Here is a 55,271-nt window from a genome sequence, read left to right as displayed (position 1 = left end):
GCTGCTATCTTGCCGGCAAGCTCGATGAACTCGAAAGCTTCGCGCGCTCGCTGACGATGCGCCGCATCGCAAGTCTCCTCGATCTCACCATCGGCGGCAGCGGCCTGTTCGGCGGCATGCGGCTGACCAAGCGCATGCAGGAACATCTCGAAGGCCTGAACGTCGAGGATCTCGACCGGCCGTTCGTCGCGGTCGCGGCCGAGGTCAATACCGGTCATGAGGTCTGGATCGCCAATGGTTCGCTGATCACGGCGCTGCGCGCCTCCTATGCCCTGCCCGGCATTTTCGAGCCGGTGCGCAGCAATCACCGCACGCTGGTCGACGGCGCACTGGTCAATCCCGTCCCCGTCTCCGTCTGCCGCGCCTACGAACAGCCGCTCGTCGTCGCCGTCAATCTCAATTACGATCTCTACGGCCGCTCCGCCGTCGTCCGGCACAATGCCAGCCTCTCGCCGCAGGAAGTGCAGAAACAGGAAGAGGCGCCCTATGCGCGCCTCGGCATGACCGGCGTCATGGTGCAGGCCTTCAACATCATCCAGGACAGGATCGCCCGGGCCCGCCTTGCCGGCGACCCGCCGGATATTTCGCTGCAGCCGCGTCTCAGCTATATCGGCCTTTCCGAATTCCACCGGGCCGGCGAGGCGATCGAACGCGGCTACGAGGAGGCCAGAGCCCGGCTCCCCGAGATCAAACGCATGCAGGAAGTCTACGCAAGCAACCCCTGATGCACGTCGTCCAAAAGCGCGTGGCGGTTTGGGACGACGAGACTAGTCTAGCGAAGCACGCGAAAACCTCAGCCGGCGATATAGGCCTTGATTTCCTCGGCCTCACGCTCCACTTCGGCGATACGCGATTTCACCACGTCCCCGATCGAGATGATGCCGGCAAGCTTGCCGTTGCTTTCCACCGGCACGTGACGGAAACGTCGGCTGGTCATCAGTTCCATCAACTCGTTGACGGTCGTCTCCTCATGGCAGCGATAGACCTTTGCGGTCATGACCTGAGCCAGCGGTTGGTCGAGGCCTTCCTTGCCGTGTTTGGCGATCGCATGCACGAGATCGCGCTCGGTGAACATGCCCGAAATCCGGTTCTCCATGCCGACGACGACGATGGCGCCGATCTTCTTTTTGCTGAGGATGGCGGCCGCCTCGGCGACGGTGGCGTTCGGCCCGGCGGTGACGACGTCCCTGCCCTTCAGGTCGAGGATTGCTTTGACTGAACTGGTCATTCGAACCTCCTATGTCCGTGAAACACTTGTCACAGGCATCCGCGGCGGTTTCTCCCCCCGGCACGGATATAGGTCGATGGTGCACTGCCCGGCTCAGGATTGCAACACATCCTTCTCGGTTCCGTCAGGTTCCATCACCGGCGGGCGCGGCGCCCGGTCGAACAGCGAAAACAGCAGGAAGCCGAAGACGAAGCCGCCGATATGCGCGTCCCAGGCAATCGCCTGGTCGCTGTCGCCGACGAGCGGGATGCCGACAGCGATCAGCGCATTGCCGACCAGCCAGAGCAGCATGAAGATGATGACGGTGCGGCTCTTCAGCGCCTCGACGATGGAAAGCCGGGGATTGAGATGCGCTGGAAGCATCGGCCGCCGTTCGGCCGGAAAGGCGAATCGGCAGGCGGCCCCCATCAGCCCGGAGATGACGCCCGACGCACCGATCAGCAGCGACACGTCTCCCCAGTTCAGGGCCGCGTGCAGAATGGCGGATGCGACGGCGGAAAAAACCCAGAAGAGCACGAAACGCAGCGTCCCGATGCGGCGCACGACCGGCGCGCCGAAGGCCATCAGCCAGAAGGCGTTGAAGAGGATATGCTGGACGCTGCCGTGCAGCAGCGAATAGGTGACGGGCGTCCAGAACAGTTCCGGCCCCTGCTGCGACAGCGGAATCACATAGCGGGCGGGAACGAAGCCGAAGGTGAAGAACAGCCAGTTCATCGCATCGTCGGAGAGCAGGAGTTCCTGCACCGCATAAATGACACCAAGCAGGCAAAGGCTGAAGAACAGCGCCGGCGGAAGGTTGAAGACCGGTTCGCGCGGTCGCCGTGCCGGCGGCTGGACCTCGGGAGGTTCGGGCGCCTTATGCGGCTCGGCCGTCTGCTCATTCATCTGTGTTTTGCCTCGTTGAGGCCACAGCCATACAGGAGCGACTGTCAAAAAAAAAGCCGTCCGAAGGGCCGGACGGCGTACCGGGAGCTCCAGGAAAGACCTCGGCCCGGGCAGGTTGTGCTGAACTTCGAAAGTCGAAGCGATGGCAGGACAGTGTCACGACGGGCACTGCATCTCAACCGAAACCATCTCTTAACCTTAACCGCCGCGATCTGGCATGAAATCCGCAAGGTAGAGCCTGTAGGGGCAATGACTGCCCGAAAATGCTCCGGAATGGGACAGGTTGGTGTGAAATGCGTGTGCAAACGACCATCGAAATTTTTGACTACTGGAACCGTATCCGCGGCGCTGCCGATGCGCCGCTGAAATCACAGGTCGAACCCTCCGCCGTCCCCCACCTGCTCCAAAGTCTGTTCATTCTTGAGAAGCGCGAGGGCGGAGACATCGGTTTCCGGCTCGCCGGCACCCGCATCTGTGATCTCTTTGGGCGTGACCTGCGCGGCGAACGTTTTTCGTCTCTCTGGGCAAATGGTCAGCTCGCGGACATCGAACGCACGGCGATGGGCGTCATGGACCACGCCATGCCGGCCCTGTTCAACGCCACCGGCTACAGCACTGTCGGTCATCAGGCCTCCTTCGAGATTATCATGATGCCGCTGCGTTCGCCGGACGGCGCCTGCGACCGTTTGCTCGGCGCGATCGCGCCGGCAGCGGCCGCGAGCTGGCTGGAGATCGTGCCGCTCGAATTCCTGGCGCTCGACCGCAGCCGCCTGCTGCCCGAAAAATTCGACAAGGCAGCACCGACCGAACCGCGCCCCATCAATAGGATCGTCGCTGGCAAAAGCATCCATTTCGGCCAGGTCATGCGCCGCATGGTGTCGCAGCTGCTGAGCGCGGAGGCGCGCTGACAATCCCATTTCGGCACATCCGGCATACTCGTTTTCCGCTATATGGGGATCGGGCAAAACAACCTTCTGTTAATGGATTGTGGGTAAAGATCGGTCTCTGCGATTTTCATGAAGAAGCCCTTTGATGCACTCGTTCCAGCCAGCTCAGACGCAACGACCTGCGCCGCGCCCTGAACAGGGCGTTTTTCAGCGCGTGCCCATCAACATGCAGGGCCGGCTGATGCTTGCGAACTACGAGGAATTCGAATGCATGGTGATCGACATGTCGCCTGGCGATATGTACGTCACCTGCCTCGGTCGGCCGCGCGCCAACGAACGCGTTGTCGCCTATATTGACCATCTCGGCCGCGTCGAAGGCTATGTCCAGACGATCGATGGCCGCGGTTTCACCATGTCGATCAATGCCACCGACCGGAAGCGCGAGAAGCTCGCGGCCCAGCTCACCTGGCTTGCCAACAAGCACGAGCTCGGCCTGCCCGAGGATCGCCGCCACGACCGTCTGACGCCACGCGACACGAAGACCGAGCTGACGCTCGAGGACGGCACGCGTTATTCCTGCCGCATCATGGACCTTTCGCTGTCGGGCGCTGCCGTCGACGTCGAGATGCGCCCTTCGATCGGAACGGCCGTGCGCCTCGGCAATATGCGTGGTCGCGTCGTGCGCCACTTCGTCGAAGGCGTGGCGATCGAATTCCTGTCGATCCAGTCCCGCGAGACGCTGCGCGAATTCCTTTAACAGCTGCTGAAATGACGCTGCCCTCCGGTGCGCACCCGGTCAGGTCGCGTTGAAAACGCCCGCCCTTCACGGCAGGAGATTTGCAAGCGGCAACGAATCTGGCTTTGGAAAGAAGCCGCGAAATCCTGTCGCAAGTCGTTCCACCCAGTCGTTAGACAACATTATGAGTGGAACAAGCTGCGACACCGATCGGCACGCAATAAGGTTGCGCAAAATTGTGCAGTGATTTTGCGTCCGGGAATGCCCTGCCCTCGCCCGTCGTCATCCATTCGTCACGGATATGACGGATAAGGCCCGCCTTAATTCGAGAGGCGCGTCCATGTCAGCTCTTTATCCCGAAATCGAACCCCATGATCATGGTCAGCTCGATACGGGCGACGGCAATCTGATCTATTGGGAGGTCTGCGGCAATCCGGCGGGCAGGCCGGCGCTGGTGCTGCATGGCGGGCCGGGCTCCGGCTGCTCGACCGCGGCGCGGAGCTATTTCGATCCCGACGCCTACCGAATCATTCTGTTCGATCAGCGCAATTGCGGCCGCAGCCTGCCGAGTGCTGCCGATCCTAAAACCGATCTCTCCGTCAATACCACCTGGCATCTCGTTGCGGATATCGAGCGGCTGCGGGCCCATCTCGGCATCGACAGCTGGCTCCTTTTCGGCAATTCCTGGGGTTCGACACTGGCGCTGGCCTATGCCGAAACCCATCCGGAGCGTGTCGCAGCGATCGTCCTGTCAGGCGTGACCACCACCCGGCGTTCGGAAATCGACTGGCTCTGTCGCGGCATGGCGCCACTCTTTCCGGAGGAATGGCACCGTTTCCGCCAGGTGATTCCCGCAGACAGCCAGGGACGAGACGAGGACATCGTCGCCGCCTATCATCGTCTTCTCAACGATCCGGATCCGGAAACGCGCTTCAAGGCGGCGCGTGACTGGCATGATTGGGAGGCGGCCTCGATTCTGCTTGCCGATCCCCAAGGCCTGCCACGCCGCTGGGCCGATCCGGCCTATATGCTCACGCGCGCCCGCATCATCACCCATTACTTCAGCAATGGCGCCTGGCTGGAGGACGGCCAGCTCTTGAAGAACGCCGCTCGGCTCATCGGCATTCCCGGTATCCTGCTGCAGGGAAGGCTCGACATCGAGGCGCCGCTCGTCACCGCCTGGGAACTGGCCCGCGCCTGGCCGCAAAGCGAGCTCACCATCCTTCCGCATGCTGCCCATTCCACCGCAAATCCCGATATGAGCGCGGCGATTGTGGCTGCCACCGATCGATTTCGCGACTTTCCTCAAAAATAATTTTCCCGCCCGGATCGGCGATCTAAGCGATATTCTGCTTTTGAACCAGCCGAATCGGCCCATTCCGGCGGCATCGCCGGTCGGCTACGCGCTGCCGCAGATCGCCAGCACACTGCTGAGATTTACCCGGCTCAACGAAAATCCTTAACATCAGGACGGCAACGCAGCGTTTTCGTGGGCGAAAGCCTTGTTGCGTCGATTACAATTTTAATCGATTTCAAGACAAATCCGCGTCAAATTTTATGCGCATTCGAATCTGTTTTTAGTCGAGTTTTCTCGGCATTTGAATCAACTAAGCCTTTAATTCTATTATGTAATTTTGCGTGAGATAAAAACGTCTGTGCCATTGTCACCTCAACTTACGGGGAGACGGCAATGACAACTGCGAACATCCTGAAAGGCGGCCTTCTGGCCGGTGCCATCATGATGGCAATGGCGGGTTCGGGACAGGCGATGCCCGCCAGCATGGCCCTGGCAGGCAATGCCAGCCCGCCGATCGGACACTACGAATTCTGCAAGGCGAATCCGACGGAATGTGTCGAAGTCGGCGGCGATGCCGGACCGGCGATCCTCACTGAAGATCGCTGGAAGGAAATTCTCAAGGTCAACTACACTGTCAATTCGACGATTCAGCCGATGACGGATGAGCAGATCTACGGGGTCGAGGAGCGCTGGGCCTATCCGCGCACCGTCGGCGACTGCGAGGATTACGCCCTGCTGAAGCGCAAGATGCTGATCGACGACGGTTTCTCGCCGTCCGACACGCTGATCACCGTCGTGCTGCAGCCGAATGGCGAAGGCCATGCCGTGCTGACTGTTCGTACCGATCATGGCGACTTCATTCTCGACAACATGCGCAACAAGGTTCTGCTGTGGTCGGACACCGAATACACCTATCTGAAGCGCCAGTCCGCCGACGATCCGGCCCGCTGGTCGAAGCTTCAGGATGGCCGCGCTGTCGCGGTCGGTAGCGTCAAGTAAGAACAGCCTGCCGGCCATTGCCGGTTGCTGCCTGCGGCCCGGTCAGTCCCCGCATCCCGTCCCCGACCGGTGCCCAAGAGCCGTTCCCGCTGTCCCGGGAACGGCTCGCCCCATTTAAAGACTTCCCCATCAGCGCATTAGCGGATTATTAACCATGCCGGTTCGATTATGGTGATGAGATTCATCATCGGCACCGGCGGCTCATGTTCCTCCTGCGGCGGACCGAAACCCGAAGAACCGCCATGAGCCATGCCGCGCACAGCGCACCCGACGAGCAGCCGCTTCTTTCCATGGGGTTTCTCCTCCGCACGATGGCGGTGATCTCAGTCATGGCGGTCTTGACCGTTGCCATCAGCATCGGCGGCCGTTGGTTCGGCCGGCATATCTCGCTTGCCGGCAACACCGACAGCACGGTGGAAATCAAGCTGGCCATCGGCCGCGACACCGTCAAATTCCCCGAGAATGCCATCCGTTTCCCGAGTCAAAGGCATGAAGGCGCCGCCGAGCGCGTCGATCTCTACCTCGCCTGGCCGGAAATGCAGGGTTACGGCAAGGAAAATCACCTTCGATTCGACGATATCGCTCAATCCTCCGGGCTGATCTTCCTGCAGATCACCCAGAGCACCATGTCGCGCGACATGTCCGGGCGGCTGGAGCCGATCTATTCGCATCTGCTCGAAGGACCTGCGGAGCCCTTCCGCGACGGGCTGACGCTGCACCGTCTTCGCGCCGATGCGGGTTACGGCGACGAGGTGCTGCTGACGGCGCCCGTCAAGGGCGGGCCGGATTACGTCGTGCGCTGCATATTGCCGTCAGCCCCGGATAAGGCAGCGGGCGGAGATTGTCAGCGCGATATCAAAGTCGGTCGAGATCTCAGCGTTCTCTACCGCTTCTCAAGCAGCCATCTCGACGACTGGGAACATATTGATGCCGCTATCCGCACCTTTGTAGACGCGCGTCTTGTGAACCGTTCTGCGACAAGTCCCTGAAATGCTCTCCGGACAGCGAAATAAAGGATTCATCATAAACGGATTGGTAACGCCCAACCGGTAATTTTAGAAGACGAGCTGTGCGGCGGGAGGTGTGCGGTTCCTGCCAAAAACTGAAGTGCCAAATATCTGAAATGCAAGCGAAGAGTGGAATAGTGTCAAGGTCAGTCTCCTCCGTATCATCGTCCCGATCCGGCAGTTTTTTCGCAAGGCTGCTGGCGGTCCTTTCGGTGGCCATCACGATCGTTGTGGTCGATTCGGTGAATGCCGACGCGGAAGCGGCAAATCCGAAATATGCAGGCATCGTCGTCGACGCCAAGACCGGCAACGTTCTCTACAGTGAGAACGCCGACCGGCTGCAATACCCCGCCTCCCTGACCAAGATGATGACCCTCTACATGACCTTCGAGGCATTGGAGCAGGGTCGCATCCGTCTCGATACGCCGGTTCCCTTCTCCGCCCATGCGTCAGCCCAGGCGCCGACCAAGCTCGGCGTCCGCGCCGGCGGTACGATCACCGTCGAGCAGGGCATTCTCGGTCTCGTCACCCTGTCGGCCAATGATGCGGCAACGGCGCTCGGCGAGATGCTGGGCGGCGGCAGCGAGGATCGCTTCGCCCAATTGATGACCGCCAAGGCGCATGCGCTCGGCATGACGCGCACCACCTATCGCAATGCCAACGGCCTGCCGAATACGGCGCAGATGACGACAGCGCGCGACCAGGCCCGCCTCGGCATCGCCCTTCGCCAGCATTTCCCGCAATATTACGGCTATTTCTCTACCCGTGCCTTCAAGTTCGGCAGCCGGACGATCCGCAGCCACAACCGCCTGGTCGGTTCAGTGCGCGGCGTCGACGGCATCAAGACCGGTTACACGCGGGCTGCCGGTTTCAATCTGGTCAGCTCGGTGCAGGTCGATGGCAAAACGATCGTCGGCGTCGTGATGGGTGGCGCCTCGACGCCTGCCCGCGATGCCCAGATGCGCAATCTGATCGCCACCTATCTGCCGAAGGCATCGAGCCGTGGCGGATCGTCGGCGCTGATCGCCCAGGCAGCCCCTGCCCCGGCGATGATCGTGACGCCGGCTCCGGTCCAGCCCAAGAAGGCTCAGCAAATGGCGAAGACCATCACCGCAGCCCAGCCGCCGGTTTCGGCGGCCGCTGCCGATCTCAGCCTGCCGCACAAAGGCCCGCTGCCGGATGCGCGCTATCAGGTCGCCGAGACCGAGGTCGCCTATGCCGAGACCGCTGCGCCGAATTCCGACAATCCGCTGGTAGCCCAGCCGATGCCGGCGCCGACCAAGGTCAAGACCATGACCTTCAAGCAGCAGGCAGCGGTCGCCGCACCAAAGCCGACGCCCGCATCTATGCCGACGGAACAGGGCGAGACGTCGGTCGATAACCTCACCACTGCGTCGACCACTCCCTCCCCGACTCGTGCTGCTTCAACCAGCAACGGTCCGACCGGCTGGGTGGTGCAAGTCGGCGTCTCGCCGAGCCGGCAGATGGCCATGGACCTCCTGGAGGGCGCCAAGAGCAAGGGCGGCAAGGCATTGGCCTCGGCAAAACCTTTCGCGGTCGCCTACGCCGCTGGTGGTGACCAGCTTTACCGCGCCCGCTTCGGCGGCTTCGACGATCAGCGCGATGCCGTCAACGCTTGCAAGGCCTTGAAGAAGGCCGGCATCAAGTGCTGGGCGGCTGCACAATGAGCTATTCGATGCTGCCTGCAAGATGGCCGGCGGCATCGGTGACGGCCGGAATCGGTGTTTGCGTTTCCGGCCACCGTTCTTGAACTCGATCAGTATTGCGTACGGGGAAAACAATGGCGATCAATGAGAATGTTCCGGGAATGCCTTCAGACCGCCGCATGGCGGCCAAGGGGCGCTCATCTCTGCATCCGCTGCACGAGGCGGCTTTGCGCCTCGCCGAGATCGGCCTGCAACGGCCGAAGGCGAAGTCTCCGAAGACCCGGGATCTCATCAATCTGCTGCTGTGCCATGGTGCACGCGCCTGGCGCTATTCCCAGCCTGAAGCCCGCATCCATCTGCATGTGACCTCGCCGGATGGCAGCGCACCGGTGCAGTTGCGCCTACGCTGAACTGCACTGGACCGCGCGCCCGAAAGGCCGCGCGGAGGACGTTCAATCCACGCATGAACCTTTCCGGAAATCGGCTCCGATTTTCGGGGATTAGAGCAGACCAAGGTCCGTAAGCTCGCGGCGGAGATCCGCGGGCATTTCGGCAATGCCGGCGCCGAGGCTTGTCAGGTCGCGCGGCACGTCGTCCTCAGTGTAATAACGCCAGCCCTGGAAGGGACGTTTCGGCTGTACGGCCGTCTCTATGACCTCCGGGCCGAGCATCAGGCGGCAGCGCGAAATCCCCTCGCCGTCGGTGAAGGTCTCGATGTCGAGCAGCTTCTGCCGGGCCTGCACCTGCCCCTTGATCACCCAGTAGAGCGAGCCGCCGTCAAGCAGTTCCTCCATACGCTTCGGCGCCATACGCGTCGTATGCACCGAATGCGGCTCGAGCCCGGCGGCGATGGCGCGCAGCGAGCGTTCCGCCACCCATTCGCGCAGATCGTCTATCGAATCGGCGCCGACACAGAGTTTGATGAGATGCAATGCCATGCTGCCGTTGAAATCCTTTTGGCAGCGAGCGTCAAGCGCCAAGCATGCAGCGTCCACAAACTCAGCATTCGACGACGTTGACGGCGAGCCCCCCGGTCGAGGTTTCCTTATATTTCTCGCTCATATCATGCCCGGTCTGGCGCATTGTCTCGATGCAAGCGTCGAGCGGCACGAAATGCTGGCCGTCGCCCTTGATGGCGAGCGAGGCCGCCGTGACGGCCTTGACGGCGCCGAGCGCGTTGCGCTCGATGCAGGGAACCTGCACGAGGCCCGCGATCGGATCGCAGGTCATGCCGAGATGATGTTCGAGCGCGATTTCGGCGGCGTTCTCGATCTGCTCCGGCGTCCCGCCCATGACCGCGGCAAGGCCCGCGGCAGCCATCGCCGCCGCCGACCCCACCTCGCCCTGACAGCCGACCTCGGCGCCCGAGATCGAGGCATTGTGCTTGATGATGCCGCCGATGTAGGCTGCCGTCAGCAGATAGTCGCGGATGCCGTTCTGGTCCCAGTCCTCGTGGAAATGCTCGTAATAGCGGATCGTCGCCGGAATGACGCCGGCCGCCCCGTTGGTCGGCGCCGTGACGACGCGCCCGCCGGCCGCATTCTCTTCGTTGACGGCCATCGCATAGACGCTCAGCCAGTCGTTGGCGAGCAGCGGGTTGATGCGGTTGCTGCGCCATTCCTCTTCCAGCTTGTCGTGAATCCTGCGCGCGCGCCGCTTGACGTTGAGGCCTCCCGGCATGATGCCCTCGACCTTGAGGCCGCGCTCGATGCAGGAGCGCATCGCCTCCCAGATGCGGTCAAGCCCCTGGTCGAGTGCCTCTTGGCTGCGCTGGCTCTCCTCGTTCGCCCGTTTCATCTGGGCGATCGACAACCCCGAGCGCTCCGCCATCTCGAGCATCTGCTTGGCGGTGGAGAAGGGATAGGGCACACGCGTGCCGCCGGGCGCGTTCTTCTTCGCCCGCATCTGCTCCAGCTCGGTGTCGGTGACGACGAAGCCGCCGCCGACCGAATAATAGATGCGCTTGACGAGCAGCCGGCCGTCCCTGTCATAGGCGGAAAAGACCATGCCGTTGGCATGGCCGGGCAGCGGCTGTTTCTTGTCGAAGATCAGGTCGATTTTCGGCTGGAATTGATAGGCGGGATGGCCCTCCGGCGTGATGCGGCCGGTGCGCTCCACCGTGTCGACGATGCCGTCCATCTTGTCGGGATCGACGCTGTCGGGCGCCTCGCCCATCAGCCCGAGAATGACAGCCCTGCCCGTGCCGTGGCCGATACCGGTATGGGCGAGTGAGCCGTGCAGGCTGACCTTGATGGCTGTGACCTGCGCGCCAGATGACGGCCGCGGCCATTCGTTCGAGAGGATCAGCTCGAGAAACCGGTTGGCCGCCGACATCGGACCCATCGTGTGTGAGCTCGACGGCCCGACACCAATCTTGAAGACATCGAATACCGAGAGAAACATGGGTGCGCCTTCTGAATACGAGGATGCAAGCTTAAGCGAGGTCGGTTTCGAATCCGTGCAGCACACCGACATCGCATGGAGCCGGTGCGACATTCCGGCTGCACACTGGAGCGCCGCGTGTCCAATAGGACGCGCAGGCACTTTGAGTGTGCGCATAATCCTTCCCGAAAATCGAATCCGATTTTCGGGGTCATGCCCTAAACCAAGTGGTCCGCCTTGCCACTCATTGCTGCATTCAATGAAACCTATGCGGCGGAAGAACTGGTAGCCTTATCTTGACAGTCTGCCCCGACTCCCAATGTCCTGCTGACGTCGATGCTAGACGACACCTTGCAGATTGGGAGATTGGACACATGGCGCTCAAACGGATGGACAACGTGGGAATCGTCGTCGATGACCTCGAAGAGACGATTGATTTCTTTCGCGACCTCGGCCTCGAGCTCGAAGGGCGGGCCATGATCGAAGGAGAATGGGCTGGACGTGTCACTGGACTGGGCGATCAGCACGTCGAGATTGCCATGATGCGCACGCCTGATGGCCACAGCCGGCTCGAGCTCTCCCGCTTCCTCAGGCCGCCTGCCGTTGCGGATCACCGCAATGCCCCGGTGAACGCTCTAGGCTACCTCCGCGTCATGTTCGCCCTTGATGACATCGACGAGACGCTTGAGAGGCTCAGCAAGCGCGGCGCGCAGCTCGTCGGCGAAGTCGTGGACTATCAAGACACCTATCGGCTCTGCTACATCCGCGGGCCTGGAGGGGTTCTCATCGGACTCGCCCAAGAGCTTAGCTGAGCTATGCGCGACGCTTCTCGTCGCGTTCATCTTGAATGACCGTGCCGTCGGCGCCATCCCGGGGTTCGGGCGTCGTCGAGATTTGTCGTTGATCGTCCATGGTTGACGTTGCCCCGCGCAGCAGGCGCTTTTCGATCTCCTGAAGGTCGAGAATTGCGCGGTCCATTTGGTCGGCCGGAGTTTCGCGCGAAACCAGACGCCAGCGATTATCCTGCCATATCAGGACCAGCAACCGCCGGCCTGGAACCTCTATCGTCTCATGGATGAACCATGCCCCGACGACCGCAACGCAAAGCGTCACCACGATGAGCGCCGGTTCGGGCATCAAGGCATCAAAGGTCAAACGCGCCAGGAACATGGTGGGGACATGGAAAAGGTAAAGTGAAAAACTGATCTTTCCGAAAAACCGTACTGGTGCAGCTGCCAGGACACGGGTTGTGATGGGAGGCTGTCGAGCGACGAGCCCGACAATGACGGCTGCGGCCACGGCACTTTGCAGGCTCCAAAATTCCGGGGAAAAGCCGGGCAAGATATGCCGGTAAGTGAAAAACACCGCCAGAAGGAAAAGCGTTGAAATGCCTGTGAGGGCAGATGGAATCCAGCTGTTCCAGTAGGAATGCATGATCCCGGCAAGTGCGCCGAAAAGAAAGTAAGGAAGCTTGGAGACGAGCACTATTCCCGGACCTGGCAATTCAACCAGGCCATCCACGACGACGGCCACCGTGAGGCCGACAATCATGCCGCTATAGCGGCGCGGCTGGGCCAGGCAGAGCCACAGGACGGGAAAGAGCAGATAGAATTGGATCTCGGGTGGTATCGACCAGAAAACACCACTCGAGCCGAGAAGAAAGACATGGCGCACAAAATCCGTGCCGCCAGCGATCGGCTGAACAAAATCCAGATTCTGCATGCTCGACAGCATCGCTACGAGAACGACGGCCACCAGGTAAACCGGATAGATGCGGGCAAAGCGGCTCACAAGAAAATCCAGCACATTTTCTCTCGTGACCGGCCGTGATCCGTAGAGGTGAGCCATCAGGAAGCCGCTGAGAGCAAAAAACAAACCGACAGCTTCGTCGCCCATCGTCACGAGATGCGGAGCTGTGATCGGAAAAATAAGGCCAACATGGGCTCCAACGACCAGAAGCGCAGCGACACCGCGCAGGCCATCAAGACTCGGGATGTAATCCGGCCGACTCATGGGTCACTTTTGAATTCGGAGTTCAGGTTCAGTCCTGAAGAATTGGCCATCACGACTTTAAAAGCGGTTAACGCGGCGCCCTGCTGGTGCGCCTCTAGACTGGCCTCGCGCCAGCGTGCATCGTCAGAACGAAAAATTGCTTTGGAAAACGGGACCACTTCTCCATGCCAGCCACCAACCGCATCGCCCTCTCCAGCGACCACGCCGCCATTCAGCTCCGGCAGGCCATTGCCGGTCATATCGCGGCGCAAGGCTGGATAGCGGTCGATATCGGACCGACAACGCCGGAGAGCACACACTATCCTCAGCACGGTGAAGCGGCGGCGCGGCTCGTCGCCTCCGGCGATTGCCGGTTTGGCATCATTCTATGCGGCACCGGCCAGGGCATCATGATGGCGGCGAACAAGGTAAAGGGCATCCGTTGCGGCGTGTGCGTCGACACTTTCTCGGCCCGCATGATCCGCCAGCACAACGATGCCAACATGCTTTCGATTGGCGTGCGCGTAGTCGGCGAAGGGCTGGCACTCGATATCGTGGATGCGTTCCTGACCGCTCGTTTCGAGGGCGGCCGGCATGCGACGCGGGTGGGGATGATTGAGGCGCTGGAGGGGTAGCGCCTTCCTTTCTTTGGGTCGCCGCCCCGAATCCGCAAGCTGACGGATGACCGCATTGCTGTCGTTCGTTCCAGAAGATGCCGGTCGGCTATCCACCAAGCCTTGTCGTTTCCCGACGGCTCGATTAAGCCGAACTGCCGCATGGCCGAAAGCCCGCGTAAAGCCGCCGAACTCGGCCATGCGGCATAATCCGACTTGCGGCATAGTGGCCGCGTTCATGCGGAGACTGAATCACTGATGACGACGGCGGATTATATCGCTCTGGCTTTCTTTGCCTTTGTCTGGATGGGCTATTCCTGGCTGCTGCATGGCCGTACCTTCTTCGGGCGCACCAGCCTGACCCATGCGATGACCGAACGGCGCCGGGAATGGATCTACAATTCGCTGCGCCGCGACCTGAAGATGATCGACACGCAGATCATGGCCGGCCTGCAGAACGGCACCGCCTTCTTTGCTTCGACCTCGATCTTCGCGATCGGCAGCTGCTTTGCTTTGCTCGGCGCGACGGAGAAGGTCGACGCCGTCTTCGCCGACCTGCCCTTCGTCTTCCATGGCGGCCATGCCGTCTTCGAGATGAAGGTCGGCGGCCTGGCAGCGCTTTTCGGCTATGCCTTCTTCAAATTCGGCTGGTCCTACCGGCTGTTCAACTACTGCACCATCCTCTTCGGCTCGATCCCGATGATGCGCGACACCGAGCGCGACGTCATCGCCGCCGAGCGGGCCGCCGAACGCGTCATCCGCATGAACGTCATTGCCGGCAGCAATTTCAACGAGGGCCTCAGGGCGATCTTCCTGTCGATCGGCTATCTCGGCTGGTTCATCAACCCCTATGTCTTCATGCTGACGACGGCGATCGTCATCTTCGTGCTGACACGCCGGCAATTTTTCTCGCAGGCGCGACTGGCGATCATGGATACCGGCCCGCCATCAAATCTCCACCTTTCTGCTATTCGCCGCGATAGGCCGTCGAGCGACGGAAATGATTTGTCCGAGGGACTTTGATGACATTGCCGGCAAGGGAAGCCGATGCGGCGGCAAAACCGCCGCGCATCGGTCTATTGGATACGGCGCGCGGCGTCGCGCTGATCGCCATGGCGAGCTACCATTTCAGCTGGGACATGGAGTTCATGGGCTATCTCGCGCCAGGCACGGCCGAGACCGGCTGGCTGAAGATCTATGCCCGAGCGATCGCCACGACCTTTCTCTTCATCGTCGGCATCAGCCTGGTGCTGTCGAGCAAGCCCGAGATTCGCTGGCCCTCCTTCTGGAAGCGCTTCGGCATGATCGCCGCGGCAGCCGCGGTGATCTCGATCGCCACGCGCATCGCGATGCCGAACGAATGGATCTATTTCGGCATCCTGCATTGTATCGCGGTGCTCACGCTCATCGGCGTCGTTTTCTTGAGACTGCCGCTCGCCTTCACGCTCATCGCCACGCTCGCGCTCTTTGCCGCCTGGATCACCGATAATTTCGGGCCACCCGGCCTGCTTCGCTCATCCTTCTTCGATCCGCGCTATCTCGCCTGGATCGGCCTTGCCGTGGCGCCGGAACGGTCCAACGACTATGTGCCGCTGTTTCCCTGGGCAACGCCCTTCTTCGCCGGATTGAGTATTGCCTCGATCGCCCTCAGAACCAGGCTGCTGCACCGGCTTGCCGCCGTCGGCACCGGCTCCTGGTGGCCGGCAAGGCTCGGCCGCCACAGCCTTGCCTTCTATCTGATCCATCAGCCGATATTGATCGCCATCGCCTATGGGATTTCGCTCGTCGTCCCGCCGCAGGCGCCGGATCCGGTCGCAACTTACCTAAGGCAATGCAACGCCTCTTGCGTCATGCAGCAAGGCGAAGCGCTCTGCCACAGCTTCTGCCAATGCACGCTGGGGAAATTGCAGGCGCAAGCCCTGTTCACGCCGCTGCAGGAGGGCGCGATCGATATACAGAACGACGAGCGGGTCCAGACGATCGCTGCCGAATGCAGCGCCGAGGCTGAATGAGTTCACCGACAATACGGCGCGTGATCAGGTGGTGACGCCGATTTCGGCAAGGCGGCCGAGGCAGGTCTCTTCGATAGCGTCGAGTTCCGCCAGCGTGTCGTCGATATCCTTGCGCTTCTGGCGCAGGTCGTCGCGCTTCTCGTCGACGCGCTTCATCAGGAGCTTCAACTGGCCGAGTTCGCCCGGCGGTTCTTTGTAAACCTGGATGATCTCGCGGATCTCCGCGATGGTGAAGCCGATGCGCCGGCCGCGCAGGATTTCGCCGATCAGCCGCCGGTCGGCTTGCCGGAACAGACGCGTGCGCCCGCGCCGCTCCGGATGGATCAGTCCCTCGTCCTCGTAGAAGCGGAGCGTGCGCGTCGAGACCCCGAATTCGCGCGTCAGTTCCGTTATGCTATAATATTTGTTCACCGGCATGTGTTCCCCGTCGTCGGACAGACGATAATATTGACTTTTACGTAATAGTCAATTTTTGGGCGGTTCAGATGCCGAACCACCATGTGGCGATACCAAGAAAGGCGAAGAAGCCGGTACAGTCCGTCACCGTCGTGACGAAGACGGAAGAGGCGATCGCCGGGTCGGCCCCCATCTTGTCGAGCAGCAGCGGCAGCAGGATGCCGGCAAGGGCCGCCGCTATCAGATTAATCATCATCGCCGCCGCAATCACCCCACCGAGCTGGTAGTCGTGGAACCAGGTCCCGGCGATCGCGCCCATGATCGTCGCGAAGACGACGCCGTTGAGGATGCCGACGCCCGCCTCCCTGCGGATGATGCGGCCGGCATTGTAGATGTCGAGGTCGCGGGTCGCGAGCGCGCGCACCGTCACCGTCATCGTCTGCGTGCCGGCATTGCCGCCCATCGAGGCGACGATCGGCATCAGCACGGCAAGCGCGATCATCTTCTCGATCGAGCCGTCGAACAGCCCGATGACGCTGGCCGACAGCATCGCCGTGCCGAGGTTGATCAAAAGCCACAGGAAGCGCGAACGCACCGTCGAGAGCACATTGTCGGACAGCTCTTCGTCGCCGACGCCGCCGAGGCGCTTGATGTCCTCGTCCGCCTCCTCGTGGATGACGTCGACGACGTCATCGATGGTCAGCACGCCGACCAGCCGGCCGTTTTCGTCGACGACGGCGGCCGAGAGAAGGTCGTACTGCTCGAAGAGCTGGGCCGCCTCCTCCTGGTCCATCTCGGCCGGAACCGGATGGTTGGTCTCACGCATGATCTGCTCGATCTTCGTCTGCCGCTTGGTGCGCAGGATCTGGTCCAGATCGACGGCGCCGAGCAGCTTGAAGGTCGGATCGATGACGAAGATCTGCGAGAAGGAATAGGGCAGATCCTCCTCGTCGCGCATGTAGTCGATCGTCTGACCGACCGTCCAGAACGGCGGCACGGCGACGAATTCCGTCTGCATGCGGCGCCCGGCCGAGCTTTCGGGATAGTCGAGCGCCCGGCGCAGCCGCACCCGCTCGGTGAACGGCAGCTGGGCGAGGATCTCTTCCCGGTCTTCCTTGTCGAGGTCTTCGAGAATGTAGACGGCATCGTCCGAATCGAGCTCACCGATCGCGGCGGCGATCTGCGCGTTCGGCATCTGGTCGACGATTTCGCGGCGGATCGCCTCGTCGACCTCGGTCAGCGCCGTCATATCGAAATCGTCGCCGAGCAGGCGCACCAGCGCCAGGCGCTGATCCGGCTGGATCGATTCCAGCAGGTCGCCTATTTCCGATTCATGCAGGCGGGCAACGTTCTGGCGCAGGAACAGCGTGTCGCGGTCGGCGATCGCAGCACCCACGAGCGCCAGGAAATCGCCGCGGACATTGCCGTCCTCGTCGTAGATATCGGCTTCCTCGTCATCGGGACGCCTGCGAATGCGGTCTTCCCCATCGGTCGTCGTCATCTGCCGCCCTCGCATCTGGTTCGAATTTCAACGACTGCCGCGCCGCATTCGCAAATGTCGGCCGAAAACACATTGTCAACAAGCGGATAAGCGAATCCCGCGCGAGGCTCCCGCAGCCGGAATTCTTGGCCCCTGCTAGCCCAAAGCATCCGTGTCGTAAAGCGGCAAACCGTGCTTCGTGATGACAATGCACGCGGCCGGCGATAGTTTCCTCACCCGTCCAAGCAGAGGAAGCCTGCCCCATGCCCATCCGTCCGATTCTGCGTTATCCGCATCCGGGCCTCAAAACTGTCTGCGCGCCGGTGACGGTCTTCGATTCCTCGCTCACAGCGCTTGCTGAGGACCTGCTGGCGACGATGCGCGCAGCCCCCGGCGTCGGCATCACCGCCGCCCATATCGGCGTCTTCAGCCGTGTCACGGTGCTGGAGCTCGACAAGGCCGACGGCGTGCGCCTTTACGTCAATCCTCATATCACCTGGTTTTCGAAGGAGATGATGAACCATACCGAAGGTAGCGTCTCGATGCCCGGCGCGACAGACGAGATCACGCGCCCACGGGCGATCCGCTTCCGCTATCAGGATACCGAGGGCGCGGTGCACGAGGACGGTGCCGAAGATTTCCTCGCCATCTGCATCCAGCACGAAGTCGACCAGCTCGACGGCATTTTCTGGCTGCAGCGCCTCTCACGGCTGAAGCGCGACCGTCTGGTGAAGAAATGGGAGAAGGCACAGGGCTGACAATCACGGCTGACAAATCGCCGTCTGCACCGAACCATTCGCCGCTGCCGGCGTTTCCAGCAAAGAAACAAGGAGCGAGTGCAATGGCAAGGATCGGTGACAAGACCCAGTTTTCCCGGGAGAAGCCTGAGCTTTCCCGGGAGGAAGATTATCGCGACCTCGAAGAGCGCAATCTCGACGAAGGCTGGCCCTATGCCGATGGCAGCGGCGCAGACACCGGCGGTCCGGATAATCGTCCTTACGGCGAGACCACGGCCAATTTCGACAGCGATCCCAACAAGGGCTTCCGGATAGATGGCACGGATGAAGACGGCAACGAGAACCGCCTGAAAGATTCGCTGCGCGCAGATACAATCGACCGCGGTGAAAGCGACGACCTCGAAGCGCGGGTGAACGACAATCTCGAAAACATTCCCGAGGTTGATATCGACAGCATCGAGGTTCACGCAGACGGTCACGTCGTCACCCTGAAAGGATCGGTGGAAACGATCGGCATCGCCCGCAAGGTCGAACTCGGCGCGCTTTCGGTCGACGGCGTCCATCATGTCCGCAATAAGTTGCAGCTGACCGGTGTTGACGCGCATATCCCGAACGAGGACTAACGCATTACGCACAGCGCAAATCATCAACGGGAGGGCTGCCGCCTTCCGTTGATGATCGTTCTCAACATTACCAAAAGTTAACAATTTACGATTGTAGCAACAACTGTCTTATTCACGAGACCAATTGCCAATTTCTGTTAGGCGGCTTCTGTCACGAGAACGTCAATTCCGTTGACAACACTGTGATTTCATTCGGACAAATGGTCGCGGCTGCGTCGCCATATTATCACAAAATTGCCTGAATTGGGGCGCGAACTCGTGTGTGCCGAGGGTGAGTTTATGTTGTCGAGTTCAACAGCAGATTGAGGAGATAGACCCATGCGCATCAAATTTGCCCTTGCCGCGTCCCTGTTCGCCGTCAGCCTTGCAGGCGCTGCCTTCGCACAGCCGACCTATTCCAGCGATTACACCAACGACAGCGACGGCTTCGCCCCGAGCCCGATGTCGAAGCCCGCTCCTGTCCACTACAGCAGCCGCAAGGCCCCGGCCTATTCCAGCGACTACACCAACGACAGCGACGGCTTCGCCCCGAGCGCCATGGCGTCTCCTGTCGTCGACAAGACCGCAACGGCCAGCATCAACTCCCTGCCCCCATGCCACAGCATGATTGGCCCCAAGGGCTCCCACACCAAGGGTGCAGACAGCGGCGCCTCCCGCACCGAAGCATGCCGCGCGACGCATTGATCCATAAAAGACCGGGATTCGATAAAAGAAAGGGCCGGAAATCGGCCCTTCTCTTTTCAATCCATCTCTACATGCCCGGCGAGCGGTTCCCTAAAGCGTCAGGTTTCGCCCGTCGTTTCGCCGAAAACCGCTTCGAAGGCGGCGCGCAGCCGGATATCGACATCAGCCATCATTACAGGCAGGCCCAGATCGACGAGGCTGGTCACGCCATAGGCTGATATCCCGCAGGGCACGATGCCGTCGAAATGATCGAGATCGGGGTCGACGTTGAGCGACAGTCCGTGGAAGGTCACCCATTTCCGCAGCCTTATGCCGAGGGCGGCGATCTTGTCCTCGGCCATCGTCCCATCGGCCAGCAACGGCTTTTCCAGCCGGCGCACCCAGACGCCGACGCGATCTTCACGTCGCTCCCCGCGCACATTCATCATGTCCAGCGTGCGGATGACGACATCTTCGAGAGCGGCGACGAAGGCGCGCACGTCCTGACGCCGCCTCTTCAGATCGAGCATGACATAAGCGACGCGCTGGCCGGGTCCATGATAGGTGTATTCACCGCCACGCCCGGTCGCAAAGACCGGAAACCGGTTCGGCTGGACGAGGTCCCTCGCATTGGCGCTGGTGCCGGCGGTATAGAGCGGCGGATGTTCGACGAGCCAGACGAGTTCATCACCGCCATCGGCGATTATCGCCACCTCGCGCTCCATCGTCTCCACCGCCTCCTCATAGGGAACGAGACCGTCGGCGATGCGCCAGCGTACCGGCCGGGTTCCGAGTTGGGGAAGCATGGAAAATTCGAGATCGGTTCGAAGCATGGCCATTCCTTGCCGCTCTCCCGAAATGCCAGAAAAAAGGGGCGGCAGCACAGCTATATGGACCCGTTTCGGGGCCAATTCAAATGCTGTGAGCGGTTTTCAAAAAAACTGTCATATCGCCCTTGTGCACCCCAGATGCTTTTGCTACATGCTGCCCCGCCGACGCAAATCGGCACCTACCACGATGCGGTCGTGGCGGAATTGGTAGACGCGCAGCGTTGAGGTCGCTGTGGGGCAACCCGTGGAAGTTCGAGTCTTCTCGACCGCACCATTTTCCCTTCAGGGAAACGCTCTCTAAGCGACGATTTCGTTTTCACCTCGAAGCCATTCGCGATTGCTCGGCTTGATTGCCCGGCCTTCCCGTGGTTGATGGCGTCATCCTCGCAAGAATCAGCAGCCATGTCAGAGCCCCATCAAAATTCCCTGCAGGGCATGGCCATCATGTCCGGCGCCATGCTCATCCTGCCGATCATGGATGCCATCGCCAAATACATGGCGACCTTCGAAGCGATGTCGCCGGGTCAGGTGACCTTCTATCGATTCTTCTTCCAGATCGCCTGCACCCTGCCGATTCTTTTCGCCCTTTTCGGCCTGAAGGCGCTTTCGGCGCAACGGCCGTGGATGAACCTGTTGCGCGGTGCGCTGCATGGTGGTGCGAGCCTGCTTTTCTTCGTCGCCGTCAAATACATGCCGCTTGCCGATGTCTTCGCCATCTATTTCGTCGAGCCCTTCATGCTGACCGCCCTGTCGGCGCTGTTTCTCGGAGAGAAGGTCGGCTGGCGGCGCTGGACGGCGATTGTCGTCGGTTTCGGCGGCGCGATGATCGTCATTCAGCCGAGCTACGAGATTTTCGGCCTGAAGGCGCTGCTACCGGTCGCCTGCGCCTTTCTGTTCTCGCTCTATCTCTTCCTCAACCGCGCCATCGGCGAGGCCGATTCGCCGCTGACCATGCAGACGATGGCCGGCATCGGCGGAACAGTGTTCATGGCGGCCGCCCTTTTCCTCGGCAACAGTTCCGGCAATGCCGATTTTGCAGTCTCTCTGCCCTCCTCCAGCCTCGGCCTTGTCCTGCTTCTCGCCCTTGGCTCGATCTCGGGATATGCGCATATGCTCGTCGTCCGGGCTTTTCGTCTCGCGCCCTTGTCGCTGCTTGCGCCATTCCAGTACTTCGAGATCATCTCGGCGACCGTTCTCGGCTATGCGCTATTCAACGATTTCCCGAGCTTTTCCAAATGGATCGGCATCTTCATCATCGTTGCGTCAGGCCTCTTCATCATCTGGCGCGAGCGGCTGCAGGCGCAATCGTTAAGATCTTCCTGACCTCGGGAATATCGGGTTAACTCCTCTTCTTGAGGGATCGTCAATTCGCAGACGGTAAAACTGTCTCCGGTTTCATGATGAAGCCTGGAGTTAAAACATGAGCGAATTTCGTCTCGCTTTTCCGGCCTGTGTCGTGGCCGGCAAGCATCGGCTGACGGCCGAAGATATAGTACTGTTGCGCAAACATAGTTTTCCGGAGGGTATCCGGACATCCGACGATGTCGTGGCGATGTTGGCGCTCAATAATTCCTGCCCTGAAAAATGTGCCGACTGGAACGCTTTCTTCGTGGAGCAGCTCGCCGGTTTCATTGTCCGTTACACCTATCCGCAGGGCTCGCTGGATGAAATCAACGTCGCTTGGATCATGCGCATGTTCACGACCGATGGTGTCGTCAACTCGGCGCTCGAGCTCGAGCTCATTCTCCACGTCATGGAGATTTCGGCCGATGTCCCAGTCGAGTTGAGAGCGCTCGCCCTCGATCAGCTCCGCCTGGCGATCACCGACAATATCGGTGGCTACAAGCTGTCGCGCGCCATCGATCGCAGGGGCATCACCCGTCAGGACATCGACTATGCGATGCGCATCTTCAGAAGCGTCGCCGAAGGCGGCACCATCCCGGTCTCGTCTGTCGAATACGGCGTTCTCCAGCAGATCGAGCAGGCAACGCTGCGCGGCGCCAATCATCCGCACTGGGCGGGGATCATGGCTGCCGTCGAGCTGCGCGACTATGCCGAGCCGCGGCGCAGCCGCTGGCTGCGCATCGTCGACGAGGAACCCGTCGCAGAAGCTGCCGTCGCCTGACGCTCCGCAAGCCTGATTGTGCGTTCCGGTGTTTTGTGCGTAAAACTCCGGGATGCATTTCTGGGTGGAGTCTCGATGTTCAAGAAAATCCTGATCGCGAATCGCGGCGAAATCGCCTGCCGCGTGATCAAGACTGCGCGCCGCATGGGCATTTTGACCGTCGCGGTCTATTCGGATGCGGATCGGGACGCGCTGCATGTCGAGATGGCCGACGAGGCTGTGCATATCGGCCCGGCCGCGGCATCGGAGAGTTATCTGGTTGCGGAAAAGATCATTGCCGCCTGCAAGGCAACCGGCGCCGAGGCAGTGCATCCCGGCTACGGCTTCCTGTCCGAACGCGCCTCCTTCTGCGCTGAACTGGAAAAACAGGGCATCATCTTCATCGGCCCGAAGCCGAAAGCCATCATGGCGATGGGCGACAAGATCGAATCGAAGAAATTCGCCAATGCAGCCGGTGTATCCACCGTGCCCGGCCACCTCGGCATCATCGAGGATGCCGCCCATGCGGAAGTGATATCGGGCGGGATCGGTTATCCCGTCATGATCAAGGCCTCGGCCGGCGGCGGCGGCAAGGGCATGCGCATTGCCTGGAACGAGGCGGAAGTGCGCGACGGCTTCGAGCGTGCCCGCTCGGAGGCGAAAAGCTCGTTCGGCGACGACCGCGTCTTCATCGAGAAGTTCGTCGTCGAGCCACGCCATATCGAGATCCAGGTCCTCGCCGATGCGCATGGCAACGCCGTCTATCTCGGCGAGCGCGAATGCTCGATCCAGCGGCGGAACCAGAAGGTGGCGGAAGAGGCGCCCTCGCCCTTCCTCGATGAAGCGACCCGCAAGGCGATGGGCGAACAATCGGTGGCGCTGGCGAGAGCCGTCGATTACCAGAGCGCCGGCACCGTCGAATTCATCGTCGACCGGGACCGCAATTTCTATTTCCTCGAAATGAACACCCGCCTGCAGGTCGAGCATCCCGTGACCGAACTCGTCACCGGCATCGACCTCGTCGAGCAGATGATCCGTGTCGCAGCCGGAGAGCCCCTTCCCTTTTCCCAGGAGGATATCAGGCTTGACGGCTGGGCGGTCGAGAGCCGGCTCTATGCCGAGGATCCCTATCGCAACTTCCTGCCCTCGATCGGCCGCCTGACGCGCTACCGGCCGCCTTCGGAAGGCAGGGCCGGCAATGTGGTCGTCCGCAACGATACCGGCGTCTTCGAAGGTGCGGAGATCTCGATGTATTACGATCCGATGATCGCCAAGCTCTGCACCTGGGCGCCGACGCGGCTGGAAGCGATCGAGGCCATGGGTCAGGCGCTCGACGGCTTCGTCGTCGATGGCATCGAGCACAATGTTCCTTTCCTGTCGGCGCTGATGAAACATCCGCGCTGGCGCGAGGGCCGGCTTTCCACAGGCTTCATCGCCGAGGAATATCCCGATGGCTTTGCGCCGATGAAACCGGACCGGGCGGAAGAGGCCGTGCTTGCCGGCATCGCGCTTTCCGCCTCGCTGATCGAGACGAACCGCCGCGAACGTTTCGCCGATCGTCTGCGCGCCGCAGCGGGCGCGTTGCGCGAGGATTGGGTGGTCAAGATCGGCGACAACCACGTCGCGGCAAGATTGCTCGACGGCCTCGTCACCATCCCCTTCGATATGGATATCGCAATCGATGGGGCGATAGAGGGCGAGAGCCAGAATATTGTCACCGATTGGAGACCGGGCGACCCAGTCTGGAGCGGCAAGGTCGGCGGTCGCGACGTCACCGCGCAGATCCGCCCTGTTCTGAACGGTTTGCGTATCGACTGGCAGGGGCTTTCAGTGACGACCAAGGTCTTTTCGCCGCGTCATGCCGAGCTCGACAGGCTGATGCCGGTGAAGCTGCCGCCCGATACTTCCAAGCTCCTGCTCTGCCCGATGCCCGGCCTCGTCGTCGCCATCGCGGTGGCCGAGGGCCAGGAGGTCAAGGCCGGCGAGACGCTTGCGATCGTCGAAGCGATGAAGATGGAAAACGTGCTGCGCGCCGACCGCGATCTCGTCGTCTCGAAGATCAATGCCGCGGCCGGCGAAAGCCTGGCCGTCGATGCCGTGATCATGGAATTTGCCTGAGGCAAAAGTGGCAGGCCAGACCTTCCGCGCTCGGCCTACCGCCTAGCGAAGATTGGCCGTGACAAAGCAAATCGCGATCGACGCGATGACCAACCATCCCATACCGCTGGATGACATCAACAGGGGCTGTGAGCTGATGCAATCCGGATGTCTATTCGCAGCCTAAACCTTGTTTTGATCGTATATGGATTTGCTAAAGAACTGGAAATTGAAACTACGATACGGAAAGCTGAAAACTGCTTTCCGCCACTTTACCGTTATTGCAGAGGGAGAGATCATAAACTCCAATCCAGACTTCGGTACCACGGCGGGCTCGGCAGCCTTCTTTACCATACAAGCTTGGGCGACCGACAATGACCAAGCTGTTGATATGATCGTGACGATTGGTCGGGATTTGGGATTTAGCGCGTCCAGGCGAATCTATGTTTACTCGACCGAACCGCAGCAGCCTCCGACAGAGGCTCCTCATGCGTACGGCTTGAACTTTCATCAGTACCTTCGCGAAGATTAGCAAAACAGGGGCAACCATTTCCTCGCTTGAAGTCAGCGTTCCCGTCGTACATATACGGAAAACCTTGAGCTCATGCATTCCGGCGAGAGCATCCGCAGCGTGGTCAAATGATGGCTCCGACTACCTACACAACCGACCTCAAGGGTCTTGACGAGTTCTCCGCGCGCGAACTTTACGACCTCCTGCGGATGCGCGTTGACGTCTTCGTCGTCGAGCAGAACTGCCCCTATTCCGAACTCGACGGCAAGGATATCGATGCTCTGCATCTGCGGCTGCTGGACGGCGCCGAGCTGCTGGCCTCGGCGCGGATCCTGAAACCGCATGAGCCGCAGGATGCGTCGAAGATCGGTCGCGTGGTCGTCTCGCCTGCCCATCGCGGCAAGCGTCTGGGCGATGCGTTGATGAGCGAAGCGATCACCGCCTGTGAGCGGCTTTATCCGGCAAATGCCATCGCCTTGTCGGCGCAGGCCCATCTGCAGCGCTTCTATGAATCCTTCGGTTTTATCGGGACATCGCAGGAATATCTGGAAGACGGCATTCCCCATATCGATATGGTCCGCCAGCGGGCCACGCAACCGGCATGAGGATATTGTCATGATCTACGTCGACGCCGATGCCTGCCCGGTGAAACCGGAAGTCCTGAAGGTGGCCGAACGTCACGGCCTCGAAGTCACCTTCGTTGCCAATTCCGGCCTGCGCCCCTCGCGCGATCCGATGATCCACAACGTCATCGTCTCCAACGCCTTCGACGCCGCCGACAACTGGATCGCCGAACGCGCCGGCGCGGGCGATGTCGTCGTCACCGCCGATGTGCCACTTGCCGTGCGCTGTGTCGCGACCGGCGCCTTCGTCAGCGGCCCCGCCGGGCGCGTCTTCGACGAGACCAATATCGGCATGGCGAGCGCCATGCGCGATCTCGGCGCGCATTTGCGCGAAACTGGCGAGAGCAAGGGCTACAACGCCGCCTTCAGCCCGAAGGACCGCTCACGCTTCCTCGAAACCTTCGATCGCCTCTGCCGCCGCGCCAAAAGCCTTGCCGCGGAGGCTGGCGGGCAGCCGTGATGTGGCTCGCACAGGCTCGCAAGAAACGGGTGGCATGGCAGCCATGCCGATTCCTACCTTGAAGTCGGCCGTTTCCTCACGCATATAGGCGCTATCGCAGACGACTGCGGCATCCTCCGGGATGCAACCGTCGCGGGGACGGCCTCGCTCTTGAACAAGGAGAGTCGCATGGCCTGGTTTCTGCTTTTTCTCGCCGGTCTTTTCGAATGTGGCTGGGCGATCGGCCTTAAGTATACCGAAGGCTTCACACGGCCGATGCCGACGGCGCTGACCGTCATATCGATGGTGATCAGCATCGTGCTGCTCGGCCTGGCGGTGAAGCATCTACCGATCGGCACCGCCTATGCGGTCTGGACCGGCATCGGCACGGTCGGCACCGTATTCCTCGGAATCTGGCTGCTTGGCGATGAGGCAAGTGTCTCCCGCCTTGCCTGCATCACGCTGATCGTCGCCGGCATCGCCGGCCTCAAGCTTACTGCCTGACATGAAGCTGAGGGGCGTCACCGACGCCCCTCAGTGTATCGTTCAGGCTGTCTTGCGGTTATCGACGGCAAAAGCGCCGGGACCGGAGAAGACCAGGTAGAGGAAAACGAAGCAGAACAGGATCGCGGCGTCGCCCTGGTTGACGGCCGGGAAGAAGCTGCTCGGGGCATGCGCCATGAAATAGGCGACCGCCATTTCGCCGGCCAGCAGGAAGGCGACCGGACGCGTCAGTAGGCCGACGAGAATGAGGATGCCGCCGACAAGCTCGAGAAGGGCGGCGAACAGCATCAACGGCGGCAACGAGCCCGACATCTGCGAAGCCGGGAAGCCGAAAAGCTTCATCGTGCCGTGTTCGATGAACAGCAGCGCGGTGATGATTCTGAGCGCAGCCAGCCCATAGGGCTGATAGGCGGAAAGACGGTCGAAAGTTGACATTAAAACCCCTCTTTAAAAGACACAGCCGAGCGTTAACCTGTCCTCGCCAAGGATTGAACACACGGATTGCTGACATCCGTTCACTTTTTCGACAGCAGCTAAACGCCTGAATGGACGGTCTTATTCGCCCGCGCCATGGTCAAAGCGGGATGTTGTCGTGTTTCTTCCACGGATTGGCGAGATCCTTGTTGCGCAGCATCTTCAAACCGCGCGCCAGCCGCCGCCGGGTCGAGTGCGGCATGATCACCTCGTCGACATAACCGCGCTCGGCGGCGACGAAGGGCGAGAGGAACCGGTCCTCGTACATTTTCGTGTGCGCGGCGATCTTCTCCGGATCGGCAATATCCTTGCGGAAGATGATCTCGACAGCGCCCTTGGCGCCCATCACGGCGATCTGCGCCGTTGGCCAGGCATAGTTGAGGTCGCCGCGTAGATGTTTCGACGCCATCACGTCATAGGCACCGCCGAAGGCCTTGCGGGTGATGACGGTGAGCTTCGGCACCGTCGCCTCGGCATAGGCGAAAAGCAGCTTGGCGCCGTGCTTGATGAGGCCGCCATATTCCTGCGCCGTACCCGGCAGGAAACCCGGCACGTCGACGAAGGTGACGATCGGAATGTTGAAGCAGTCGCAGAAGCGCACGAAGCGGGCCGCCTTGCGCGAGGCGTCGCTGTCGAGAACGCCGGCCAGCACCATCGGCTGGTTGGCGACAAAACCGACGGTCGAGCCTTCGACGCGGCCGAAGCCGCAGACGATGTTTTTGGCAAAGCTCGCCTGGATCTCGAAGAAATCCCCCTCGTCCGCTACCTTCCGGATCAGTTCCTTGATGTCATAAGGCTTGTTGGAACTCGCCGGCACCAGCGTATCGAGCGAGGCATCGACATCTGTCACCGACTGGTAACATTCGATCTCCGGCAACGGCGCCGTATTCGAAAGTGGCAGGAAATCGATCAGCCGGCGCACCTGCAGCAGCGTTTCGACATCATTCTCATAGGCGCCGTCGGCAATCGACGAGCGCACCGTATGCACCACGGCGCCGCCGAGTTCTTCTGCTGTCACCGTCTCGTTGGTGACGGTTTTGACCACGTCCGGCCCGGTGACGAACATGTAGGAAGTATCCCGTACCATGAAGATGAAATCGGTCATCGCAGGCGAATAGACGTCGCCGCCGGCGCAGGGACCCATGATCACCGAGATCTGCGGAATGACGCCGGAGGCGAGCACATTGCGCTGGAATACCTCGGCATAACCGCCGAGAGCTGCCACGCCCTCCTGGATACGAGCGCCGCCCGCATCATAGATGCCGACGATCGGCGCGCGGTTCTTCAGCGCCATGTCCTGCACCTTCATGATCTTCTCGGCATGCGCTTCCGATAGCGAGCCGCCGAAGACGGTGAAGTCCTTTGCGAAGACGAACACGGTGCGGCCATTGACCGTGCCCCAGCCGGTGACGACGCCGTCGCCGGCAATGCGGCTCTTGTCCATGCCGAAATCGGTGGAGCGGTGTTCGACGAACATGTCGAATTCCTCGAAGGAGCCTTCGTCGAGGAAGAGATCGATGCGCTCGCGCGCCGTCAGCTTGCCGCGCTTGTGCTGGGCGGCGATGCGCGCCTCGCCGCCGCCGAGGCGGGCGACGTCGCGGCGCCGTTCTAGTTCTTCGAGAATTTCCTTCATGTGACCTCCCTCGCCGCTGCGGCGGCAATCCGGCGGTTAGAGCGTCGCGCTATCGAGCGCGCCCGCTGAGTGAGAAAACCGAGCGTATCCTTGCGGCGGCATCCTCGGCCAGGATCTCGTCGGCAAGCTTGGGATCGGCAGCGATGCTGGTGACGTCGAAGGCGCTGACGGCGATGACCGAACCGTCCTCGACCGAGGCCGCGTCGATGCTGATCTTGGCGACGTTGCGGTCCTTCTGGAAGCCGAGGCCCTTCTGGACGGAAACCACGCGGATCGTTAGCACCACCCGCGGCAGCACGGTGTCGCGCACGGTGGCGTTGATCGCTGCGTTGACGCGGTCATTGATACCGGAAAGCAGCACGGCCGGCATGTTCGGACCTGAGAGAACGACGGCGCTACGCACATCATAGACCGGCGCCGCCGGCTTGGTGGCCGAGAGGCTGCCGCAGGCCGTGAGCGCGACACAGACGAGTGTCGCCCGGCAAAAACACGACCTCAGCCAATTCATTGCAAAATCCCGCACACCCCGTTGGAGTCGCAGACTTCGTCATAATGCATTGGAAGGCAATATGTTTCAGGCGCTTAGGGCGAAAAAAACATCGGCTGCGGCTTTGAACTCGGCAAAGCGCTTGGCCCGCCGCTCCTCGGCTTCCTCGTCGCTGCCCCAATGCTCGATCGTCCAGTCCTCGTCGAGATGGGCAAGCGACCAAGCCTCCTCCACCGTTACCCGGCTCTCGGCGAAGGCCAGCGCCAGGATCGCCGAGCCCGTCAGCGTGGTGACTGTGTGGAGGGCGGCCAGCGCCATCGGGCTATCATATCTCGCGAGCGTGACGGCGAAGGCGGCAATCGCCTCGCGCGGCTGCTCATGAGGCATCACCCCTTCGACGAGGATGAAGCGAGCGCCGAGATCGGTCGCCGCCCAGTCGATCACGGGATCCCAGTGCTCGGCCTGGCGCTCGACCAGCAGTTCCGGCTCCTCGGCGCGGTAGCAGATGAGGTCGCTGGATGAAAAACGCAATATATCCTCGAAGATCGCCTGCGCGTTGGCGGCAACGCCGTCGAGTGCGGTGTTGACGAGCCGGGTCACCGGCATGCTCACGGGATTGATCTCTTCGCCCTGGGCCTGCCATTCGGCGGCGACAAGCCGCGCCAGCGCTTCGGTCGGTACTGCGAGAACTTGACGCGCCGGCGTACGCACCATCTTGCCGTCGAGCGTGATCGCAAAACCACCCTCGTGCTCGGCAACGGAGACATCGGTATAGAAACGCTTCGGCAGCGGCTTCTTCATCTGGATCTGCGCGCGGCGGATGGGATCGGGATGGCTCAGGCCTTCGGAAAGGTCGTTCAGCAGATCGCGCATGGGCTCACCTCAGGAAAAATGACGCAATATGTCGTTCGGATGGTAGGCGATCGCATCAGCGCCGTTGGCGATCAGCTCATCCACGCTGGCATAGCCCCAGGCAACGCCGATCGCCTTGGCGCCAGCAGCCTTTGCCATCTGCATATCGTAAACCGCATCGCCGATGACAATGGTGTCGGCAGCATTCATGCCGGTTTCATCGCAGCATTCCGTCACCATGGCCGGATGCGGTTTGGAGGGGCAATCGTCGGCGGTGCGTGCGACGATGAAATGCTTATCGAAGCCATGCGTCTCCATCACAAGCTTGAGCCCGCGCCTGGATTTGCCGGTCACCGCGCCGATCAGCAGGTCTTCTCGCCCAGCCAGTGCGTCGATCATCTCGCGAATGCCGGGAAACAGCGGCTCCTTATAGTCAAGATCCTGACGCACGATCGAAAACAGCGATTTGTAATGCGCCGTCATGTCGATGTCTTGCTGCTCCACATGCGGCCTGCCCTGCATGCGGGCGATCGCAATATCGAGGGACAAGCCGATAATAGCCTTGGTGTCTTCAAATCGCGGTTCCGGCTTGCCGAACTTGTCGAAGGTCCTGCGCATGGTTTCGTGGATCAGACTGGCGCTATCGACCAGCGTGCCGTCGCAATCGAAAAGGGCCAGCTTCATTCGGCGTCCCTTTCAGCGCCGGCAAGGTCGAGACCGAGAAGGTTCCAGGTCTGCACCATATGCGCTGGCAGCGGCGCGCTGACGCGCAGGCGGCCGCCGGAGGGATGCGGGATGTCGATATGACGCGCGTGCAGATGCAGCTTCTTCTGCACGCCGCCTGGAAAATCCCAATTCGGATCGTCGTCGAAATATTTCGGATCGCCGATGATCGGGTGGCCGATATGCAGGGCATGGACGCGCAGCTGATGGGTACGGCCGGTATAGGGCTCCATCTCCAGCCAAGCGAGGTTCTGTGCCGCCGTCTCCAGCACGCGGTAGAAGGAAATCGCATGGTCGGCGCCGTCCTCGCCATGCTTGGCGATGCGCATGCGGTCACCGTCGGCGGTCGGCTCTTTGACGAGCCAGGTCGAAATCTTGTCCTCGTGCTTGCGCGGCACGCCCTTGACCAGCGCCCAGTAGGTCTTTTTGGTGTCGCGCTCGCGGAACGCCGCCGTCAGCTTCTGCGCCGCGCCGCGGGTGCGGGCGATGACGAGAACACCTGAAGTGTCGCGATCGAGACGATGGACGAGCCGCGGCTTCTCACCCTTCGGGCTGGTCCAAGCGTCGAGCATCTGGTCGATATGCCTGGCCACACCGGAACCGCCCTGGACCGCAAGACCGGGGGGCTTGTTGAGTATGATCACCTTTTCGTCCTCGTGCAGCACCATGCGCGACAAGAGTTGGAAATCCGTCGAATGTTTGAGATCCTTGCCGGCGATCGGTCCGGATTTCAGCTTCGCATCGACATCCATCGGCGGCACGCGCACCGTTTGGCCGGGCTGCACGCGCGCATCCGACTTGACACGTCCACCGTCGACGCGCACCTGGCCGGAGCGCAGTAGCTTCTGCAGCGGACCGAAGCCGAGCCCGGGAAAGTGCACCTTGAACCAGCGATCGAGCCGCATGCCGGCTTCGTCGGGTTCAACCTTGATATGTTCAATGCCAGCCATAAGAAATCTTTCGGAAATTGCTGCGCGGGCCAAGCCGGCGTTCTTGCCGCAGCCTTTAGAGCATTTTCACGCAAAACGGAAACCGGAAAAGAGATCAGGCCAAAGCGCGCATGACGGCGAGCCCGGCGATGACGGCCGCCATCGAAAGCCCGACGCTCGCAGCGATGTAAATGCTGCCGGCGACGGCCTCGCCGCGCTCGAACAGCGAGATGGCATCCAAGGAGAAGGCCGAGAAGGTTGTGAAGCCGCCGAGGAAGCCGGTGATCAGCAGGAGGCGCAGTTCCACCGAGGCGTTGAACTTCCGCGCAATCAGCTCGGCGAAGACGCCGATGACAAAGCAGCCCACGACATTGACGGCGAGCGTGCCCCAGGGAAATGCCGGACCCATGAGTCTCAGCGCCCACTGGCCGACATAATATCTGAGAAGAGAACCGATAGCGCCGCCGAAGGCGACGAGAAGAGCCTGGATCATCAGCCGGATTTATCGCAACTCCGCAGCGATTCCAATCGAGAAGGAATGAATTCTTACCATCCGGTAAAATGCCGATGATTTTCTTATAATGGCGCCAAGGTCGTGCCGATACGGTAACGGCATGACCCAGCTTCTGTCCATATCGGCCACCACTGCCGCCATTGCCTTCGAATCCCTCCGAATTCCGCAGCGTGTCGCGACGAGCACCGCCGCACGCGATGCGCGCCGCGTTGCCGACCGGCAGTTGAAGGCAGAAGGCACTGACGAAATAGACGAGCCCTCCAGCATCATCCAGTCGACCGAAGTGGCCCTCGACCTGATGGCCAAGGGCAACCGCCAGCCGCAAGCCGGCCTGAAACAGGCGCTGCGATCCTACGAAGATTTCTGAGGCCATCGCCTCCAAACGAAAGCCCGCGACTGCGATGTCAACTGCCCCCGAAAGTTGGACATCAACCTTCGGGGGCAATTCACATGACAGTCGCGGGCTTTTTTGTTTTAACTACAGCGCCGCGCGTCTTTTCAGATGCGCAAAGGACGCTATAGCACTTTGAATCGCTGCTCTCATTTGCCCTGGGCGGAGAGCACCTGCAGGACCAGGTCGACCTTGCCGGCCTTTTCGAAGGTCAGCGTCACCGGCACCGTATCGCCCTGCTTGAACGGCGTCTTCACCTTCTGGAACATCAGGTGCAGGTTGCCGGGCTCGAGCTTGACCGTCTCGCCGGCGGCAATGGCGATGCCGTCGTTCAGCTGGCGCATCCGCATGACATTGTCCTTCGTCACCATCTCGTGGATCTGAACCTCGCCAGCTGCGGGCGAGCTGACGGACACCAGGCGATCGTCCGCCTGGCCGTTGTTCTTCACCGTGAAAAAGCCGCCGCCGACCGGCTGGCCGGGCAGCATTGCCTTGGCGAAGCCGCCGGAGATTTCGAGATCGCCGGCCTTGACCGTGTCGCCAGCCGGTGCGGCGGCACCCGCCATAGCGGTCATGTCCATGCCGGCCATATCGTCATGATCGTGACCATGGTCTTCACCGGCAACGACCTTCAACAGCGGCGCCGGGCTTTTCATCCCATGCGCGTCTCCGCCTTCCTTGGCCACCTGATCCCAGGCCGCGACCGTGGCGCCGCACATCTGCGTCACCGGAAAAGCGAGCGAGGTGCCGGCTTCAACGCCCGATACTTTACCCTGGATAACGAAGGTGTCGTAGAAATCGTCGGAGAGATTGCCGTTCTTCCAGCGCACTTCGATCGCGCCTGTCTTCACCTTGTCGCCGTGATTGTCGTAGGTCTTCTGGTAGTCACCCTTGATCACCTCAAGCTCCCAGCCTGCCTTCGGCTGCGGCTTGGCGAAGACGAAACCTTCCGGCAGCTTGACCCGCACTTCCGTGGTCGCCTTGCCGTCGCAGCCATGCGGCACCTGCAGCGTGGCGAGAATGGTGCTGTCCTGCGTCGCCTCTCTGTCGAGGAAGGTCACATGCGCCTCGGCGCCGGCAAAGGCGGCCGCGGAAAGAACGGCGGCAAGCCCGAATGTCTTGCCAGATGTCTTGATAGTTTTCATTGGATGTCTCCTCGCCGGCCGCTGACTTCTCTCGGGCGGACCGGCATGCTGCTCATGATTGCGAAGGCAGATCAGGCGAGGATGGGAGGCGCGCGGGAATTTGGCCGGCTGACAGCGCTGGCACCAGCAACGGCTGACATTTCGATCGGCGCGTTGATCAGCGAGGCGAGTTTGCGCTCGAGCCAGGAGCTCGCATCCGGCATCGGCAGGATGACGGAGGCCGACAGTCGGCAGGCTTCGCAATTCGGTTTGAAGGCGAAGGTCTTGCCGTCGGCGTCCTTCACGGTGACGCAGAGCGAGGCGAAAGTGCCGTCGGGCAGCACATAGGCCGCGCTATCGTAGCCTTCGGAGGCGACAGCCTGCGGCGCCTGATGGGCAAGGCCGAGCAAAAGCAGGCTCAATGCGCAAAGCATGCGCAGGAAGAGCGTCGCTTTCAGTCCGGTCTGCCGCATGATATCCCCTTCAACAGCATGTCGCGATAGCCGGTTTCCCCGCGAAATGCAAAAGCAGATTGCCGTAGATCAGGGCTCAGCCGGCATATGGCGACAAAAAATTGTCCGGTCACGACATTTGGCCTTGCCAAGCGCTGCACCCGCCGGATAATTGCGCCAACCTTGTTGGGAGAAGCCGGTGCTTTCGCCACCGGTGCCGAAGGAGCAACCGCCCCGGAAACTCTCAGGCAAAAGGACCAGCAAGGGGCAGACGGAACTCTGGAGAGAAGCGTTCTCGAAACGCTCGCCGAAGGGATAACAATCTCAGGCAAAGGGACAGAGGGGGCTCAGGAGAGAAGTGCGCAGCCGCGCCTTCAGATTTGAGCCCGCGCCTTCGCGAGAAGGCGCAAACCCCGGAGGCGTCTTTTGGACGATACTGCTGCCCTGAAGAAAACCCCGCTGCATGCCCTGCATCTTTCGCTCGGCGCCCGCATGGTGCCGTTCGCCGGTTACGACATGCCGGTGCAATATCCCGCAGGCGTGATGAAGGAGCATCTTCATACCCGCGCCGAAGCCGGCCTCTTCGATGTCTCCCACATGGGCCAGGTCATCGTAAAGGCGAAATCGGGCAGCTACGAGGATGCGGCGCTGGCGCTTGAAAGCCTCGTGCCCGTCGACATCCTAGGCCTTGCCGAAGGCCGCCAGCGCTACGGCTTTTTCACCGACGACACCGGCTGCATTCTCGACGACCTGATGATCGCCCATCTCGACGACCACCTCTTCGTCGTCGTCAACGCCGCCTGCAAGGAAGCCGATCTCGCCCATCTCAAGGCCCATATCGGCGACCAGTGCGACGTCACGCTTCTCGATCGCGCTTTGATCGCGCTGCAGGGGCCGCGTGCGGTTGCGGTTCTTGCCGAACTCTGGGCCGACGTCGCGGCGATGAAATTCATGGACGTGCGCCACTGCCGCCTGCACGACGTTTCCTGTCTTGTTTCCCGCTCCGGCTATAGCGGCGAGGACGGCTTCGAGATCTCGATTCCATCAGACAAGGCCGTGGATGTCACCATGCGGTTGCTCGAACATCCCGATGTCCAGGCGATCGGCCTTGGCGCCCGCGATTCGCTGCGCCTGGAAGCCGGCCTCTGCCTCTACGGCAACGATATCGACACGACTACCTCGCCGGTCGAGGCGGCGCTGGAATGGGCCATGCAGAAGGCAAGGCGCGGCAACGGTGCGCGTGCCGGCGGCTTCCCGGGCTCCGGCCGCATCCTGTCCGAACTCGAGAACGGCGCTGCCCGCCGCCGCGTCGGCCTGAAGCCGGAAGGCAAGGCGCCGGTGCGCGGCCATGCCAAGCTCTATGCCGATGCCGAGGGCAAGGTCGAAATCGGCGAAGTCACCTCGGGCGGCTTTGGCCCCAGCGTCGAAGGCCCTGTCGCCATGGGTTACGTGCCGCTCTCCCATGCTGCGGCAGGCACGCTCGTCTATGCCGAGGTGCGCGGCAAATATCTGCCGACCACCGTCAGCGCCCTGCCCTTCGTCACACCGACCTACAAACGCTAAACCTTTTCCAGAGAGGACGAACAATGCTGAAATTTACCGAAGAACACGAATGGCTGAAGATCGAAGGCGGCGTTGCGACGGTCGGCATCACCACCTATGCCGTCGAACAGCTCGGCGACCTGGTTTTCGTCGAATTGCCGGAAGTCGGCGCGACCTTCTCCAAGAACGGCAATGCCGCGACCGTTGAATCGGTCAAGGCTGCTTCCGATGTCTATTGTCCGCTTGATGGCGAGATCACTGAGGTCAATCCGGCCATCGTTGCAGATCCGTCGCTGGTCAATTCCGATCCTCAGGGCGCCGGCTGGTTCTTCAAGCTGAAGCTGGCAAATGCTGCGGACGCCGATGGCCTGCTCGACGAGGCGGCCTACAAGGAGCTCACTGCGTAATGACGACGCCGACAGAATTCCAGTTCACCGACTATCAGCCCTACGATTTCGCCAATCGCCGCCATATCGGCCCCTCGCCGGCCGAGATGACCGATATGCTGAAGGTGATCGGCTATAACAGCCTCGATGGCCTGATCGACGCGACGCTGCCGCCCTCGATCCGCCAGAAGGCGCCGCTCGTCTGGGGTGCGCCGATGACCGAGCGCGAGGCGCTCGACAAGCTGCGCGAGACCGCCAACAAGAACAAGGTGCTGGTCTCGCTGATCGGCCAGGGTTACTACGGCACCATCACGCCGCCAGTCATCCAGCGCAACATCCTGGAAAACCCGGCCTGGTACACCGCCTACACGCCCTACCAGCCGGAGATCAGCCAGGGCCGCCTGGAAGCGCTGTTGAACTACCAGACGATGATCTGCGACCTCACCGGCCTCGACGTCGCCAACGCCTCGCTGCTCGACGAGGCGACCGCCGCCGCCGAAGGCATGGCGATTGCCGAGCGCGTCGCCAAATCGAAGGCCAAGGCCTTCTTCGTCGATGCCGACTGCCATCCGCAGACTATTGCCCTGATCCGCACCCGCGCCGAGCCGCTCGGCTGGAGCGTCATCGTCGGCAACCCCTTCACCGATCTCGATCCTGTCGACGTCTTTGGCGCGATCTTCCAATATCCCGGCACGCACGGTCACGTGCATGATTTTACCGGCCTGATCTCGCGCCTGCACCAGACTGGCGCCATAGCAATCGTCGCCGCCGATATCCTGGCGTTGACGTTGTTGAAATCCCCCGGCGAAATGGGCGCCGATATCGCCGTCGGATCCTCGCAGCGCTTCGGCGTCCCGGTCGGCTATGGCGGCCCGCACGCAGCCTATATGTCGGTCAAGGATGCCATCAAGCGCTCCATGCCTGGCCGCCTCGTCGGCGTTTCCGTCGATGCCCGTGGCAACCGTGCCTATCGCCTGTCGCTGCAGACCCGCGAACAGCATATCCGCCGCGAAAAGGCGACGTCGAACATCTGCACCGCCCAGGTGCTGCTGGCCGTCATGGCCTCGATGTATGCCGTCTTCCACGGCCCGAAGGGCATCAAGGCGATCGCCCAGCAGGTGCACCAGAAGGCCGTGCTGATGGCCAAGGGCCTGGAAAAGCTCGGTTACAAGGTTGAGCCCGAGACCTTCTTCGACACTATCACCGTCGATGTCGGCCATATGCAGGGCCTCATCCTGCGCGCCGCCGTCGCCGAAGGCGTCAATCTGCGCAAGGTTGGTGAAACCAAAATCGGCATGAGTCTCGACGAACGCACCCGGCCGGCGACGCTCGAAGCCGTCTGGCGCGCTTTCGGCGGCAATTTCACCATTGCCGATTTCGAGCCTTCCTACCGCCTGCCGAAGGGCCTGCTAAGGACCAGCGATTACCTCACCCATCCGATCTTCCACATGAACCGCGCCGAAAGCGAGATGACGCGTTACATCCGCCGGCTTTCCGACCGGGATCTGGCGCTTGACCGCTCGATGATCCCGCTCGGCTCCTGCACGATGAAACTCAACGCGACGGCGGAAATGCTGCCGATCACCTGGCCGGAATTTTCCGACATCCATCCCTTCGTGCCGGCCGACCAGGCGCTCGGCTACCGCGAGATGATCGACGACCTGATCGAAAAGCTCTGCGCCGTCACTGGCTACGACGCCTTCTCCATGCAGCCGAATTCCGGTGCGCAGGGCGAATATGCCGGCCTGCTGACGATCCGCAACTATCATATCGCCAATGGCGACGGCCATCGCGACGTCTGCCTGATCCCGACCTCGGCGCACGGTACCAATCCGGCTTCGGCCCAGATGGTCGGCATGAAGGTGGTGGTCGTCAAGGTGCGTGAAAACGGCGATATCGATCTCGACGATTTTCGCGCCAAGGCGGAGCAGCATGCGGCAAACCTCTCCTGCTGCATGATCACCTACCCCTCGACGCACGGCGTCTTCGAGGAGACGGTCAAGGAAATCTGCGATCTCGTTCATCAGAATGGTGGCCAGGTCTATCTCGACGGCGCCAACATGAACGCCATGGTCGGCCTGTCCCGCCCCGGTGACATCGGCTCCGACGTCAGCCACCTGAACCTGCACAAGACCTTCTGCATCCCGCATGGCGGCGGCGGCCCCGGCATGGGCCCGATCGGCGTCAAGGCGCATCTAGCCCCCTACCTGCCCGGCCATCCCGAAACCGACGGCCGTTCGGGTGCGGTCTCGGCCGCCGCCTTCGGCTCGGCCTCGATCCTGCCGATCTCCTGGAGCTATTGCCTGATGATGGGCGGCGAAGGCCTGACGCAGGCGACCAAGGTGGCGATCCTCAACGCCAACTATATCGCCACCCGGCTGAAGGGCGCCTATGACGTGCTCTACAAGTCGGCTGCCGGCCGCGTCGCGCATGAATGCATCATCGACACCCGCCCGCTGGTCGACAGCTCGGGCGTCACCGTCGACGACGTCGCCAAGCGGCTGATCGACTGCGGCTTCCATGCGCCGACCATGAGCTGGCCGGTCGCCGGCACGTTGATGATCGAGCCGACGGAAAGCGAGACCAAGGCCGAACTCGACCGCTTCTGCGAGGCGATGCTGGCGATCCGCGAGGAAGCCCGCGCCATCGAGGATGGCCGCATGGACAAGGTGAACAACCCGCTGAAGAACGCTCCGCACACGGTGGAAGACCTCGTCGGCGAATGGGACCGTCCCTACAGCCGAGAACAAGCCTGCTTCCCGCCCGGCGCCTTCCGTGTCGACAAATATTGGTCCCCGGTCAACCGCGTCGACAATGTCTACGGCGACCGCAACCTGATCTGCACCTGCCCGCCAGTGGAAAGCTACGCGGAGGCCGCGGAATAACAGCAATCCGGGCAGGCCCTCCCGCGCTTTGGAGGGGCTGCCCGCTTTGGGCGCACTACAGCGCCGCGCGTCTTTTCAGCAAAGGACGCCTGTCGCAAGAGACTACTTCCGCGCGATGGTCAGCATTGCTCCCACATTCCCAACATTAGGGAACGAGTTCGATTTCGCTCAACCGCCACTCCTTCGTGAAGAACGGTTCCAGCGGGCTGTACAGGCGAAGGAGCGTGAACCAGCCCTTGCCGGGCATTGTCTGGATCCAATTACCCCGTTTCACGCCCTCGGGTTGGGTCGGGCCGAAATAGATCGTCGTCGCGCCATCCGCGTCCGCTTCGGCGGCGGGCGATGGATAGCTCTGGCTGCCAGCGCGCGGGTAGCCTTGCGGCGTCTGGAGCATCGAGCGCGACTGGTTGTCGTAGAGGGTAAAGGACCAGAACGCGGCCGCTGGAATGTCCTTCGGTAGCGTCACCTTGTAGGTCTTGCCGCCGTCGAGGTCGTTCTTGTTGGCGTCCAGGAAACCCATGAGATATTGCGACCCGACCTTGGGGAGCCGCATGATCATGCCGGGCGAGTCGAGCGTGTAGCCGAAGTAGAACGCGGTTTTCGAGTCGAGGGTTCGAGCACCGGTCGGCGGCAATGGTGCGAAAAGACCCTCTTTGGTAATCATCGGCGGCGGGGTTTCGAAATTTGCGCCACCCTCCCACAGCATGTTTCCCCACATGGAGTCTGGATAGTACGACCAATCAGGATGGGGGCCGCTGGAACGCCAGTTCAGCGCACGGCTGGCCGCGTTTCCCACCGCTGCTGCGTCGGTCAGAATCTTCTTCATCCGGTCGTCCGGTTTGAATTCCTTGCCCTTGACGATACCGATGGCTGCCAATTGGCCTGCAAGTTCCGGATTGTAGGAATCGGCCGGCTCTGCCTGAACATTGGCGTTGATCATCTCGAAGAACGAATAGTCGCTTGGGGGGATCGTATTGAACGCCTTGCCGCCCGCCTCGAGGAACCTGGTTTCAGGAAGCGGCGGGTTCGATTCAAGCCTGACTTTGCCTTCGAGCGCCGTTGCGATGCTCGTGCCGACACCGCCCGGCGTGTAGGGATAGATCTTCATATTCTTCTTGATGTTCTCGACAGTCGGCTTCGGATCGTTGTCTACGAGGTAACCGCGAGATGCATAGATGACCCGGTTCGTCTTCGACCGCGCTACATAGAAACCGCCTTCGGGAACCGGACCGTCATAGCCGGGTGGCAGCAGCAGGTATCTTCCGCCTTCGCCGCGGTCGGGGCCGGGGAACCCGACATCGATGATCCAGCCAAACCACATGTCATTGATCGTGCCTACCCCCATAGGAGGTTGCTCGACCACGATCGGCCCCTTAGTCAAATCCACAATGCTGAAATAGTAGACGGTGTCGGCATTGGCCGTGAGGAACAGCGACTTCGAATCCATCAACTCGGGGTAAAGGGTGACCGTGTTGTCCTCCGCGCCGATGCTGAGCAGACCCTTGCGGATCGCATAGGCCGATGCGCCACCATAGCTGTTGAGGAACACGTCAAGGGCGCGGGTAAAATCAAGCGTGTCATAAACCTTTTTGACAGTTTCTGGGCTGGGAGCACCGTCCTTGAACTCGAGCGTACCAATGCGAGACTCGACTTTATCCGGGGTAACCAGGATCGGTGGGATTTCGCCCGCCGTCTGGCCGAAAGCTAGATTCCCGCCGTTGACGACGGTTGCGGTGATAAAAACTGCAACAAATGAAAGCTTTCTTCCGATATGTGTCATGCTGTCCTCCATTTCTTGAGTAAGACTTTGGATTGGCGCGGACAACACCACGTTACCGGGTGTCTATGGCGCGATGCACATGTCCCGTCACCCGAGCTTGCTCCGCGAATACTTTTTGGACAAGATTGTCCTCATGAGATTTTTGAGCCAGTGGGTCTGCAAATCGGACGATGTGAAACCCTTTCACGATGCCGTGAAATAGCAAGTACGTTACAGTAACATACGCGCTAAATGCCCACAGTTGTCAGTCGATTCCAGTTTGAGCCTCGCGCAGAAAAGTCTTCTTGAAGAATCGATTTACCATTCAAAGCACGCCCGATCGACGCGCGCTCCTGCGGATCTGCTAGGTCTAAGGAATGTTCAGATTGATACCTGTTGTCGCCGGAAAGCCGGACATTCACCCTTAAGAAGCTTCGGGAGGTCTCCGAGGACGACACCTTCAAGGCTTTCTGCCTGATCCGTTAGCCGGAGACGGGGGGCCGCCCGGTTTGCATCAACTGCGGACATGAGCGCTGCTATCCGATCCGATGCCAGAAGTACCGCCGAGAATTCTCGGTCACCTCGAAGTTTGCAACGCGAATTTCCTGGCACAGTCGAAAGTCGACACTGGAGTGTCTGCTTCCCTTAGGATGCGCAGGAGAGTTCCGCGTTTGTCGATGTCCTTGAATAGCGGCGTGACCGAACTTGCAGCGATCTTCGGAGGTTTTCTCGAACGAATTCGGACAGCGCCGTCAGGACGCTAATTCTCGTCGTCGACTTGCAGGACCGTGTCGAAAGCAGCTCGCTGCGGCTCAAAGGTCGCGATCTCGTCTGGGTGGCGGATCCTACATAATTGCGAAATTATGCAGTGGGATCAAATTTAACCTTTCTTAGCAAGTCTCTGTTAGCCTTTTAGAAAGGCGGCTTCCATCAATATGGATCGCCGTCGATCCCTTGTTTTGCGTGCAGGTTCTTATGCGTCCATCGGCAGTGCCAGCAATCCTCCTCGCCGCCCTGATCCTGTCGGGATGCGCTGCCAGTTCTGGCGCCGAAGATGTGCTGGGCAACGTGCCGTCTCCGGAAACGACCAATGCCATCGCCCAGCCGAGCGGCCCGATTCCGGCCGCCGCCGTTGGCGATCCTGCACCGCAGGCAAGCCCGCCGCAGCAGGCGTTGGGCTGGGCGGGAGAGGTTCCAGAACCGCGGGCGCTCGTGCCCGCCGACAGGCCGGTCGGCATGCCGCTGCCGACAGATAAGCCGGTCGCGCTGCTGATGCCGGCCAATCCCGCCGGCAATGCAATGCCCGATGTCGGCACGAGATCGCCGACACGCGGACAAATTTACGGCCACCGGTTCCGCGATGCCAAGCCGATCAACTTCGGCTCCACCTCGCCGAGAAAGCTTGCCGTGCACGGCGTCGACGTGTCGCGCTGGCAGGGCGAGATCGACTGGCAGACGTTGCGGCGGCAAGGCGCCAACTTCGTCTACATCAAGGCGACCGACGGCGGCGATCACCTTGATCCTATGTTCAAGAAGAACTGGCGCCGGGCCAAGGAAGCCGGCCTGAAACACGGCGCCTATCACTTCTTCTACTGGTGCCGGACAGGCGGTGAGCAGGCCGACTGGTTCATCCGCAACGTGCCAAGGGAAGCCAACGCTCTTCCGCCCGTCATCGACGTCGAATGGAACGGCGAATCGAGCTGCAAGAGGCGCATCTCCCCCACACGTGTTCGGGAAAAGATGCAGGTTTTCATGGATAAGCTGGAGCGCCATTACGGTCAGCGCCCGATCATCTATACCGCGCCGGATTTCTACCGCGACAATTTGAAGGGTCAACTGCTCGACTATCCCTTCTGGCTGCGCTCGGTGGCCGCTCATCCCTCCAAGGTCTATCCCGGCCGCAAGTGGGTCTTCTGGCAGTATTCCGGCTCTGGCCTTTCCGAAGGCGTCGACGGCAAGATCGACCTCAACGTCTTCAACGGCAACGAGAGCGATTGGCACGACTGGGTGGCGTCGCGTTAGCGAAGCTGGCCATGGCTCCGCGCCCCCGACCCCGTTCCGTGCCAATCCGGAACAGATGGATGCGAAGATGCGCGAACCTATAGGTCTTTGCTAACGCAACGCCTTCAACATTCCCTAAGCCCTTGCATGTACAAGAATTTCATCCAGTTCTGGGGAAACGGCTGATGAGCATATCGGGCATTACGAGCACTGCTCTTTCGGGAATGCGGGCGCAGACGACGCGGGTCGGCGCAATTGCCAACAACATCGCAAACAGCAGCACGCCGGGCTATGCAAGGCTGAACACCAGCCTCACCTCCGTTGCATCAGGCGGCGTCCAGGCCGTCGTCAGCCCGACCGCATCAGATGTCGATCCTGCCACCGAACTCACCGACCTGATCGAAGCCGAGCAGAGCTACAAGGCGAACGCCGTGGTCTTCGAGACCGGCGCCGACATGTGGGAAATGCTGATGAGCATCAAGCGCGACTGAACACGCCCGATTTCATCGGAGACTTGCTGGCGGAGAATTTTCCGCCGCTCTGAAGCTGTCAGGAATGCGCCGGCTCGCCCTGGCGCTGGGCGGCAAGGGCCGCGAGATCGGCAGGCTTCAGCTCGACGGATTCGCCGCAGCCGCAGGCCGATGTCTGGTTCGGATTGGTGAAGGTGAAGCCGGAGCGGAGCGTCGTCGTCTCGAACCCCATCTCGGTGCCGAGCAGGTAAAGAGCCGCGGATGGCTCGACCCAGACCTTTGCACCATCGCGCTCGATCAGGTCGTCCTTGGCATTGGGCTCGGTCACGAGGTCGATGGTATATTCCATACCGGCGCAGCCGCCCTTCTTGATGCCGACGCGCACGCCCTTGGCATCCGGTCCCGAGTTCTCGACGATCGCCTTGACGCGAGCCGCAGCACCGTCCGTCATGCTCATGATTGCAAAGCCCATCGGCTCATTCTCCTTCCGCAACCGGGGTCAAGATCCGGCGCTTCGTGATTCAAATGTAGTCTTCCGAGGTAAACGGATCAATACCACGGTACTGTATCAGTACCAGCCGACGGCGACCTGCGCCTCTTCCGACATGCGGTCCGGCGTCCATGGCGGATCGAAGGTCATGGCAACCTCGACGCCCGACACGCCCTCGACGGCGCCGACGGCGTTTTCGACCCAGCCGGGCATCTCGCCGGCCACCGGGCAGCCGGGTGCAGTCAGCGTCATCATGATTTTCACCATCCGGTCGTCCTCGATGTCGATCTTGTAGATCAGACCGAGCTCGAAGATATCGGCGGGAATTTCCGGATCGTAGACCGTCTTCAGCGCGCTGATGACGTCGTCGCTCAGCCGTGCCAGCTCATCGGCCGGAATGCTGGAATGCACGATGCCTTCGCGCACGTCGATCTTCTGTTCGCTTTCGTCCAGGCTCATCACGGACACTCCTCAAGCAAAGAACTTGCGCGCATAATCAAGCGCATCGGCCAGGGCATCGACCTCGGCGCGGGTATTGTACATGCCGAAGGATGCACGGCATGTGGAGGTGACGCCGAAGCGTTTCAAGAGCGGCATGGCGCAATGCGTGCCGGCCCTGACCGCAACACCCTGCCGGTCGATCACCATCGAGACGTCATGGGCATGAATGCCGGCAAGCTCGAAGGAAAAGATGCTGCCCTTGTCGGGCGCCGTCCCGAAGACGCGCAGCGAGTTGACGGATTTCAGTCGCTCGACCGCATAGGCGGCAAGATCGGCCTCATGCCGGGCGATCGCCTCGCGGCCGATCTTCTCCATATAATCGAGCGCGTAACCCAGCCCGATCGCCTGCACGATCGGCGGCGTGCCGGCCTCGAAGCGATGGGGCGGATCATTATAGGTAACCACGTCCTCGGCGACTTCGAAGATCATCTCGCCGCCGCCCTGGAAGGGGCGCATCTCGAAAAGCCGCTCCTTCTTGCCGTAGAGCACGCCAATGCCGGACGGGCCATAGAGCTTATGGCCGGTCATGACGTACCAGTCGCAATCGATATCCTGCACGTCGACAGGCAGATGCACAGCGCCCTGGCTGCCGTCGATCAGCACTGGAATTCCGCGCTCATGCGCGATCCGGCAGACTTCCTTGACGGGAACGATCGTGCCGAGCGCATTCGACATATGGGTGATGGCGACGAGCTTGGTGCGCTCCGTCAGGCTCTTTTCGAAATCCTCGATATGGAAGGCGCCCTCGTCGTCGACCGGCACCCAGACGAGTTTGGCCCCTTGCCGCTCGCGGATGAAGTGCCAGGGCACGATGTTGGAATGGTGCTCCATGATCGTCAGGACGATCTCGTCGCCTTCGCCAATCTTCGGCATGCCCCAGCCATAGGCGACGGTATTGATCGCTTCCGTCGAATTCTTGGTGAAGACGATGTCGTTCACCGAAGGCGCGTTGAGGAAGCGGCGGACCTTCTCGCGCGCTCCCTCATAGGCATCCGTCGCGGCGTTGGAAAGATAGTGCAGGCCACGATGCACATTGGCATATTCATTGGAATAGGCATGCGAGATGGCGTCGATCACCACCTGCGGCTTCTGCGCCGATGCGCCGTTGTCGAGATAGACCAGCGGCTTGCCATGCACCTTTTCCGCCAGGATCGGGAAATCCCGGCGGATGGCTTCGACGTCGTATTGCGTGGCCGGCACTATCTTGTCCATTAATATATCCGATCAGGCGTGCTTTTCGAGCCAGGCCGAAATCACGCCTTCCAGCGCCTCGACCAGGGCTTCATCATCAAGTTCCTCGACGATCTCGGCGACGAAGGCGTTGACGAGCATCGCCCGCGCCTTGTTCTCCGGAATGCCGCGCGCCATCATGTAATAGAGATGGTTGGCGTCGATATCGGTCACCGTGGCGCCGTGGCCGCACTGCACGTCGTCGGCGAAGATTTCGAGCTCGGGCTTGACCGAGAATTCGGCATCGTCGGACATCAACAGCGTGTTGCAGGCCATCTTGGCATCGGTTTTCTGCGCATCGGGCGCCACCCGGATCATGCCCTGGAAGACGCCCTTGGCGCGGTCGAAGACGACGTTGCGGATGACTTCGGTCGAGCCGGTATTCGGCACGTCGTGGCCGAGCACCATCGTCACGTCGGTATGGCTTTCTGCCCCGAGCAGGTTGATGCCGCGCAACGTCAGATCGGCGCCCTCGCCCGTCACCTTGATATGCAGCTCCTGGCGCACCAGCTTGCCGCCGGCATTGATGACAAAAAGCCGGAGCTTGGCGTCAGCGCCGAGATCAATGCGGATCTGCCCGAGATGCGTATCGTCGGCCCCCTGCTGCTGCAGGATGATCCAGGTCAGTTCCGTGCCTTCGCCAACCGTGATGTCGGTGACATGGGACACCAGCGCAGCATCGCCGGTCACCGTGCGGTGACGCTCGATGACGGTCGCCTTGACACCGGCGCCGAAGGACACAGGCAAGCGCGTATGCGTCTGCCCGCCCGCATGGATGAACTGGATTTCGAGCGGGTTTTCAAGCTCGGTCTCGGCAGGCACGTCGATGACATAGCCATCGCGCACGAAGCTCCCATTGATGCGGCCGACCGCGTCGTCGCTGCCGAGCGCATCGAGCCCGCCTGCGGCAGAGCCGTCAAGCAGACGTTCGGAATAGGCCGAAACGCCAAGACCGTCGACCGTAGCCTTCTGGTTGGAATGGCCTTGGATCACCGCCAGCACCGTGGCATCCGCAACGAGCGGCTCCAAAGCCTCCGAGCCGGCATCGCCCGCCTGCTGCGGAACGGTGCGCAGCAGATTCTTGAGGTCGGTATAATGCCAGGCCTCGATGCGGCGCGTCGGCAGGCCGGCCTTCTTCAGGTCGTCGAGAAGCCGGTCGCGCAGTGCCGTCACCGCGCCATTGCCCGGCAGCTCGCCGATCTGCTGGTTGAAAGCCTCGATCAGCGCCGTCTCGGCCGCAGTCAGGCGGCTCGTCGTCTGCATGTTCATGGACGTCGTCCTTTCCACCCGAAACTCAGGCCGCCGTGCCGATGATGTCGGCATAGCCGTTGGCTTCCAGCTCATGCGCCAGCGTCTTGTCGCCCGACTTGATCACTTGGCCCTTGTAGAGCACGTGGACGGTATCCGGCACGATATAGTCGAGCAGGCGCTGGTAGTGGGTGATGACCACGACCGCGCGGTCCGGCGAACGCAGCGCGTTGACGCCGTCGGCGACAATCTTCAGCGCATCGATGTCGAGGCCGGAATCGGTTTCGTCAAGCACGCACAGCTTCGGTTCGAGCAGCGCCATCTGCAGGATCTCGGCCCGCTTCTTTTCGCCGCCGGAGAAGCCGACGTTCAGCGGCCGCTTCAGCATCTCGGTATTGATCTGCAGCTTGCCGGCGGCATCCTTGACGCGGCGCATGAAGTCCGGCGTCGTCAACTCGTCCTCGCCGCGCGCCTTGCGCTGCTCGTTCATCGCCACCTTCAGGAACTGCATGGTGGCGACGCCCGGAATTTCAACCGGGTACTGGAAGGCAAGGAAGATGCCCTTGGCGGCGCGCTCGGCCGGGTCGAGCTCGAGAATGCTTTCGCCATTGTAGAGAATGTCACCCTCGGTGACTTCGTAGTCGCTGCGGCCGGACAGCACATAGGAGAGCGTCGACTTGCCGGAGCCGTTCGGCCCCATGATCGCGGCAACTTCGCCGGCCTTCACCGTCAGGTTCAAGCCACGAATGATCTCGGTGCCGTCTTCGGCAATGCGGGCATGGAGGTTTCTGATTTCAAGCATCTCGTTCTTCCTGTTCATAAAGCGGGTTCAAGTGCCGCCTGATAGACCGTTCGCACCGGTCTCAATCCGTCATCCTCGGGCTTGTCCCGAGGATCTAAGCCGTCAATTATAATCGTCCTACTGCTCCGACGTGACTTTCCGCATAGGTACGTAGATCTTCGGGACAAGCCCGAGGATGACGGACCCGTGTTTAGCCCACCGAGCCTTCCAGCGAGATGCTGATCAGCTTCTGCGCCTCGACAGCGAATTCCATCGGCAGTTCCTGCAGGACTTCCTTGACGAAACCGTTGACGATCAGCGCGATCGCCGCTTCGGTCGGGATGCCGCGCTGCAGGCAGTAGAACAGTTGGTCCTCGGAGATCTTCGAGGTTGTGGCTTCATGCTCGAACTGCGCCGTCGAATTCTTCGCCTCGATGTAGGGCACGGTATGGGCGCCGCACTTGTCACCGATCAACAGCGAATCGCACTGGGTGAAGTTGCGCGCGTTCGACGCCTTGCGGTGAGCCGAAACCTGGCCGCGATAGGTGTTGTTGGAAACACCGGCGGCGATGCCCTTGGAAACGATGCGGCTCGACGTATTCTTGCCGAGATGGATCATCTTGGTGCCGCTGTCGATCTGCTGATGGCCGTTGGACACGGCGATCGAGTAGAACTCGCCGCGGCTGTCGTCGCCGCGCAGGATGCAGGACGGATATTTCCAGGTGATCGCCGAGCCGGTTTCGACCTGCGTCCACGAAATCTTCGAACGGTCGCCGCGGCAATCGCCGCGCTTGGTGACGAAGTTGTAGATGCCGCCCTTGCCGTTCTTGTCGCCCGGATACCAGTTCTGCACCGTCGAATATTTGATCTCGGCATCGTCGAGCGCGACCAGCTCGACCACGGCAGCGTGCAGCTGGTTTTCGTCGCGCTGCGGCGCCGTGCAGCCTTCGAGATAGGAGACGTAGGCGCCCTCTTCCGCAATGATCAGCGTGCGCTCGAACTGGCCGGTGCCCTTCTCGTTGATGCGGAAATAGGTGGAAAGCTCCATCGGGCAGCGAACGCCCTTCGGCACGAAGACGAAGGAACCGTCGGTAAAGACCGCCGAATTGAGCGTCGCATAGTAGTTGTCGCTCGTCGGAACGACGGAGCCGAGGTACTTCTGCACCAGTTCCGGATACTCGCGGATGGCTTCCGAGATCGACATGAAGATCACGCCGGCCTTCTTCAGCTCTGCCTTGAAGGTGGTGACGACCGAGACGCTGTCGAAAACGGCGTCGACGGCGATCTTCGGCTTCTCGACGCCGGCAAGGATCTCCTGCTCACGCAGCGGGATGCCGAGCTTCTCATAGACCTTCAACAGCTCCGGATCGACCTCGTCGAGCGACTTTGGACCCGGCGTGCTCTTCGGCGCGGCGTAATAATAGATGTCGTTGAAATCGATCTTCGGATAGTTGACGCGCGCCCAGGTCGGCTCTTCCAGCGTCAGCCAGCGACGATAGGCCTCGAGACGCCATTCCAGCATCCACTCCGGCTCCTGCTTCTTCGCCGAAATGAAGCGGATGATATCTTCGGACAAGCCTTTCGGCGCCTTGTCCATCTCGATGACGGTCTCGAAACCGTATTTATACTGGTCCACATCGATCAGGCGCACCTGGTCGATTGTTTCCTGCACCGCAGCCATCTCATTCTCCAATCTCGCCGGATACAAGGTCCGGCAGCTTGTAGCGTTTGGGCAATTACCTTGCCCCTCATGTAAGAGGCCAAAAGGGACTTTTCAGCCCGATTGGCAAGCAGAAATTTGCGTTTCCGCAAGTTTTGACAGCGGGCACGCCGCCTCCCCAGCCGACCTGCGCCGGTTGGCGATCTTTGCGAAAGCCGCAATCGCCCTGTCGATATCCTCTTCCGTCGTCGAAAAGCCGAGCGAGATGCGCAGCGCCCCGAGCTTGGCGTCACGGCCCATCGCCGTCAGCACATGGCTTTCGCCAAGCCGGCCGGACGAGCAGGCAGAGCCTGCGGATAGGGCAACGCCTTCGAGGTCGAAAGCAATCTGTCCAGTCTCGGCCTTCAGCCCCGGTAGGGTGAAGAAGATCGTATTGGCGACGCGCTCGCCGCCCTCACCGTGGATCATCACATCGGCTGCTACCTCACGCATGCCGGCTTCGAGCCGCTCGCGCAACACGCCGATCGCCGCATTACGCGCCTCGAGTTCGTCTGCCGCGGCTTCTGCCGCCGCGCCGAAGCCGATCAGCGCCAGCGAATTCTGTGTCCCTGAGCGGTGACCCCGCTCCTGCCCGCCGCCTTGGATCAGCGGCCTGGGCATCAGCGCCTCGCCCTGCGCGATGAGCGCGCCGGCACCCTTCGGCCCGCCGATCTTGTGCGAGGAAACGATCATGAAGTCGGCGCCGATCTTGCCGATATCGAGCGCGATGCGGCCGGCCGCCTGCACGGCGTCGACGACGAAGAGCCCGCCATGGGCGTGGACGATCTTTGCCGCCGCCTCGACCGGCTGGACAATGCCCGTCTCGTTATTGACGAGCATGATAGCGACCATCGGCAGGCCGGCGGCCTTGTCATGCGCATCAAGCAGGAGGCCGAGCGCATCGAGATCGACGATGCCGGCTTCCGTCACCGGGATCTCGGTCATCTTCTCTTTGGCGAAGCGGCCGCCTTCGCGCACCGCCGGATGCTCGATCGCCGAGAAATAGAGATGGCCAAGGCGGAGCGGCGTGCGGCCCATGCGGAAATCCGGCGTCAGCACCAGATTGGCGGCTTCGGTCGCGCCGCTGGTAAAGACCACATTGCCGGCATCGGTGCCGGCAAGTGCTGCCACCTTGCGCCGTGCGCCTTCGATGGCGGCGCGGGCGGCCCGGCCCTCGCCGTGAACGGAATTTGGATTGCCGAAAATATCGATGGCGCGCATGATCGCCGCGCGTGCTGCGGGGTGCAGCGGCGCTGTGGCGTTCCAGTCGAGATAAAGGCGTGGCGGCGCCATGATCTTCAGTCCTGCGCTTGACGAGCTTGCTTCAGCATCCGCGGTTCATTTTTCTTGAAATTTCCGCCGGGCTTGCCTTATGACACATTCCACGATGCGTGGATCGCCATGCAAGTTTCGAATTGTTCTAAACTGCGTTTTAGAAAAGCTGACAACACTAGTCAAGTCATGTTGTCATCCAACGCAGCGCGAACGCGAAATAAAACCCGGAGTACCAATGCCCGAAGTTATTTTCAACGGCCCAGCCGGCCGTCTTGAAGGCCGCTACCAGCCCTCCAAGGAAAAAAGCGCGCCCATCGCCCTGATTCTGCATCCGCATCCGCAGTTCGGCGGCACGATGAACAATCAGATCGTCTATCAGCTCTTCTACATGTTCCAGAAGCGCGGATTTACGACGCTGCGCTTCAATTTCCGGGGAATCGGCCGCAGCCAGGGTGAATTCGACCACGGCGCCGGCGAGCTCTCGGATGCAGCCTCGGCGCTCGACTGGGTGCAGAGCCTGCATCCTGATTCCAAGACCTGTTGGGTCGCCGGTTATTCCTTTGGCTCCTGGATCGGCATGCAGCTTCTGATGCGCCGGCCGGAAATCGAAGGCTTCATGTCGATCTCGCCCCAGCCGAACACCTACGACTTTTCCTTCCTGGCGCCCTGCCCGTCTTCCGGCCTGATCATCAACGGCGAAGCCGACAAGGTGGCCCCGGAAAAGGATGTCAACGGCCTGGTCGAAAAGCTGAAGACCCAGAAGGGCATCCTCATCACCCACCGCACCGTCGCCAACGCCAACCACTTCTTCAACGGTCAGGTGGAAACGCTGATGGGCGAATGCGAGGATTATCTCGACCGCCGCCTCAACGGCGAACTGGTGCCGGAACCGGCCGCCAAGCGGATTCGCTGACACCACAAATCTCAGCCTCATCAATGCCATGACGGTCCGGAACACAACCGGGCCGGCTGTGCCAGAACAGATCACCTATCGTGTTGCAATCCATGTTGCAGTGCGGTAGGGTCCTCGCGATCCTAACAAAAGCGAGGTCCGCAATGACCAAGTCGTTCGGGGAAGTCCTGGATAAGTATAGGGGAATTGGTCCGGGGTTCGATTTTCTTCGAATAGGGCTCGCCTTTTCCATCGTATTGACCCATTCCTTTTTGTTAACCGACAACAATGACTTCATCAGGGGGTCAGTATTCTGGTTCACTGAATACGCTCTTGTTCCGATGTTCTTCGCTTTGAGCGGATTTCTGATCGCCGGCAGTGCACAGCGCCTGAGCCTCCGGAATTTCCTGATCAACCGAGGCTTGCGCATCGTCCCGGCCCTTGCCGTCGATATCGTCGTTTGTTCGCTGATCATCGGGCCGATCATCACGGTCGTCTATCATTCCGAATATTTTACCGATCAGCGGTTTTTCAAATACTTCCTGAATATCGTCGGCTGGATCCATTACGAGCTGCCGGGCGTTTTCCAGGATAATCCGAGCCAGCGTGTCAACGGCGCTCTGTGGACGGTTCCCTGGGAAATCTTCTGCTACATCATCATGTCGTTCCTGATGATCACCGCCATTGTGAAGACGCGCTACAAGCTGCTGGCGGTGACGATCGCCTACATCGTCATCGGCCTTATCGTGCAGAAGATGCCCTATCTGTTGCCAGGCTCGATCAAGCCGATCGCGCGCTTCCTGTTCATGAGCCGAGGCTCCCAGCTGATAACGGCCTTCATGATGGGCATCGTCGCCTTTCAGTTCAGGGCAGTCATTCCGCATTCCCGCTGGATATTCGGCGCTGCCTGCTTGGTCTGCATCGTCGCCATCCTCACCCTGGACAGCCGAGCGACGGAGTCGGTGCTCAACCGGCCCTTGGTCATCACCTCTCTTGTTTACATCACCGTCTTCGTCGGCCTGTCCGAGGTGCCCATCCCGGCCTTTTTCAGGAAAGGCGACTATTCCTACGGCGTCTATCTTTATCACGACCCGTTCTTGCAGATCTGGATCAGCTCGTTCCCGTCGCTCTTTCTCTACCCGAAATACGGTGCGCTGGCGCTCTATCTCGTCGGTCTGCCATCGGCTCTCGCCGTTGCGGTGCTGTCCTGGCATTTCATCGAGAAGCCGATCCTCGGCCTTCGCAAGAAATTCTCATTCATCGCCCAGGTCAGGGGCGTCGAGGATGGCAATCAGGCTGGGCACGAACCCCATGTCCGGCCGGTCGCCGTCAAGAGTTAGAGCTTTGCCGGCCGCATATCGGCGGTCAGTCCGAAAACCGTGTCCAGCACTCCATCGATCAGGATCGGCGCGCGTTCGCGCATGCCGATCTTTCTGAGGACGCGTTGCGAGGCGATGTTTTCGGGATGCGTGAAGGCGATGAAGCCCGATGCAAACTTCCTTTCGAAGAACCAGTCGGCAAGCGCACTCGCCGCTTCCGTTGCCAGGCCCCTGCCCCACGCCTCCTCGCGCAGGGAATAGCCGAGTTCGAATTGCTCGTTCCTGAACTTTGAAATCCCCGCACGGCCGACAAATCGACCGTCCTCGGCGAGGAGCTTGTATTTGGTCGTGCCGTCGCGCGCCTGTTCCTCGAACCAGCCGCGCAGCCGTTCCTCAGCCTTTTGGAGGCTCCACGGCACGTTGCCGGACAAATATCGGGTCGTCGCCATCGTCGAATGCAGCTGTTGCACCAGGGTCCCATCGCCTTCGTCCCACATGACGAAGGTAAGCCGTGGCGTCTTCAGCATGACCCGCTGCTCTCTCATGGCGTCGCCAGCACCCCGCCGCTGACGGGAGCGTCGACTCCCGTCGTGCCGGGGAATGTCAGCGGCAGTCCGTCCAGCGACCGGACGGCGAGATAGGCCCAGGCCTCGGCTTCCATCGCATCGCCGTCGAAGCCCGACTCCTCCGCCGTCAGCACCCTCGAGCCCAGCCTTTCGGCCATGACTGAGAACTCTGCCATGAGAGTGGCGTTCAGCCGCCCGCCGCCGCAGACGATATACATCGCTGGGGTCTCCGGCAGGAAACCGGCGGATTTGATGATCGAGGCGGCGGCGACATGCGCGAGCGTCCGGGCGCCGTCTTCAAGGCTCGCTTCCTCGGGCTGAAGCGGTGCAAAATCGCCGCGGTCCAGCGACCGGCGAATATTGCCGCGGAAGAACGGGCTTTGCAGATAGCGTTCCGCCAGGCTGGCCACGACCTTTCCGCGCCCACCGATCTCGCCGCTGGGGTCATAGGTTTTACCGGTCTGCATCTCCACCCACTGGTCGATCAGCGTATTGCCCGGACCGCTGTCGAACGCCGATATCCGTCCGTCGGTGCCGATAAAGGTGAGATTGGAGATGCCGCCGATATTGACGAAGCACACTGCCTGTCCCGCCTGCTGGAATTTTCCCGCAAGTGCTGCGTGATAGGCCGGCACCAGCGGCGCGCCCTGCCCGCCATGAACCATATCGTTGGCGCGCATGTCGTAGACCACCGATATGCCGGTTCTCTTCGCCAGTTCCCCGCCGTCTCCGATCTGGATCGTCAATCCCTCGTCAGGGCGATGAAGCACCGTCTGGCCATGGAAGCCGAGAACATCGACGGCATCGGCAGAAAGCCCGAAACGCTCCATGAATGCCGTAACGGCAATTGCATGCCGCAAGGTGAGTTCAAGCTCGATATCGCGAAGCTCAGCGGGTCGCTGGCTTCTCTCACTGAGTGGACGCGACAGTTCTAGCGCCCGTTTGAGCTGCCCGCGAAAATCCGCGTCATAGGGCACGCCCATGAACGGCCCGCGCTCGATGAAGCCGCGGCCGTCGGTCCTGATCAACGCGACGTCGATTCCGTCCATCGACGTGCCGCTCATCAGCCCGATCGCGGTCCTGATGACATCCATGAGGCTTGCCTCCCATGCGATTCCCGGATGCACTTTTATAAAAACAGTGCTAAACGCGCCGCGACAGATCAACAACAACGAACTTGCGCCAAGCCCCCATGGGGTGCGGAGCAGACACCAAGAGACGAAACCTATGTCCGAGTTCAAGTCCGATTTCCTCCGCACGCTGAAAGAGCGCGGCTTCATTCATCAGGTCTCCGATGAAAGCGGCCTCGACGACCTGTTCGACAAGGAAACCGTGACGGCCTATATCGGCTTCGATCCGACGGCACCCAGCCTGCACGCCGGCTCGCTGATCCAGATCATGATGCTGCACTGGATGCAGAAGACCGGTCATCGCGCCATCTCGCTGATGGGCGGCGGCACCGGCATGGTCGGCGATCCCTCCTTCAAGGAAGAAGCGCGCCAGCTCATGACCGTGGATACGATCGAAGGCAACATCGCCTCGATCAAGCGCGTCTTTTCCAATTACCTGAACTACGGCGACGGCCCCAAGGACGCGCTGATGATCAACAATGCCGAATGGCTGCGCTCGCTGAACTACCTCGAATTCCTGCGCGATGTCGGCAAGCACTTCTCGGTCAACCGCATGCTGTCCTTCGACAGTGTTAAGACGCGTCTCGACCGCGAACAGTCCCTGTCTTTCCTGGAATTCAACTACATGATCCTCCAGGCCTATGACTTCGTCGAGCTTGCCAAGCGCTACGATTGCCGACTGCAGATGGGTGGTTCGGACCAGTGGGGCAATATCGTCAACGGTATCGATCTCGGTCACCGCATGGGGACACCGCAGCTCTATGCGCTGACGTCACCGCTGCTGACGACGTCGTCGGGTGCCAAG

The 55,271-nt window shown here is 61.1% G+C and carries 58 protein-coding genes, 1 tRNA gene and 2 riboswitches (2 of these 61 only partly in view); of the genes, 32 read left to right on the top strand and 27 right to left on the bottom strand.

Features of this window, described 5'->3' with window-relative positions; all coding sequences use genetic code 11:
• On the top strand, positions 1–725 hold the 3' portion of the coding sequence (locus HX899_RS23330) for a patatin-like phospholipase family protein (protein ID WP_181293498.1). It extends 238 nt beyond the left edge of the window; 725 of the gene's 963 nt are visible here — the last part of the coding sequence; its start codon lies beyond the left edge, outside the window; the stop codon is at positions 723–725.
• Positions 726–793: 68 nt separating this feature from the next.
• Here HX899_RS23330 and HX899_RS23325 read toward each other — a convergent pair whose 3' ends face one another.
• Positions 794–1,228, bottom strand: coding sequence for a CBS domain-containing protein (locus HX899_RS23325; RefSeq protein ID WP_025394659.1), 435 nt, complete (start codon positions 1,226–1,228; stop codon positions 794–796).
• Positions 1,229–1,321: 93 nt separating this feature from the next.
• Positions 1,322–2,113, bottom strand: coding sequence for a rhomboid family intramembrane serine protease (locus tag HX899_RS23320; protein ID WP_171598749.1), 792 nt, complete (start codon positions 2,111–2,113; stop codon positions 1,322–1,324).
• Positions 2,114–2,376: 263 nt separating this feature from the next.
• Between HX899_RS23320 and HX899_RS23315 the strand changes: the two genes are divergently transcribed.
• The 7 genes from HX899_RS23315 (at position 2,377) to HX899_RS23285 (ending at position 9,116) form a co-directional block, all read left to right on the top strand.
• Positions 2,377–3,021, top strand: a complete 645-nt coding sequence (locus HX899_RS23315) for a PAS domain-containing protein (RefSeq protein ID WP_138329372.1) — start codon at positions 2,377–2,379, stop codon at positions 3,019–3,021.
• A 124-nt stretch (positions 3,022–3,145) separates the two neighbouring features.
• The gene (locus tag HX899_RS23310; protein WP_003539887.1) at positions 3,146–3,757 is read left to right on the top strand and encodes a PilZ domain-containing protein; all 612 of its coding nucleotides are present in this window, start codon (positions 3,146–3,148) and stop codon (positions 3,755–3,757) included.
• A 319-nt stretch (positions 3,758–4,076) separates the two neighbouring features.
• Positions 4,077–5,051, top strand: a complete 975-nt coding sequence (gene pip, locus HX899_RS23305; RefSeq protein WP_138389132.1) for a prolyl aminopeptidase — start codon at positions 4,077–4,079, stop codon at positions 5,049–5,051.
• A 375-nt stretch (positions 5,052–5,426) separates the two neighbouring features.
• A complete protein-coding gene (locus HX899_RS23300) occupies positions 5,427–6,032 on the top strand; it encodes a transglutaminase-like cysteine peptidase (RefSeq protein ID WP_011652094.1) in 606 nt (201 codons plus the stop codon).
• A gap of 203 nt (positions 6,033–6,235) precedes the next feature.
• On the top strand, positions 6,236–7,021 hold the full coding sequence (locus HX899_RS23295; RefSeq protein WP_181293497.1) for a hypothetical protein: 786 nt from the start codon (positions 6,236–6,238) through the stop codon (positions 7,019–7,021).
• A 134-nt stretch (positions 7,022–7,155) separates the two neighbouring features.
• Entirely contained in the window at positions 7,156–8,727 is a 1,572-nt protein-coding gene (locus HX899_RS23290; protein WP_138389129.1) for a serine hydrolase, read from the top strand.
• A gap of 113 nt (positions 8,728–8,840) precedes the next feature.
• Entirely contained in the window at positions 8,841–9,116 is a 276-nt protein-coding gene (locus tag HX899_RS23285; RefSeq protein ID WP_003539905.1) for a hypothetical protein, read from the top strand.
• Positions 9,117–9,206: 90 nt separating this feature from the next.
• Here HX899_RS23285 and HX899_RS23280 read toward each other — a convergent pair whose 3' ends face one another.
• Entirely contained in the window at positions 9,207–9,644 is a 438-nt protein-coding gene (locus HX899_RS23280; RefSeq protein WP_003559632.1) for a DUF1489 family protein, read from the bottom strand.
• Positions 9,645–9,705: 61 nt separating this feature from the next.
• On the bottom strand, positions 9,706–11,109 hold the full coding sequence (locus HX899_RS23275) for an L-serine ammonia-lyase (protein ID WP_181293496.1): 1,404 nt from the start codon (positions 11,107–11,109) through the stop codon (positions 9,706–9,708).
• A 353-nt stretch (positions 11,110–11,462) separates the two neighbouring features.
• Here HX899_RS23275 and HX899_RS23270 point away from each other — a divergent pair, with 353 nt between their 5' ends.
• Positions 11,463–11,900 (top strand): VOC family protein, encoded by a 438-nt coding sequence (locus tag HX899_RS23270; RefSeq protein WP_181293495.1) that lies wholly within the window; start codon positions 11,463–11,465, stop codon positions 11,898–11,900.
• Position 11,901: 1 nt separating this feature from the next.
• On the opposite strand, the gene HX899_RS23265 is transcribed toward HX899_RS23270, so the two are convergent.
• Complete coding sequence (locus HX899_RS23265) at positions 11,902–13,101, bottom strand: acyltransferase (protein WP_138389127.1); 1,200 nt, start codon at positions 13,099–13,101, stop codon at positions 11,902–11,904.
• Between the two features lie 164 nt (positions 13,102–13,265).
• Here HX899_RS23265 and rpiB point away from each other — a divergent pair, with 164 nt between their 5' ends.
• The 3 genes from rpiB (at position 13,266) to HX899_RS23250 (ending at position 15,706) form a co-directional block, all read left to right on the top strand.
• The gene (gene rpiB / locus HX899_RS23260) at positions 13,266–13,715 is read left to right on the top strand and encodes a ribose 5-phosphate isomerase B (protein WP_181293494.1); all 450 of its coding nucleotides are present in this window, start codon (positions 13,266–13,268) and stop codon (positions 13,713–13,715) included.
• Positions 13,716–13,952: 237 nt separating this feature from the next.
• Entirely contained in the window at positions 13,953–14,717 is a 765-nt protein-coding gene (locus HX899_RS23255) for a DUF599 domain-containing protein (protein ID WP_028741294.1), read from the top strand.
• On the top strand, positions 14,717–15,706 hold the full coding sequence (locus HX899_RS23250; RefSeq protein WP_181293493.1) for a heparan-alpha-glucosaminide N-acetyltransferase: 990 nt from the start codon (positions 14,717–14,719) through the stop codon (positions 15,704–15,706). Before HX899_RS23255 ends, HX899_RS23250 begins: the two co-directional genes overlap by 1 nt.
• A gap of 24 nt (positions 15,707–15,730) precedes the next feature.
• Here HX899_RS23250 and HX899_RS23245 read toward each other — a convergent pair whose 3' ends face one another.
• Both HX899_RS23245 and mgtE read right to left on the bottom strand, forming a co-directional pair.
• Positions 15,731–16,123, bottom strand: coding sequence for a MerR family DNA-binding transcriptional regulator (locus HX899_RS23245; RefSeq protein ID WP_011652104.1), 393 nt, complete (start codon positions 16,121–16,123; stop codon positions 15,731–15,733).
• Between the two features lie 64 nt (positions 16,124–16,187).
• Positions 16,188–17,603 (bottom strand): magnesium transporter, encoded by a 1,416-nt coding sequence (gene mgtE / locus HX899_RS23240; RefSeq protein WP_138329365.1) that lies wholly within the window; start codon positions 17,601–17,603, stop codon positions 16,188–16,190.
• Positions 17,604–17,845: 242 nt separating this feature from the next.
• On the opposite strand from mgtE, the gene HX899_RS23235 reads away from it, so the two are divergent.
• From HX899_RS23235 to HX899_RS23225, 3 genes are all read left to right on the top strand, one after another.
• On the top strand, positions 17,846–18,340 hold the full coding sequence (locus HX899_RS23235; protein WP_138329364.1) for a peptide deformylase: 495 nt from the start codon (positions 17,846–17,848) through the stop codon (positions 18,338–18,340).
• Between the two features lie 83 nt (positions 18,341–18,423).
• The gene (locus HX899_RS23230; protein WP_138329363.1) at positions 18,424–18,942 is read left to right on the top strand and encodes a BON domain-containing protein; all 519 of its coding nucleotides are present in this window, start codon (positions 18,424–18,426) and stop codon (positions 18,940–18,942) included.
• 318 nt (positions 18,943–19,260) lie between these two features.
• Positions 19,261–19,626, top strand: coding sequence for a hypothetical protein (locus HX899_RS23225; RefSeq protein WP_138329362.1), 366 nt, complete (start codon positions 19,261–19,263; stop codon positions 19,624–19,626).
• A 98-nt stretch (positions 19,627–19,724) separates the two neighbouring features.
• Here the strand turns inward: HX899_RS23225 and lipB are convergent, their stop codons facing one another.
• A complete protein-coding gene (gene lipB / locus HX899_RS23220) occupies positions 19,725–20,444 on the bottom strand; it encodes a lipoyl(octanoyl) transferase LipB (RefSeq protein ID WP_062944327.1) in 720 nt (239 codons plus the stop codon).
• Positions 20,445–20,624: 180 nt separating this feature from the next.
• Between lipB and HX899_RS23215 the strand changes: the two genes are divergently transcribed.
• The 8 genes from HX899_RS23215 (at position 20,625) to sugE (ending at position 26,713) form a co-directional block, all read left to right on the top strand.
• Positions 20,625–20,709 (top strand) — tRNA-Leu (locus HX899_RS23215).
• Between the two features lie 98 nt (positions 20,710–20,807).
• Complete coding sequence (locus HX899_RS23210; protein ID WP_171598747.1) at positions 20,808–21,758, top strand: DMT family transporter; 951 nt, start codon at positions 20,808–20,810, stop codon at positions 21,756–21,758.
• Between the two features lie 97 nt (positions 21,759–21,855).
• Positions 21,856–22,560 (top strand): hypothetical protein, encoded by a 705-nt coding sequence (locus HX899_RS23205; RefSeq protein ID WP_138389121.1) that lies wholly within the window; start codon positions 21,856–21,858, stop codon positions 22,558–22,560.
• A 75-nt stretch (positions 22,561–22,635) separates the two neighbouring features.
• Positions 22,636–24,657 (top strand): acetyl/propionyl/methylcrotonyl-CoA carboxylase subunit alpha, encoded by a 2,022-nt coding sequence (locus tag HX899_RS23200; RefSeq protein ID WP_138389120.1) that lies wholly within the window; start codon positions 22,636–22,638, stop codon positions 24,655–24,657.
• Between the two features lie 184 nt (positions 24,658–24,841).
• On the top strand, positions 24,842–25,168 hold the full coding sequence (locus HX899_RS23195) for a hypothetical protein (protein WP_138389119.1): 327 nt from the start codon (positions 24,842–24,844) through the stop codon (positions 25,166–25,168).
• Positions 25,169–25,278: 110 nt separating this feature from the next.
• On the top strand, positions 25,279–25,752 hold the full coding sequence (locus tag HX899_RS23190) for a GNAT family N-acetyltransferase (RefSeq protein WP_181293547.1): 474 nt from the start codon (positions 25,279–25,281) through the stop codon (positions 25,750–25,752).
• Positions 25,753–25,762: 10 nt separating this feature from the next.
• Complete coding sequence (locus tag HX899_RS23185) at positions 25,763–26,230, top strand: YaiI/YqxD family protein (protein ID WP_181293492.1); 468 nt, start codon at positions 25,763–25,765, stop codon at positions 26,228–26,230.
• A gap of 168 nt (positions 26,231–26,398) precedes the next feature.
• A complete protein-coding gene (gene sugE, locus HX899_RS23180) occupies positions 26,399–26,713 on the top strand; it encodes a quaternary ammonium compound efflux SMR transporter SugE (protein ID WP_027667501.1) in 315 nt (104 codons plus the stop codon).
• 42 nt (positions 26,714–26,755) lie between these two features.
• Here the strand turns inward: sugE and HX899_RS23175 are convergent, their stop codons facing one another.
• The 7 genes from HX899_RS23175 to crcB form a co-directional block, all read right to left on the bottom strand.
• Complete coding sequence (locus HX899_RS23175; RefSeq protein ID WP_003539944.1) at positions 26,756–27,148, bottom strand: DoxX family protein; 393 nt, start codon at positions 27,146–27,148, stop codon at positions 26,756–26,758.
• A gap of 139 nt (positions 27,149–27,287) precedes the next feature.
• Positions 27,288–28,820 carry an acyl-CoA carboxylase subunit beta gene (locus tag HX899_RS23170; protein ID WP_062944333.1) on the bottom strand — a complete coding sequence of 511 codons (1,533 nt, stop codon included), beginning with the start codon at positions 28,818–28,820 and terminating at the stop codon, positions 27,288–27,290.
• A 49-nt stretch (positions 28,821–28,869) separates the two neighbouring features.
• Complete coding sequence (locus HX899_RS23165; RefSeq protein WP_181293491.1) at positions 28,870–29,328, bottom strand: hypothetical protein; 459 nt, start codon at positions 29,326–29,328, stop codon at positions 28,870–28,872.
• A 66-nt stretch (positions 29,329–29,394) separates the two neighbouring features.
• Positions 29,395–30,180: an ATP12 family chaperone protein gene (locus tag HX899_RS23160; RefSeq protein WP_138329357.1), complete on the bottom strand. Its 786-nt coding sequence runs from the start codon at positions 30,178–30,180 to the stop codon at positions 29,395–29,397.
• Positions 30,181–30,189: 9 nt separating this feature from the next.
• Positions 30,190–30,843, bottom strand: coding sequence for an HAD-IA family hydrolase (locus HX899_RS23155; protein WP_181293490.1), 654 nt, complete (start codon positions 30,841–30,843; stop codon positions 30,190–30,192).
• Entirely contained in the window at positions 30,840–31,832 is a 993-nt protein-coding gene (locus HX899_RS23150; RefSeq protein ID WP_180194121.1) for an RluA family pseudouridine synthase, read from the bottom strand. The genes HX899_RS23155 and HX899_RS23150 overlap by 4 nt, the downstream gene beginning before the upstream one ends.
• Positions 31,833–31,926: 94 nt before the next feature.
• Complete coding sequence (gene crcB, locus HX899_RS23145) at positions 31,927–32,304, bottom strand: fluoride efflux transporter CrcB (protein WP_138329354.1); 378 nt, start codon at positions 32,302–32,304, stop codon at positions 31,927–31,929.
• A gap of 121 nt (positions 32,305–32,425) precedes the next feature.
• Here crcB and HX899_RS23140 point away from each other — a divergent pair, with 121 nt between their 5' ends.
• Positions 32,426–32,692, top strand: coding sequence for a hypothetical protein (locus HX899_RS23140; RefSeq protein ID WP_138329353.1), 267 nt, complete (start codon positions 32,426–32,428; stop codon positions 32,690–32,692).
• A gap of 173 nt (positions 32,693–32,865) precedes the next feature.
• Here HX899_RS23140 and HX899_RS23135 read toward each other — a convergent pair whose 3' ends face one another.
• Positions 32,866–33,861 (bottom strand): copper chaperone PCu(A)C, encoded by a 996-nt coding sequence (locus HX899_RS23135; protein WP_181293489.1) that lies wholly within the window; start codon positions 33,859–33,861, stop codon positions 32,866–32,868.
• Positions 33,862–33,932: 71 nt separating this feature from the next.
• Positions 33,933–34,313, bottom strand: coding sequence for a hypothetical protein (locus HX899_RS23130; protein WP_181293488.1), 381 nt, complete (start codon positions 34,311–34,313; stop codon positions 33,933–33,935).
• Between the two features lie 156 nt (positions 34,314–34,469).
• Positions 34,470–34,558, top strand: a riboswitch (glycine riboswitch).
• A 3-nt stretch (positions 34,559–34,561) separates the two neighbouring features.
• Positions 34,562–34,642: riboswitch (glycine riboswitch) on the top strand.
• A gap of 76 nt (positions 34,643–34,718) precedes the next feature.
• Between HX899_RS23130 and gcvT the strand changes: the two genes are divergently transcribed.
• Genes gcvT through gcvP form a run of 3 tightly spaced genes read left to right on the top strand, consistent with a single transcriptional unit; the run spans position 34,719 to position 39,105 of the window.
• Entirely contained in the window at positions 34,719–35,855 is a 1,137-nt protein-coding gene (gene gcvT / locus HX899_RS23125) for a glycine cleavage system aminomethyltransferase GcvT (RefSeq protein ID WP_138389107.1), read from the top strand.
• A gap of 23 nt (positions 35,856–35,878) precedes the next feature.
• Complete coding sequence (gene gcvH, locus HX899_RS23120; RefSeq protein ID WP_003539971.1) at positions 35,879–36,241, top strand: glycine cleavage system protein GcvH; 363 nt, start codon at positions 35,879–35,881, stop codon at positions 36,239–36,241.
• Positions 36,241–39,105, top strand: a complete 2,865-nt coding sequence (gcvP, locus tag HX899_RS23115; RefSeq protein WP_181293487.1) for an aminomethyl-transferring glycine dehydrogenase — start codon at positions 36,241–36,243, stop codon at positions 39,103–39,105. Before gcvH ends, gcvP begins: the two co-directional genes overlap by 1 nt.
• Before the next feature lie 145 nt (positions 39,106–39,250).
• Here gcvP and HX899_RS23110 read toward each other — a convergent pair whose 3' ends face one another.
• On the bottom strand, positions 39,251–40,885 hold the full coding sequence (locus tag HX899_RS23110; RefSeq protein WP_181293486.1) for a DUF1254 domain-containing protein: 1,635 nt from the start codon (positions 40,883–40,885) through the stop codon (positions 39,251–39,253).
• A 954-nt stretch (positions 40,886–41,839) separates the two neighbouring features.
• On the opposite strand from HX899_RS23110, the gene HX899_RS23105 reads away from it, so the two are divergent.
• Together HX899_RS23105 and HX899_RS23100 are read left to right on the top strand one after the other, a co-directional pair.
• Entirely contained in the window at positions 41,840–42,886 is a 1,047-nt protein-coding gene (locus HX899_RS23105) for a GH25 family lysozyme (RefSeq protein ID WP_181293485.1), read from the top strand.
• Between the two features lie 164 nt (positions 42,887–43,050).
• Complete coding sequence (locus HX899_RS23100) at positions 43,051–43,356, top strand: flagellar basal body rod protein FlgC (protein ID WP_181293484.1); 306 nt, start codon at positions 43,051–43,053, stop codon at positions 43,354–43,356.
• Positions 43,357–43,414: 58 nt separating this feature from the next.
• Here HX899_RS23100 and sufA read toward each other — a convergent pair whose 3' ends face one another.
• The 7 genes from sufA to HX899_RS23065 all read right to left on the bottom strand — a co-directional run bounded on the left by sufA (position 43,415) and on the right by HX899_RS23065 (position 50,577).
• The gene (sufA, locus tag HX899_RS23095; protein WP_018072227.1) at positions 43,415–43,807 is read right to left on the bottom strand and encodes a Fe-S cluster assembly scaffold SufA; all 393 of its coding nucleotides are present in this window, start codon (positions 43,805–43,807) and stop codon (positions 43,415–43,417) included.
• 96 nt (positions 43,808–43,903) lie between these two features.
• A complete protein-coding gene (locus tag HX899_RS23090) occupies positions 43,904–44,284 on the bottom strand; it encodes an SUF system Fe-S cluster assembly protein (RefSeq protein WP_003559708.1) in 381 nt (126 codons plus the stop codon).
• 12 nt (positions 44,285–44,296) lie between these two features.
• A complete protein-coding gene (locus tag HX899_RS23085; protein ID WP_181293483.1) occupies positions 44,297–45,538 on the bottom strand; it encodes a cysteine desulfurase in 1,242 nt (413 codons plus the stop codon).
• Between the two features lie 12 nt (positions 45,539–45,550).
• Positions 45,551–46,825: a Fe-S cluster assembly protein SufD gene (gene sufD, locus HX899_RS23080; RefSeq protein WP_138389099.1), complete on the bottom strand. Its 1,275-nt coding sequence runs from the start codon at positions 46,823–46,825 to the stop codon at positions 45,551–45,553.
• A 25-nt stretch (positions 46,826–46,850) separates the two neighbouring features.
• A complete protein-coding gene (sufC, locus tag HX899_RS23075; RefSeq protein WP_018445225.1) occupies positions 46,851–47,606 on the bottom strand; it encodes a Fe-S cluster assembly ATPase SufC in 756 nt (251 codons plus the stop codon).
• Positions 47,607–47,796: 190 nt separating this feature from the next.
• Complete coding sequence (sufB, locus tag HX899_RS23070; protein WP_138389098.1) at positions 47,797–49,266, bottom strand: Fe-S cluster assembly protein SufB; 1,470 nt, start codon at positions 49,264–49,266, stop codon at positions 47,797–47,799.
• A gap of 93 nt (positions 49,267–49,359) precedes the next feature.
• Positions 49,360–50,577: a cysteine desulfurase family protein gene (locus tag HX899_RS23065; protein WP_138329341.1), complete on the bottom strand. Its 1,218-nt coding sequence runs from the start codon at positions 50,575–50,577 to the stop codon at positions 49,360–49,362.
• 217 nt (positions 50,578–50,794) lie between these two features.
• Between HX899_RS23065 and HX899_RS23060 the strand changes: the two genes are divergently transcribed.
• Together HX899_RS23060 and HX899_RS23055 are read left to right on the top strand one after the other, a co-directional pair.
• On the top strand, positions 50,795–51,472 hold the full coding sequence (locus tag HX899_RS23060; protein ID WP_003540001.1) for an alpha/beta hydrolase: 678 nt from the start codon (positions 50,795–50,797) through the stop codon (positions 51,470–51,472).
• A gap of 143 nt (positions 51,473–51,615) precedes the next feature.
• Positions 51,616–52,791 carry an acyltransferase gene (locus HX899_RS23055; protein WP_181293482.1) on the top strand — a complete coding sequence of 392 codons (1,176 nt, stop codon included), beginning with the start codon at positions 51,616–51,618 and terminating at the stop codon, positions 52,789–52,791.
• On the opposite strand, the gene HX899_RS23050 is transcribed toward HX899_RS23055, so the two are convergent.
• On the bottom strand, positions 52,788–53,315 hold the full coding sequence (locus tag HX899_RS23050) for a GNAT family N-acetyltransferase (RefSeq protein ID WP_138389096.1): 528 nt from the start codon (positions 53,313–53,315) through the stop codon (positions 52,788–52,790). The genes HX899_RS23055 and HX899_RS23050 overlap by 4 nt on opposite strands.
• Positions 53,312–54,430 (bottom strand): anhydro-N-acetylmuramic acid kinase, encoded by a 1,119-nt coding sequence (locus HX899_RS23045; RefSeq protein WP_181293481.1) that lies wholly within the window; start codon positions 54,428–54,430, stop codon positions 53,312–53,314. The genes HX899_RS23050 and HX899_RS23045 overlap by 4 nt, the downstream gene beginning before the upstream one ends.
• Positions 54,431–54,563: 133 nt before the next feature.
• Here HX899_RS23045 and tyrS point away from each other — a divergent pair, with 133 nt between their 5' ends.
• On the top strand, positions 54,564–55,271 hold the 5' portion of the coding sequence (gene tyrS, locus HX899_RS23040) for a tyrosine--tRNA ligase (protein WP_181293480.1). The gene runs 549 nt beyond the window's last position; the window shows 708 of its 1,257 coding nt (coding positions 1–708); it begins with the start codon at positions 54,564–54,566; the stop codon falls past the right edge of the window.

It is taken from the genome of Rhizobium sp. WYCCWR 11146, from assembly GCF_013591995.1.
GTDB lineage: Bacteria > Pseudomonadota > Alphaproteobacteria > Rhizobiales > Rhizobiaceae > Rhizobium > Rhizobium indicum.
Note: the sequence above shows the minus strand (reverse complement) of the source record. Positions and strands in the feature narration are given on the sequence as shown.

Bases quoted from the DNA above. Each gene is read 5' to 3' on its own strand.
- HX899_RS23325 (WP_025394659.1), bottom strand. From the start codon at position 1,228: ATGACCAGTTCAGTCAAAGCAATCCTCGACCTGAAGGGCAGGGACGTC.
- HX899_RS23320 (WP_171598749.1), bottom strand. From the start codon at position 2,113: ATGAATGAGCAGACGGCCGAGCCGCATAAGGCGCCCGAACCTCCCGAG.
- HX899_RS23315 (WP_138329372.1), top strand. From the start codon at position 2,377: ATGCTCCGGAATGGGACAGGTTGGTGTGAAATGCGTGTGCAAACGACC.
- HX899_RS23310 (WP_003539887.1), top strand. From the start codon at position 3,146: ATGCACTCGTTCCAGCCAGCTCAGACGCAACGACCTGCGCCGCGCCCT.
- pip (WP_138389132.1), top strand. From the start codon at position 4,077: ATGTCAGCTCTTTATCCCGAAATCGAACCCCATGATCATGGTCAGCTC.
- HX899_RS23300 (WP_011652094.1), top strand. From the start codon at position 5,427: ATGACAACTGCGAACATCCTGAAAGGCGGCCTTCTGGCCGGTGCCATC.
- HX899_RS23295 (WP_181293497.1), top strand. From the start codon at position 6,236: ATGTTCCTCCTGCGGCGGACCGAAACCCGAAGAACCGCCATGAGCCAT.
- HX899_RS23290 (WP_138389129.1), top strand. From the start codon at position 7,156: ATGCAAGCGAAGAGTGGAATAGTGTCAAGGTCAGTCTCCTCCGTATCA.
- HX899_RS23285 (WP_003539905.1), top strand. From the start codon at position 8,841: ATGGCGATCAATGAGAATGTTCCGGGAATGCCTTCAGACCGCCGCATG.
- HX899_RS23280 (WP_003559632.1), bottom strand. From the start codon at position 9,644: ATGGCATTGCATCTCATCAAACTCTGTGTCGGCGCCGATTCGATAGAC.
- HX899_RS23275 (WP_181293496.1), bottom strand. From the start codon at position 11,109: ATGTTTCTCTCGGTATTCGATGTCTTCAAGATTGGTGTCGGGCCGTCG.
- HX899_RS23270 (WP_181293495.1), top strand. From the start codon at position 11,463: ATGGCGCTCAAACGGATGGACAACGTGGGAATCGTCGTCGATGACCTC.
- HX899_RS23265 (WP_138389127.1), bottom strand. From the start codon at position 13,101: ATGAGTCGGCCGGATTACATCCCGAGTCTTGATGGCCTGCGCGGTGTC.
- rpiB (WP_181293494.1), top strand. From the start codon at position 13,266: ATGCCAGCCACCAACCGCATCGCCCTCTCCAGCGACCACGCCGCCATT.
- HX899_RS23255 (WP_028741294.1), top strand. From the start codon at position 13,953: ATGACGACGGCGGATTATATCGCTCTGGCTTTCTTTGCCTTTGTCTGG.
- HX899_RS23250 (WP_181293493.1), top strand. From the start codon at position 14,717: ATGACATTGCCGGCAAGGGAAGCCGATGCGGCGGCAAAACCGCCGCGC.
- HX899_RS23245 (WP_011652104.1), bottom strand. From the start codon at position 16,123: ATGCCGGTGAACAAATATTATAGCATAACGGAACTGACGCGCGAATTC.
- mgtE (WP_138329365.1), bottom strand. From the start codon at position 17,603: ATGACGACGACCGATGGGGAAGACCGCATTCGCAGGCGTCCCGATGAC.
- HX899_RS23235 (WP_138329364.1), top strand. From the start codon at position 17,846: ATGCCCATCCGTCCGATTCTGCGTTATCCGCATCCGGGCCTCAAAACT.
- HX899_RS23230 (WP_138329363.1), top strand. From the start codon at position 18,424: ATGGCAAGGATCGGTGACAAGACCCAGTTTTCCCGGGAGAAGCCTGAG.
- HX899_RS23225 (WP_138329362.1), top strand. From the start codon at position 19,261: ATGCGCATCAAATTTGCCCTTGCCGCGTCCCTGTTCGCCGTCAGCCTT.
- lipB (WP_062944327.1), bottom strand. From the start codon at position 20,444: ATGGCCATGCTTCGAACCGATCTCGAATTTTCCATGCTTCCCCAACTC.
- HX899_RS23210 (WP_171598747.1), top strand. From the start codon at position 20,808: ATGGCGTCATCCTCGCAAGAATCAGCAGCCATGTCAGAGCCCCATCAA.
- HX899_RS23205 (WP_138389121.1), top strand. From the start codon at position 21,856: ATGAGCGAATTTCGTCTCGCTTTTCCGGCCTGTGTCGTGGCCGGCAAG.
- HX899_RS23200 (WP_138389120.1), top strand. From the start codon at position 22,636: ATGTTCAAGAAAATCCTGATCGCGAATCGCGGCGAAATCGCCTGCCGC.
- HX899_RS23195 (WP_138389119.1), top strand. From the start codon at position 24,842: ATGGATTTGCTAAAGAACTGGAAATTGAAACTACGATACGGAAAGCTG.
- HX899_RS23190 (WP_181293547.1), top strand. From the start codon at position 25,279: ATGGCTCCGACTACCTACACAACCGACCTCAAGGGTCTTGACGAGTTC.
- HX899_RS23185 (WP_181293492.1), top strand. From the start codon at position 25,763: ATGATCTACGTCGACGCCGATGCCTGCCCGGTGAAACCGGAAGTCCTG.
- sugE (WP_027667501.1), top strand. From the start codon at position 26,399: ATGGCCTGGTTTCTGCTTTTTCTCGCCGGTCTTTTCGAATGTGGCTGG.
- HX899_RS23175 (WP_003539944.1), bottom strand. From the start codon at position 27,148: ATGTCAACTTTCGACCGTCTTTCCGCCTATCAGCCCTATGGGCTGGCT.
- HX899_RS23170 (WP_062944333.1), bottom strand. From the start codon at position 28,820: ATGAAGGAAATTCTCGAAGAACTAGAACGGCGCCGCGACGTCGCCCGC.
- HX899_RS23165 (WP_181293491.1), bottom strand. From the start codon at position 29,328: ATGAATTGGCTGAGGTCGTGTTTTTGCCGGGCGACACTCGTCTGTGTC.
- HX899_RS23160 (WP_138329357.1), bottom strand. From the start codon at position 30,180: ATGCGCGATCTGCTGAACGACCTTTCCGAAGGCCTGAGCCATCCCGAT.
- HX899_RS23155 (WP_181293490.1), bottom strand. From the start codon at position 30,843: ATGAAGCTGGCCCTTTTCGATTGCGACGGCACGCTGGTCGATAGCGCC.
- HX899_RS23150 (WP_180194121.1), bottom strand. From the start codon at position 31,832: ATGGCTGGCATTGAACATATCAAGGTTGAACCCGACGAAGCCGGCATG.
- crcB (WP_138329354.1), bottom strand. From the start codon at position 32,304: ATGATCCAGGCTCTTCTCGTCGCCTTCGGCGGCGCTATCGGTTCTCTT.
- HX899_RS23140 (WP_138329353.1), top strand. From the start codon at position 32,426: ATGACCCAGCTTCTGTCCATATCGGCCACCACTGCCGCCATTGCCTTC.
- HX899_RS23135 (WP_181293489.1), bottom strand. From the start codon at position 33,861: ATGAAAACTATCAAGACATCTGGCAAGACATTCGGGCTTGCCGCCGTT.
- HX899_RS23130 (WP_181293488.1), bottom strand. From the start codon at position 34,313: ATGCGGCAGACCGGACTGAAAGCGACGCTCTTCCTGCGCATGCTTTGC.
- gcvH (WP_003539971.1), top strand. From the start codon at position 35,879: ATGCTGAAATTTACCGAAGAACACGAATGGCTGAAGATCGAAGGCGGC.
- gcvP (WP_181293487.1), top strand. From the start codon at position 36,241: ATGACGACGCCGACAGAATTCCAGTTCACCGACTATCAGCCCTACGAT.
- HX899_RS23110 (WP_181293486.1), bottom strand. From the start codon at position 40,885: ATGACACATATCGGAAGAAAGCTTTCATTTGTTGCAGTTTTTATCACC.
- HX899_RS23105 (WP_181293485.1), top strand. From the start codon at position 41,840: ATGCGTCCATCGGCAGTGCCAGCAATCCTCCTCGCCGCCCTGATCCTG.
- HX899_RS23100 (WP_181293484.1), top strand. From the start codon at position 43,051: ATGAGCATATCGGGCATTACGAGCACTGCTCTTTCGGGAATGCGGGCG.
- sufA (WP_018072227.1), bottom strand. From the start codon at position 43,807: ATGGGCTTTGCAATCATGAGCATGACGGACGGTGCTGCGGCTCGCGTC.
- HX899_RS23090 (WP_003559708.1), bottom strand. From the start codon at position 44,284: ATGAGCCTGGACGAAAGCGAACAGAAGATCGACGTGCGCGAAGGCATC.
- HX899_RS23085 (WP_181293483.1), bottom strand. From the start codon at position 45,538: ATGGACAAGATAGTGCCGGCCACGCAATACGACGTCGAAGCCATCCGC.
- sufD (WP_138389099.1), bottom strand. From the start codon at position 46,825: ATGAACATGCAGACGACGAGCCGCCTGACTGCGGCCGAGACGGCGCTG.
- sufC (WP_018445225.1), bottom strand. From the start codon at position 47,606: ATGCTTGAAATCAGAAACCTCCATGCCCGCATTGCCGAAGACGGCACC.
- sufB (WP_138389098.1), bottom strand. From the start codon at position 49,266: ATGGCTGCGGTGCAGGAAACAATCGACCAGGTGCGCCTGATCGATGTG.
- HX899_RS23065 (WP_138329341.1), bottom strand. From the start codon at position 50,577: ATGGCGCCGCCACGCCTTTATCTCGACTGGAACGCCACAGCGCCGCTG.
- HX899_RS23060 (WP_003540001.1), top strand. From the start codon at position 50,795: ATGCCCGAAGTTATTTTCAACGGCCCAGCCGGCCGTCTTGAAGGCCGC.
- HX899_RS23055 (WP_181293482.1), top strand. From the start codon at position 51,616: ATGACCAAGTCGTTCGGGGAAGTCCTGGATAAGTATAGGGGAATTGGT.
- HX899_RS23050 (WP_138389096.1), bottom strand. From the start codon at position 53,315: ATGAGAGAGCAGCGGGTCATGCTGAAGACGCCACGGCTTACCTTCGTC.
- HX899_RS23045 (WP_181293481.1), bottom strand. From the start codon at position 54,430: ATGGATGTCATCAGGACCGCGATCGGGCTGATGAGCGGCACGTCGATG.